Below are 57671 nucleotides of genomic sequence, written 5' to 3'. Positions count from 1 at the left end.
GAAAAACGCTTCCCGACAATAGATGAGTTGAATGAAGCCGCACCAGACCACCCTGTATTCTTAAAAAGAACGTGTGTACACAACGCTGTTGCAAATAGTATGGCTTTTAAAGTAAGCGGTCTTCCCGAAATTCCAAAAGACCCTGAAGGCGGCCACTTTCATATTGATCCCAAAACCGGGAAGCCAAGTGGTCTCATTCAGGAAAACGCTATGCACGAGTTCTCTGTTCCAGCTTTTTCTATCGAACAATTAAAGGAAGCAATGTTGCAGGCACAGGAACAATTTTTCCAGTGGGGAATCACCACTGCTCATGAAATGGCAGTAACTAAAAATGACATGATCGTTTACCAGCAGCTTCAAAAGGAAGAAAGTTTCCGATTGAAAGCCCGCCTTTGGCTATGGGCCATTGACTTGATGGGATGGACCGGTGTCCAAGAGGAAACCTTGAAACTTGGAATCGAAAGCCATTTCGGTAATGACCGTTTGAATATTCAAGGCTTAAAGTACATGCTCGACGGAAGTGTCGGCGGAAAGACGGCTGCACTTGCTACCCCTTATGAAGACGATGGGATTAACGACGGGATTTTATACATGCAGCAGGATCATTTAAACGACCTTGTATCTGAATCTATTAAACATAATTTGCGAGTCTCCATTCACGGAATCGGCGAGCGGGCAATCGAAATGGCTCTTCAGGCGATTTCAAATGCGACCACTCCCGAAGAAAACCAGAGGATGCGGAACAGAATTGAACATTGCACCTTGCCTACTGATGAACATTTAAAGAAAATAGCAGAATACGGAATTATCGCCGCATCATCTATAGGATTTATTTACTCCATTGGAGACAGTTATTTAGCAAACTTGGGACAAGAACGGGCAGAGAGAGTATTCCCGCATGCTTCTTTTAAAAAACATGGGATCATTGCCCCTGGAAATTCAGATTTACCGGTTTGTGATGGAAATCCGTTGTTCGGCATCTATTCGGCTGTCGTCCGCAAAACAATGAGCGGCCAGCAACTCGGAACAACCGAAGCCATTGCCGTAGAGGATGCCATTAAAGCTTACACAATTGACGCTGCCTATTCAGGTTTTGATGAAGACATCATCGGTTCGCTTGCCATTGGGAAATATGCGGATCTCATCGTACTGGACAAAGACCCATTTAAAGCAGATCCAGAATCTATAAAAGACATTCAAGTAATCCAAACCATTGTCGAAGGAAAAATCGTCTATAGCAGCACTTAAAAATATCGCCGCAACAAGGAGGACTTAATATGTATAATTCGCAAGAACAAATGATCTTAGGTGGACTTGTCATTGTCTATTTCCTATTTCTATTTGGAGTTTCCCTTTATATCAATCAGCGAAGCATTAAAACCTATGATGATTATAATGTAGCTGGAAGATCCGTATCCATTTTCCCATTAATTCTGACATTCGTCGGCACAGCTGTCGGCGGGTCGACTTTGCTTGGGTATATGGAAAATGGCTATAGCTTTGGTATGGGCCAGCATTGGCTGAACTTCGGAACACTTTTCGCTGGTATCATTTTAATGTTTTTCTTTGTAAAAAAGATCCGTCAATATGGTGAAAAATATGACATGGTGACCATTGCCGATTTTACAACATTGCGCTTCGGTGAGGGTGCTCGCTTTCCAACAGTAATTAGTATTTTAATCGCCTACAGCGCAATAACAGGCATGCAATTTGTTGCCATCGCAACGATTTTGAATCTGACTATCGGAATGAGTATCACAACAGGCATTATCATCAGCTGGGTGATGCTGACGTTGAAAACGTATTTTGGCGGAATGAAATCCGTCATTTGGCAGGACGCTTTCCACGGTACAATTCAGACTATCGGTATTTTCACATTGTTTGTTGTTGTGATTATTGCATCCGGTGGATGGGGGAATATTACAGAAAATGCCCTTGCAATGAATGAAGGGGCCAACTTAAGTATTTTTAGTATTTCTTCCACTCAAGTTTTCGTCTATTTATTAACCATTGGTGCCTATCAGTTTGTCAGACAGGATCTGTGGCAACGCTTTTGGGCTGCCAAGGACATCAAAACAGCTTCAAGGGGATACTGGATTTCCATTATATTAGCATTTTTAACTGGATTCTTTGTCATTACAATCGGTGTAGCAGGCAAATACGGTTTACAGATGGGCGAAATAAACCCGACATTAAGTTATTATGAAATCATCGGAAATGTTTTCAATTTCCCAATGGTTGTCGTTATGATTATTGCTTTATTGGCTACAGTTATTTCAACAGCTGACTCATTTTTCATGGCAGGAGCTTCCTCCATTGTAAACGATATCATTAAACCGCGTCTTAAAAGCCAAGACGATAAAAAACTGTTGTTTTATAGCCGTGTTTCAGTCATGCTCGTCTCAATCTTTTCCATACTGCTGGCATTATATATTCCCCAGCTTGTCAACTTATGGGTTACAGGGACAGCAATGTTAGTCTCCTCTTTGCTGGCACCAGTTATTTTTGGACTATTTTGGAAAGGAACAACTAAAGCTGGCGGTACATGGGCAATGTGGATTGGGCTAATTATAGCTGTCGTTTGGCAAATGGCAGGACATCCATTTGGTATCCATCCCGTCTTTATAGGGTTGCCGATATCTACTGTGTTAGTTATTGTTATTTCTCTACTGACCAAGTCAAACGGAGTGAACGTACACCACGAAGAAGAGGCAATCTAGCTTTTCGGCTTAAATAACTGGTAAGAAAGGGTGCTTATGCCCTTTCTTACTTTTTTGGCAGTTCACGAGAATACTTTCTCAGGAGGCGAGCTGATTGAAAGCTATTCCCACGGTTAAGGATCGTTATATTTTTTTAATCGTTTCCTTTATTTTTTGGGTTTCACAATTTATCTACGTTCCTGTTTTGGCTCCGTACATTGAATCTTCTGGAGGGAAATACACCTTTGTCGGTTTGGTATTGGGCAGCTATGGAATCATGCAATTAGTATTCCGAATGCCTATCGGGATCTTTTCTGATCTTATTAAAAAGAGAAAGCCGCTAGTGATTGCAGGAATGGTGATTTGCGCGTTAAGTTGCTTTGTTTTTGCTATTACAGATCATTTAGCTTGGATATTAGCTGCGAGGTCAATGGCCGGTTTAGCTGCCGCAACATGGGTAATTTTCACAGTCCTTTATGCTGGTTATTTTTCCGACAAACATATCCATCGTGCAATGGGAATGATTTCATTCATCATCGTTTTAGCTCAATTTTCAGGCATGTTTCTCAGTGGCTATCTAGTGGATCACTGGGGATGGAAAACCCCCTTTTGGACTGGGGCAATCATATGTACAGTTGGAGTCGGGCTTTCCTTTTTTATTAATGATTCTCAAGAAAGCCTTAATAGTCAGCCTTTAAAATTGAAAGATTTATTATCTGTTATCACGGATTCCACTTTATTGAAAGTTTCAATACTTTCGATCGTCGCTCACGGGATTCTCTTCACCACCATGTTCGGTTTCACACCTGCATATGCTTTAAAAATTGGATTTCAGACTCATGAAATTAGTATGGTTGTCATTGCATTTATGATCCCCCATGCTATCTCGGCAATACTGAGCGGAAAATTATTTGTTCCTATTTTGGGTCAATGGAGAACTTTGCAATTTGCTTTTAGTTTAGTCGCTTGTTTTACTTTTCTCACACCCTTTGTGACAAACAAGCTGCCATTTTATCTTTTGCAAGGTCTCAATGGTTTCTCATTAGGTATTTTATACCCTGTTTTATTGGCATTCGCCATTGAAAAAATCCCCTCACAAAAAAGAGCCACTGCTATGGGAGTATACCAAGCACTATACGCACTGGGCATGTTTGTCGGCCCCTTTTTGGGAGGAATATTAAATTCATATATAGGAATCAGCGGGGCGTTTTATTTATCAGGCATATCTGGAGCCATCGCAATGATTTTATCCTTTTTATGGGGAACCAAAGAACAAAATAAATTACCCTCAAAAGCGCAGCCCAAGTGATGCTCTCGGGTTAGCGCTTTTCGTCTATCAGGCCATTGGACTACATGGACGCCCACTTCTATAAGCCCCACATATCGTCTCCTTCCTCCCCTTTGTTTTTAACTTCGATAATTATTTACTTCAAACTGATAACTGAATCCGGCTGAAATCATTGTATTTATATGGGTTTCGATCAGACCGCATACAAGATCAAATGCGCCTTGGCGTATTTGCGCCCAGATTTTATCGAGCTTCGCTCGATAAATTTCCTCTGAAAATCTGTGGCATCCGCCGGAGGCTTTGACTTTATTCAGCCGGGGTTTGCCCCCCCCCAATGAATGGAATACCAATAAGATTCATCTCACCACTTACAGAAGTGGGAGATTTCTGCTGAATGAAGTTAGATAAACTTCCACTATTCATATTCGCATAAAATTATGCAACAATAAGCAAATCGGATTTTTAAAACGAGATACTGCTTCTCATAAAAGTTGAGAGTTTTCATAGTGTTTCCTCGATGTTTCCCAAATAAAAAAACATGGCATATTTTTTGCAATGATAAATTAGACTGTAAAGTTTTACAACATGAGAGGTGTAAAAATGAAAGCGGATATTATCATTCAAAGCGATTCTGTTTTTACAGGTCTAAAGGATCACCCTGAGCCATTGACCATCGTAATCAAAGACAATAAAATCATTGACGTTGATACACATGATGCGTTGGAAAAATATGTTGGAGAGGAAACCCGCATCGTTAACGCGAAAGACAAGCTGGTCATACCTGGATTTTTCGATTCCCACATCCACGTCATGGCCGGCAGTCTTTTTAACCATTACGCCGTTCCTTTAAGCGAAGCTGTTTCAGCAGAAGATGCTGCGGAGAAGGTGAAAGCGTATGCAGATAAACACCCCGATGCAGAGTGGATTATTGGGACTGGCTGGGATTCCACAGCCTGGGACGACAAGGATTTCCCCGACCGCTACCTGCTTGATCAATATCTTCCCGATCGTCCAGTATTTCTCATTCAAGCAGAAGGTCACTATGGATGGGTCAATTCAAAAGCGATTGAAATTGCAGGTATTACAAAGGATACCGCCAATCCGGACTATGGGATCATCTATAAGGATGAAGACGGAGAGCCTACAGGAATCCTCATTGAATCCGCCATGTCCCTTGTCGGAAAATACGCCTATGATTTTTCCAATGAACAAAGAAGAGAAATGCTCCAGTTGTTCTTGGATCACGCAACAAGCCTCGGCGTGACTTCAGTGAATGACCTTTATATGAGTCGTGCCCATGAACAATTGGAAGGGTATTCTGTTTACAAGGAGTTTGATGAGAAGGATCAATTGACCGTAAGAATCCATTTGTATCCGCCATTAAATGGCAATCTGGAAAAAGCCAAAGAATTCAAAGAGACTTTCACATCTCCTAGACTGAAAATGTCCGGGCTAAAACAATTCATTGATGGGGTTGTAACCGGGTACACGGCTTATATGCTGGATCCGTATAAAGATAAGCCTGAAACAAACGGAGAAACTGGCTTTTCAAAAGAACAGCTCCAAGAATGGGTGACGGCAGCGGATAAAGAAGGTTACCAAATCAAGTTCCATACAATTGGTGATGGAGCTGTAAGACTAGGTCTTGATTTATATGAAAGCGCCCAGAATGAAAACGGAAAGCGTGATTCTCGCCATACGCTTGAACATATCGAAGTCATTTCTCCCGACGATATTCCAAGATTTAAGGAATTAGGAGTCATGCCTTCTGTCCAGCCTTATCATATGGCGTTAATGCCAAGGGAAAGTCATACAGAGCGTGTAACTGAGGAAAAATTTCCTTATCTATATCCCAATGCGACTTTCTTTAATGAAGGTAATATCATGCCTTACAGCAGTGACTATCCGATCATTCCATTGAATCCAATGCTTGGCCTCTATCACGCGGTCACCCGAAAGGACTATACATTGGAAGAAACTTGGAATGAGCAGGAGAAAATTTCACTTGCACAGGCACTAAGAGCTTACACATACGGCTCAGCCTACAGTGTATTCCGCGAAAACGAAATCGGAACACTAGAAAAAGGAAAACTAGCAGATGTCGTAGTTCTCGATAGAAACTTATTCAGTGTTCCAGAGAAGGAAATTTTAGACGCCAAAGTCGAGTTGACAATCGTTGATGGTCAAGTCGTTTATGAACAATCGTCTGAAACCGTATCCTCATAAGAGCTGGAGTCCCTGTTGAGGACTCCCCTCGTTCATCAAATAGTATTTGCTTACAGCTTTTTTAAAAAGGAGGATTTGCATGCAACAAGAAAAAATGAACCGCTCGCTTACCCTGATACCGGTTGTCCTTTTCGGTTTTTCCTTTATGGCTCTTGCAACCGTATTCAGCACTTATGGTGTAGCGGCTGAAATATCTCACGGGATGGTTTCGGGATCTTATTTGCTGGCATTGATTGTCATGCTCTTTACAGCCTACAGCTATGGGCAAATGGCTAAAGCTGTACCATCAGCAGGTTCCGCATACGCTTATACACAAAAATCCATCAGTCCATACGTCGGTTTTATGGTTGGCTGGGCTGTATTGATGGATTATCTCTTTATTCCAATGGTCAACTACTTGCTGTTTGGAATCTTTTTCTCAGCAGCCTTTCCAGCTGTACCAAGCTATGTCTGGATTTTGGGAATGCTTTTACTCGTTACGATTGTCAATGTCAAGGGAATCAAGCTTGCTACCGTGGCAAACGCTTTTATCAGTCTTTTCTCTTTATTATTTATACTCATTTTTATCGGGTTGTCCGCCAAAGATATATTAGGAGGAGCGGGTACAGGTACAATTTTTAATCTCGAACCATTTTACAACCCTGAAGAGTCTTTCTCGTACGTTGTTGCAGGAGCGGCTCTCCTCTGTTTCTCTTTTCTTGGATTTGATTCGGCCACAGCTTTTGCAGAGGAAACAATCAATCCGAAGAAGACGATCCCAAGAGCTGTTATTATCATTACCCTTGTAGGCGGCGCTATCTTCATGACCGTTTCATATTTTGCCCATAATGTGTGGCCCGACTATACAACATTTACAAATGCTGACGCAGCTTCTCATGAAATCATTACATCTGTAGGTGGAAAAACTTTAGCATCCATGTTCCTGGCAGTATATTTCGTCACTGTTTTCGGATCTGCCATGTCTTCCCAGGCAAGCGCATCACGTGTATTGTTTGCGATGGGACGTGACGGCCAGCTTCCAAAATTTTTCGGAAAGCTTCATTATAAATACCAGACACCAATTAACAATATTCTTTTAATCAGCGTGGTATCTTTGCTTTCTCTCTTTTTAAGCCTGACGCTTGTTGCTTCATTCATCAACTTTGGGGCTTTCATCGCCTTTATCAGCGTCAACATAGCCGTTATCGCCTATTATTTCATCCGGAAGAAAGAACGGTCTTTCAAAGGGACCATCTTATATTTAATCCTGCCAAGTATCGGTGCAATACTTGACCTATGGCTGCTCCTTAATCTGGACATCCATTCAAAGGTTTTAGGCAGCATTTGGTTCGCCCTTGGTCTCATTTATCTCTTCTTCTTGACCAAAGGATTTAAACAGCGGCCTCCAGAGCTTCACCTGGGTGCTGCAGAATCATCGTAGAACCGCTTAAGTTAGGAAGTAGAATTTTTGCGATAACGGAAGTTTTCGCAAACTATCGGGATTATTCTGCCCCTGTCATGAGCAAAACACCGTTTTTTAAGAAATTTTTAGGGAATTTAGAGGATTTTTAGAAAAAAAGAGTGAATTCCCCTTTCTTTTACCAAAGTAAAGGGCTATAATATATAATTGTGCAGAGCACTTTCATAGTAACAACTTTGAAAAGGAGCGATTCTAATGAGCAACGAAACATTGAGACAAGAATTGGTTGAATTGGACAAGAAGTATTTCATTCACCCAACATCTTCATTACAAGACCAACAGGCAAACGGACCAGCTATTATTTTTGATAAAGCTGAGGGCGTTCATTGCTATGACATTAATGGTAAAAAATACCTTGAAGGTATGTCTTCCTTATGGAACGTAAATATTGGATATGGAAGAAAAGAACTTGCTGAAGTAGCAAAAGAGCAACTTGAAAAATGCGCTTACTCTAATAGCTTTTCTGGTTTCAGTAATGAACCTGCTATTCGTCTCGCTGCTAAAATTGCTGAAATGACACCTGGCGACCTAAATGGTGTATTCTTCACTTCTGGTGGTTCTGAATCAAACGATTCAGCATACAAGCTTGTACGCCACTACTGGAAAGTAAAAGGCAAACCTGAAAAAACTAAAATTGTTGCTCGTAAAAGAGCTTATCACGGAGTAGCTTCCGGATCTACAAGTGCTACAGGAATCGAATCATTCCATGATTTCACAACTTCTTTGGCACCAGGATTCATTCACGTTGACCCTGATTCTCCAGAAGCTTTCAGACAACTAATTAAAGAAGAAGGCGCAGACACAATTGCAGCATTCTTGACTGAACCAATTCAAGGTGCCGGTGGAGTTAACTTCCCTAAAGAAGGCTACCTCAAAGAAATCCGCCAAATCTGTGACGAGAATGACATCCTTTTCATCGCTGACGAAGTAATCTGCGGATTCGGCCGTACAGGAAAAATGTTCGCTGTTGAACACTATGACATTGTTCCTGACGTGTTGCTTCTTGCAAAAGGTATTTCCAGCGGATATGTACAATTGGGTGCAGTCGTATTGCGCGAGAAACTTCACAAAGAGTTGATCGAACTTTCTAGCGGCGTGTTAATGCACGGATTTACTTACAGCGGACATCCAACTGCATGTGCAGTAGGCTTGAAAAACATCGAAATCATGGAAAATGAAAACATGGTTGAGAACTCCCAAAAAATGGGTGACCTTCTTGCAAGCAAACTAGAAGAGCTTCAAAAAGAAACTGACATCGTTGGTGAAGTTCGTCACCTTGGCCTTCTTGGTGCAATCGAGCTTGTTAAAGACCAAGAAACTGGCGAGCGCTTTGCTGAAAAAATCTCTACTAAAGTTGTATTGGCAGCTAGAGAGCGCGGACTAATCCTACGTAACGTTGTTTACTGGGAAAAAGACTCTATCGTTTACGCTCCTCCACTCTGCATGACTGAAGAAGATGTAAACGAATTTGCAAGCATCTTCAAAGAAGCTGTATTAGAAGCTCAAAAATCACTTTAATTATATAAAAAGAAGCGATCCGAGCGGATCGCTTCTTTTTATTTTAAAGATCTTTTGCTGCATAACATTTTTGCAGTAATCTACGCCTTTTTTGTTTTTCCTTACTTGGATAGTATTTTGCTTTTTCGGATAGTATCTCGGCCAAACTGGGCAGTATTTTATCGATTCTGGACAGTATTCTGCTTTTTTCGATAGTATCCTCTCTTGCTCGGATAGTATCCCCACTTACCCAGACATCATTTCGGTTCAATTGGACAGTTCGGGTTTTTTCGCAAACCCCGACTAATTTACTTTAAGGACTTCCCCTTCCTACAATCTATAATCACACTTTTTCAGCGGACAAATTGAAGGAGAGCTGCCCACGCAGGGCAGCTCTCCATTTCTATTGTGTAACACTTCAGCGCCCATTCTCTTGACGCCACAGTCGATTTTCTGTTGCAGCTGAAGAACTTATCTCTCAGAATCGTCTTGTGCTTTGCGGACTTAGGGCGCTTTTACAATTATTACTTCCAATACTCTAAAGTACGCTTTCTCATCGCTTCCCTATTTTGCTCTGTTGTTTTTGGCAGGTATTCACCTGATTGCTGATCAATAATGATTCCATAGCGACGAATGAGGTCAAGTAGATCAACTTCCCCATTACGGAATTTTTCCATGACAGCTTCAGGAGCTTCTTCAAGCCATTTTTGACGGTTCAAACGGATCAACTCACGAGCGTTCTCTGTTGCTTCCTCATCAATTTCAAAAAGGTCGATTTCACGGTCAATCTCTTTGATGACGACTCCGTAATCCTTTTCTGCACGTTCAATGGATACATATTCGTCAATAACGTCTTCAAGTACAGCTTTTGGGTCTCTTTCAAGCGGATCGCCGAGCCCGCCTCCCCCTGCAGATGGACGTGTGAAGTAATCACCTTTACCAACTTTTACATTGGAGAAAATTGTTCCAAGGAATTCTGATTCTTGTCCGCTTCTTTGAAGTTCAACGCCATGTGGTGTAGAAGGAAGCCCTCCAAAAATTCCCCATGTAACAGAACGAGATCTATCGCAGCAGTAAGACATAACAGCGTCATGAGCCTCTGTAAGGATTCCGCCCTTTTCGACTCCGCAGCCGCCGCGGAATTGACCAGGACCGCCAGAGTCAGTAACAATCTCATGTTTTGTCGTAACAACTGGAGAAAGTCGCTCCTGTCCCTCACAAGGCTGAATGCTGAGACCTACTCCGAATACTGGAGAAGTTGCGTTAGCACCATCTTTTATGCTGCGGCCTCCATGTCCGCCCGCCATCCAGTCGTACCACATGAAGTAGCTATCATAGCCTTCCCGCTTGTCGTCTCCCCCAATAAGAAGGTACTCCAAGTTGAAGGAACAAGCTAAAGCGCGTTCCGGCATGATGTTTGACCACAATTCGAAGCAGGCATTCATAATCTTTTCATAAGCTCCTGAACAGAAACCTGTCACAGCTACTGGCCATGGAGCGTTTACTACCGAGTTTTCCGGAAGTTCCACATGTACAGCCCTGTAAAAACCGGAGTTCAGTGGAATGTCAGGGAAGAACGTTTTTGTTCCCGCATAGGCTGCAGACAACGATGAACCGAAAGCAGAGTTCAAGAAGCAGCCAATATACTCGTGAGAGCCAGACAGATCATAAAAGATCTCATCGTCTTTAATCGTCATTTTCACTTTGATTGGGATCAGACCGTCTCCTATTTCAGGATCCATATCAATAAAGTCTGTCGTTTCCCATACGCCGTCAGGAAGTTCCTTTACTCTTGCACGCGCGAGGCGTTCCACATAGTTTTGTACTTCTTCAAACGCGGTTAATACTGTATCAAGTCCATACTTTTCAATAAAAGTAATTAGTTGTCTTTCGCCTGTTTTGGTCGCTTCCGCCTGCGAGCGAAGGTCCCCTAATCGCTCTTCAGGAACACGCATGTTAGCGACAAGCACGTTAGCGACATCTTCCAAGTACTCCCCTTTGCTCCAAATCCGAAGCGGCGGAATCCGCATACCTTCTCCATAATGTGTTTTAGCATTGACATCAAAGGAACCAGGAGTAGATCCTCCCATATCGGCCCAGTGGCCGTTTACCTGCATGAATGAAATCAATTCTCCATTGTAAAATACAGGACGGATAATCCGCGTATCGTTAAAGTGTGTTCCTCCACGGTACGGGTCATTTACAATAAAAACATCTCCAGGATGAATATCATCACCGAAATCTTCAATGACTGCTTTTGCTGTCAAATGAAGCGTTCCTACGTGAACGGAAATATCCTGCGTCCCCTGCATAATCGTATTTCCTTTGGCATCACATAGCGCTGAGCTGAAATCACGATTATAAATTACGAATGAATAACATGTACGCAATACTTGCTCAGACATTTGGTCAACAAGATTCACAAATCCGTTTTTTAAGACTTCAAATGTTACCGGATCGAGTTTTGTATCGACATTAAACATCATATCTCCCCTTTTTTCACAGCTTTATTATCAAATGCACCTTGGCGTATTTACGCCCAGATTTTATCGAGCTTCACTCGATAAACCTCCTATGCAAATCTATGGCATCCGCCGGAGGCTTTGACTTTATTCAGCCGGGGTTTGAACTCCCACTGAATGGAATACTAATATACATTCATCCCACCACTTACAGAAGTGGGAGATTTCCGCGAATGAAGTTAAATAACCCTTGCTCTATTAAATACGGCTCATGATGATATTGCGGTATTCATCAATTTTGACTGAATAGTCAGGCGGTACAACAATTGTTGAGTCAAGCTGTTCGATAACAGCCGGTCCATTGAATTCTGACAATACAGGGATTTTCGTGCGGTCATAGATTTTTGAATCAACTAATCCTCCAGCCTCTTCAAAGTACACACGACGTGTTTCTTTGACAGCTTCTTCCAAGGTGCCTTGAGGCTCTTCTTTTGTAAATACCGGCTTATTGACTGCACCAATCGCTTCTACGCGCATGCCATAAATTTCAATTCCTTTGTCCCTGTCGGCAAATGCGAACTCGCGTTCATGCTCAAGATGGAATCTTTCAATCGCCTCATCCAAAGACGTGATTGGACGGTCAATTGTGACAGATAATGTTCTCCATTGCCCGACATAGCGCATATCAATGTAGCGAATCAAGTGCATTTGTTCCGCTTCAATACCTTCTTCAACCAACAGCTCAGTCGCTTCTATTTCCATTTCAATGAATTCAGCTTCCAGTTCTTCTTTCGTTACCTCAGCGGCATTTGCAAAATATGTTTGAGTAATGTCATGACGGACGTCAACAAGCAGACAACCCATCGCTGCAGCAACCCCCGGGTGGGCTGGAACGATCACTGTCGGTATCTCCATTTCCCTTGCAAGATCTGCTCCGTGAAGTGCACCTGCTCCACCAAATGCAACTAGTGCAAAATCACGAGGATCATAGCCGCGTCGTACAGAAATCAAGTTGAGCGCATCGCACATGTTTGCATTAGCCACTTGAATCATTGCGTTCGCAGCACCGTAGACGTTGTACCCCAACGGTTCAGCCACTCGTTCTTCAATTGCTTTTTGAGACAAATCCTTATCCAGTTCCATTTGTCCGTCAATCAGCTTCGTATTCAAACGTCCGAGCACAAGGTTCGCATCCGTGTTTGTCGGCTCAGTTCCTCCTTGACCGTAGCATGCTGGTCCAGGAACCGCTCCTGCGCTATGAGGACCATTGCGTAAAGAACCCCCGTCATCAATCCAGGAAATACTTCCTCCACCTGCACCAATCGTTAAAATTTCGATGCTTGGGAAACCGATCGGATAACCGTACTCGATATACCAGTCTTTTGTAATCCGCAGTTCATTGTCATACATAAGGGAAATGTCTGTACTTGTCCCACCCATGTCAAGGCCGATGGCATTTTTAAACCCGCACATATTGGCGATATGCTTGCTTGCGATCGCACCAGCGGCAATTCCAGAGCTAGCAAGTCGAGCCGCATATTTAGGAACCGTTTGGGAAGTCATAACGCCGCCTCCAGAATGGAGAACGATAATGTCGCCATCATATCCAAGATCTTTCATGTTCTCTTCCAAAGTATTAATATACTTGCTGATAGTCGGTCCAAGTACAGCGTTTACAATCGTCGTACTCATACGCTCATGCTCAAAAATTTCTGGAAGTGTATCCGAAGAAGTACAAATATATGCTTCAGGAAGCTCTGCTTGCAAAATTTCTTTTGTCTTTTTCTCATTTTCTGCATTTACATAAGCATTCATAAAGCAGATGGCAACCGCTTCTACATCCCGTCTTTTTAAAATTCTGGCAAGCTCGCGGATTTCTTCTTCATTCACTTCTTTCAGCATTTCACCATCAAATCCAACCCGCTCATCAAGCTCAAAACGGTCTCTTCTCTTGATATATGGCTCTGCCACATCGTTGTATGCATCCCATAGATCAAGCTTTGTTCCACGGCGGATTTCCGGTACATCACGGAATCCTTTTGTAGTTACAAGGGCAGCTTTTGGAAGCTTGCGCTCAATCAACGCGTTCGTTCCAACTGTTGTTCCATGCGAGAACATTTTTATTTTATCGCCAGTCAATTCGGCCTTTAAAATACCGTTTAATATCCCTTTTTCAGGATTTGACGGCGTGGAAGAAGTTTTCGTTACGTACATTTCTCCAGTATTTTCATCAAAAACAAACACATCTGTGAAAGTTCCACCAACATCAACTGCAACATGGTAGCCTGTTTTTGTCATTTTACTCATATTTTCGCCTCCATTATTAATCAATGATCATTTCTGAAAATCACTCTTCAATAGATTTCTCTCCCCTCTTGAGGGCATCACCACCTTTAAGTTCTTTTATTCTCAGATGCTTGCTTGTACTTTTTCTATCAGTCTTTCTTTCTCCCGTCTGATCGAAATAGCCTGATCTACTGTGATAGCCTGAAATTTAACTTTTGTCATCGGTCTCATTTGAGACAATTTACTAATATCCGGCCAGATGACTGTTCCAATTGTTACGAAGCCACCGCCGCCAGTACCATCATTCAATAAAATGATAATCTCTTCCTCATTCGGCACGATGACAGCGCCGATGGGATAGGGGATATCAACAATATTTCCTGGCGTTCCTCCAGAGCCAAATGGCAAATCAATTTCTGAGTAACTGATGTGGCCGCCTTTTGCCCTGCACGCAGTCCGATTCGATTGTGGTTGGATGACCCAGTGGCTGTTTAAAAAGGATACAAGCCCCTCATCGCGGATTAAGTCACAGGTAATGCCTAAAACAACATGTGCTGTTTCCGTTTTTCCAAACTCCGGAATAGCTTCACGGATTAGTTCTTTTCCTATATGCTGAGCAGCTCCGGGCAGCGGTTCGGAAAGTGGGATCTTATCTCCCGCCAGCAATAGTCTTCCAGTGATTCCAGGAAAAACACTAGCAAGACAAGTCGACTTGCTTCCCAGCACTTCTGGAACATCAAATCCTCCAGACACACACAAATAGCTGAATAATCCTTTTTGGATGTGACCAATTTCCAGTACATCCCCTTTTTGAACTTCAAATACTGTCCACATTGGCTGCTCATCGCCATTTAAAAGTACTTGTACCGGAGCCCCTGTAATAATCGCAGTTGTTTTTTTATTAAATTCGATCGTCGTCCCCTTGACCATCATTTCAAGAGCCGCAACATGGCGCGGATTGCCTAAAAGCAGGTTCCCGAACATGAAGGAGAATTTATCTGCAGCCCCAGCTGGCGGGACTCCCTGATGAAAGTACCCTGTCCTTCCCATATCTTGGATTGTTGTACGAATACCTGGTTGAATCAACTCTATCATCGGTCAAACTCCTCTTTCAGTTGTTCTATATACTCTACTCCCAGCTCATCATATTTCGCAGCGGAAAAGGAGACAGGCTTCATTTTATATTCATACGTTCCGTTGATGACCTCTTCTCGAATATTTTGATATTCCGCTTTTGAAACAGGCCTGTATTTCCATAAGTCTCCAGGCTTGGCGAGAACAAAGCTTTCCCTGAACGGAGCAAGCCTTTGATAGACATCGTACACAGGTACGGCGGACCTGCCAATCAACTGATAGCTTCCCGGAGAGTCAGATGGATAGACGACTGAAAATACTCCTCCCAACCCAACTGCTCTTTCAGGTGTGAAAGGTCTGGGACTTTTATATTTGGGGACCTCGATCATTTCATCCTTTGAAACTGTTAAAGGAAAGCACCAAGCAGTTCCTGGCTTAAAGCCGATCGCTGTCACCAAATAAAGAGGATCGGAGTGACGCTTGATGACTTCTTCCTTACTTTTAAAGCCACCTAGCTTCATGACATAATCAAAATTTGATTCCTCACTCTCCCCATGATGCTGGGAATACTGAAGAGAAACCTTTCTAGTTTCCACATCATCATATAAAATGGGGATTTCAATGATTTTAGCATCTACTTTTAAACTTTCTTGTTCGTTCTTCATCCTATCTACATCACGCAAATAATCTAGTAAATGATGCGGTGAAATGATATTCGGATCATATCTTACAAGATAGGAAGTATTATTCGGATAAATTTCAGTGATGCCGGGAATATTGCGTTTGCTTAATTCTTTTGTAATGGAAAGGGCCTTTAAAGTACTTTCAATCTTCATTTCCCGGGAAATTTCGGCAAAAATATACTCATCTCCACAAAAGTTGAACTTTGTCTCAGAAAAGAAAATCATGAGCCGCACCTCCCGGTACTTGATCACCATTAAACCTTTTCATCCGCCTGCTGACAGTCGATATGCTGACTTCAAGTGCTTTTGCCGCATCCGTAGCTGTACCATATTTTTCTACAGCCAGCTCGATTAGCTGCTTTTCCGTCTCTTCGACTGCTTTTTTCAATGGAATGATGCCTTTGATTGTCAGAAAGCCCTGTTCATTGGAGTCTGTTTCCCACAGCACGCGGTAAACATCCTTTTCAGAGATTTCTTCCCCTTTGGAAACGACAATCAATCTTTCAATAACATTCCGGAGTTCTCTAATGTTTCCTGGCCACTGGTAGCTCTCTAGAAGATTTAAAGCATTCGTCGAGATTTTCTTTTCCCGCCCATTTTGCTCATTCAATTCTTCCAAAAAATTTACAGCCAAAGGAGAGACATCTTCCTTTCTATTTCTTAGTGCAGGTATTTGGATTGGAACAACATGAAGACGATAATACAAATCCTCACGAAACTCCTTTTTCTGAACCATTTGACGCAAATTCTTATTTGATGCTGCTAGAACCCTTACATTAATTTTTATTGGAACTGTCGAGCCGACACGTATAACCTCCCTCTCCTGCAATACGCGCAGTAGCTTCACTTGCATGGAATAGGGGAGTTCAGAAACTTCGTCTAAAAAAACCGTCCCTTCATGGCCTTGCTCAAAAAGCCCAACTCTTTTAGATTCAGCGCCTGTAAAGGCTCCCTTCTCATGGCCGAATAATTCGCTTTCAATCAAATGTTCAGGAATCGCCCCACAATTAATGGCCACAAACGAACCAGACGACCGATTGCTCAATTGATGAATTCTTCGTGCAATGACTTCTTTCCCTACTCCCGATTCGCCTGAAATCAAGACAGTAGAATCAAGTGGTGCAACCGATTTCACCTCTTCCATAAGAGCAGCCATCTCAGAGGAGCGATAAATGACAGGTTCACTGTGAAACTCAGCAGCACCCTCTGACTTAATGAAAGATTTTTCCTCCGAAGAAATATCCTTGGATAGAACAATGACTCTTTTAATCTTGCCATCTTCCATCACAGGAGTAGCTGTCGAAAGGACTGTGCCGTTTTTCCCCTTCTGCGTCAACATGACCCGGCTGTTCTTTTCAATGCAGGCAGAAATGATATCGGGAGTGAAAATACCTCTTTTTTCTAAATACGCTGCACTTTCCCCTATCAACTCGCTCTGGTCAATATCCCCCCAAAAACTACTAAAATAGGCCCCTGCAACTTTAGTGATGATTCCATTAGAATTCGCGACCAAAATTTGCTCATTGGACAGCGAATAAATCGTCTGGAGATCTTCATTCATCTCCCTAACAAAATCAATTTCATGCACCGCTTCTTCCAGTTGATCCTTTAGATAGAAGTTGTGAATGATGCCGATAATTTTACCGCTTTCATAGATAGGAGAAAATTGTCCGGAAATGGCTTTGAAATTAAACGTATTTTCTACCCCAAACCATTTTTGGCCTTCCAACACTTCATCAAAGGATGTATCCATCCGAATCAACTTTCGATAATCGCGCCCTTGGATGACCGACCTCTTCATCCCTAGGATCTGTTCCGCTTTTTCATTCATGAAAATGACATGGAAAGATGCATCCATTGTGACGATGCCCATTTCGGCATTGTTCAGTGCATCGTTGAAGTTTTTCAATTGAACTTCGCTTAAGTAGCGATTTAAATGATCCATGATCATATAGCCGGTTGGCCGATTGACAACATCGGCGCCTATGACCAAATAGCAATTATGAATGTGCTTAGCGGCAGCCTCTTCCCGAACGAACAAAAAGTCCTTTTCCGGTTTGATTTTGCAGGCAGGCCCCCCTCTTTCTTCCATCATCTGGTTTAGTAGAGACAAAGGAGTCACATAACCAATAATCTCTTCATCCTCTAAAACAAAACCAATTTCTGCTTCTTCTTCTTTCAGAAGTGCAAAAACATGTTGAACCGTCATACCAGAATTAACGAAAAGCCTGATAGGCTGCAGTACACCTTTCCAATCCCAGTGCATGTATGTTCCTCCGATTCTTCGCATTCTTTTAAAAGTGACGGCATGCTTTATATCTTTTCAATATTGCAAGATGCATGCCAATTCATCAGAATCATCTTTTTTTCGACAAAGACAACGTTTTCAATAGTTTCAAAGATGATTGATATATTATTTATTTTGCATTATTGCAAAACGGTTTTCAATAGTGAAAATTAAAGTTTACGTTCTGGAAACCCTCAATTAGGTCTATTTAGTCATTTAAGTATCGTGCAAATGTCTATTTTATTTTGATTGCAAAAAGGAAAAGGGTTATACAAATCAAAGAACCCTCTATTACACATAAAGCGAATAGAGGATTCTTGATAAAAATCACATTGAAATTTGTGGTTTAATCTGCCCGCTGTCATCCTTACGTTGTTTTTGGATAAACCAAATACCCAATAGGATAGCTGCGCCAACAAAGTCGCTGATTGTTTCTGGGAAGATCATCATGAGTCCGCCAGCAAAAAGGGCAAGTCTCTCCCATATAAATGAATTCCGAGCGTAAAATCCGACGACTGCACTGCTGATGCCCGCCATGCCGATCAGCGAAGTAACGATGGCAAATATAAGTGCCAAAGGGGTTACATCCACCAAAACCAAAATTGGATTGTAAATAAAAATGTACGGAACGATAAAAGCTGCTATGGCAAGCTTTACCGCAATGACACCTGTTTTGAATGGGTTGGCCCTCGCAATGCCCGCACCCGCATAAGCAGCCAAGCAGACTGGAGGAGTGATGTCCGCTACAATTCCGAAGTAGAATACAAACATGTGGACCGCAATCGGCGCCAAACCGAACTCATTGATAAGAGCTGGTGCCGCGACCGTTGCCGTAACAACATAATTCGCCGTTGTTGGAAGCCCCATTCCAAGGATGATGCAAGCAATCATTGTAAAGAAAAGAGCCAAAATTAAATGCCCGCTTGATAGAGCGATGATTCCCGAAGCAAATTTGGCGCCAAGTCCCGTCATACTGACAACCCCGGCAATGATTCCTGCAGTTGCTACAGCTGCAATAACCGGCAGCGCTACCCTGGCACCCTGTTCAAGCACTTCAAAGATTTTCCGAATGGAAAGCCTTGTATCTTTCCTGACCAAGCTTACGATAAAAACTGCTCCAATCCCTAAAAGCGCTGCCCTTTGTGGGGTAAATCCCGAGAGGATCGTACCGATCATGACAACAACCGGTAAAAGCATAAAACCGTTTTTTATCATTAAATCTTTGAATACTGGGAGCTGTGATTTCGGCAAACCAAAAATCTTTAATCTTTTCGCTTCGAAATGGGTTCCAATAAAAATGCCTGTAAAGTACAGAACAGCCGGAATCATAGCAGCAAGCATGATCGTGGAATAGGGTACACCAAGGTATTCCATCATGATAAAGGCGGCAGCTCCCATAATTGGCGGCATAATCTGTCCGCCCGTTGATGCTGAAGCCTCTGTTGCCCCTGCAAACTCGGGGGTAAACCCTGATTTTTTCATCATGGGGATTGTAAAAGATCCAGAAGCTACCGTATTCCCGACAGAACTTCCGGAAACCATACCTTGGAGAGCACTGGCAACAACAGCCGTCTTTGCTGTCCCTCCCGTAAAACGTCCCGTCAGCGAAAATGCCAAATCATTGAAAAACTGGCCGATTTTCGTGTGGACAAGCATAACACCAAAAAACAGAAAGAGAAAAATAAATTTGGCCGAGATTTGGACAGGTGTTCCAAAAACACCACTCTCCTGATACCAAAGATTTGGGGCAATCCTGTCCACCGAGAATCCGGGATGCGACAAGATGGTTGTCGGAATGTGCTTTCCGAAAATGGCGTATAAAATAGTGATGCTCGCCACAACAACAATAGGTACCCCTACCGTTCTGCGAGTCGCTTCCAAAACGAGGAGAATCCCTATAATGGATATAATAATATCAATCGTACTATATCCAGAGATCCTGCTTTTTAAAATTGAGTCAAAGAAGAAGATTTTATGGTAAGTGACGTACATGGCAGTGAACGCCAACACGACATCATACCAAGGAACTTTCTTTTGTACCTTGTGCATTCCTTTTTTAGCAGGAAAAAGTAAATAGATAATTCCAAGAGCTGTGCCCAAATGGATCGCACCCTGTTTTTGGGAAGGCAGTGTTCCAAAATAACCAGTGTATAGATGGAACACCGTCAAAGAAACTCCTAGAAGCGTAACAATCCATGCCCATTTACCAATTGAAGCCCTGAACTGATTCTCCCTATCATATTTCTCAAGTATTTCCTGGGCATCCAGATGTTCTTTCTCTTTCATAAAGACACCTCACTCCAAGTTTATTGCGAAAAACGCTAACAGCTTTTTTTCATCAGCCTTTCCAAAGTGAAAAAAGGGATGACGGTATGTACAATCATCCCTTTTCCATCGCTTTTTTTGTGATAAGGTATGTCAGGTTCTACCATCGGTTCGATGATACAAGCCCGATTGCTATCGCAGTATTAGAACTCCCTCGTCACATTCGTCTTGTGCTTGCGCCTACGACTGGCGCCTTTCTTTATTTTAGATCCTCCAAGCTCTTGATTCCTGTTTTTTCACGCGTGACAATCTGGACGACTTCAGGATAAATATGACCGATGAAAGCAGCATTCTCTACTTTTGCCCCTTCAAAGTCCCCCTTACCTTCAATAGCAGACAGTGCCGGTACGTGGACAGTCATGCCTAAATCCATGTTGCCATCACGGATACTCGCAAGGTTTTCAATGGAAGCACCTGTTTCTGTGTTCGTTACGTTAACACCATCGATATGTTTATTCCAAATATTAGCCATTTCTCCCCCAAGCGGATAATAAGTTCCACCCTGGCTTCCCGTACCGAGAATCAACTCACTCTTTCTATCTTTCTTATCAGCCTTAAGTTCAGCCACAGGATTATCAATTGTCAATCCTTGTTCTTCATAATATTTCTTAGCACCTGGATGGATAGGAAGCCCTTCCGCCCCATTCAATGCATTTTCAAGCGTCATCTGTTTTGCCTGATCATGCGTATTTTCACTCGCATTTTCCACCATGATTTTGGCAAGCTCGTATCCAAGTTCTTCATCAATCGTATCCGTGCTCCCCATTAAAACAGCATAAGCAGTTACTGTCTCGACATCTGCATCAAGAAAATCATACGTGTCTTTCGGAATAGTGTGTCGCTTGTATCCGCTTTTCTCCTCAATATGCTTGATTGCCTCATCAGAAAGCCCAAGCATTTTAACATCGCCGGCTGAAGCTTGCAGGCTTTCGATGCTTCCGGCTGGTAAACCAAGGATTCCTATTGATACTTCAATATTCCCATCCTGGACTCCATCAGCCGCATCTCCAAAGGCTTCCTGATAGGCCTCATAATCTCCTTCTTCAATACCGTAAGCTTCCATAATCAGTTTTGAAACAGAATTCGTTTCACTGGCAGGCGGCCCGATTGCTACTTTCTTTTTGCTTCCTCCGCCTCCACCTCCGCTTGATCCACTGCTGCACGCTGCAAGCAATGCGGATATCATGAATAGTACTGCAATAAACGAAATTCTTTTTTTAGTAAACATCCATTTTCCCCTTTCATACAAATTTATATATTTCTGCTAACATTGACACCGCTTTCATTCATTTATGTATAAAATACGAAAATACATTATCTGGGAGACATATCGCTGACATCTTTCAGTATATCAAAATTATATTCACACTTCAATACAATATTCTGAAAGTTGAATTATATTTTAGTGGTTCAGTTTTAGATATAAAAGAGGAGGACAGCAAGTGCTGACTTTTCTAAATCGACACATCCTGTGACTCTGGCAACGCTAGCCCCTCCGCCAGAAACCGGGCAATAGAAAAACTTTATCAAATGCGCCTTGGCGTATTTGCGCCCAGATTTTATCAAGCTCCGCTCGATAAATTCCTCTGAAAATCTGTGGCATCAGCCGGAGGCTTTAACTTTATTCAGCCGGGGTTTGAACCTCCACTGAATGGAATGCCAATATGCATTCATCTCACCACTTACAGAAGTGGGAGACTTCTGCTAAATGAAGTTAAAAGTAATCGATTCATTTTCCAAAAAAACAGGCGATCAAAAGATACGCTCTTTCAAACCGCCTGCAACTAGAATATATTATTAATAAATGCAAATATTAACAGATATTTAAAAAGGGACTACCAGCTCCCTCCTCTTTATCAATCAATGAAACTCTTAATTTCCACTTTTCAGCGTAAATCCTTATAGAACTCCCGATTTTCCGCCATCGATGTTAATGGACGTTCCCGTCACATATGAAGCAGCATCTGAAATTAGAAATACAATAACTTTTGCAGCCTCTTTGGTGTCTCCTATCCTCCCAAGAGGGATTTGGTGGCGCGGGTCTCTTTCATACTGTTCCCATGTAAGTTCAGGGGCTTCTCGTCTCCACCTTTTTTCTATCTGCTCACTTCTAATTAAGCCGATACATACAGTGTTTACCCTAACGTTATCTGGCCCAAGGTCTTTACTCATGGCTTTCGTAAGCGCCATGCCTGCAGCCCGGCTCACGCTGGTCGGCAAAGAAGAAGCAGGTGGAGTTTTCGCAATAGAGGCTGTTACATTAACGATGGATCCCCCTGTTTCTTTCAAATATGGGACAGCACTTCGGGAGCAGTGAATTGCACCAAATAGTTTTAAGTCAAGGTCATACTGCCATAACTCAGGTTCCACCTTTTCAAACGGTACTGCTGAGGAGGTACCAGCATTATTCACCAAAATATCTAATTTCCCAAAATGCTCGACTGTTTTATCCACTATCCGCTTGCAATCTTCTACAATAGTTACATCAGCTTGAATTGGTAAAACTTCGGCTCCAGTCTCCTTTGCAATACGTTTTGCTGCAGCCTCTAAGCCTTCTATATTTCTTGCACAAATAGTGACTCTCGCACCTTCAGAAGCTAATTGCATAGCAGTTTCTAGTCCGATTCCTTTACTTGCCCCCGTAATTAAGGCGACTTTTCCCTTTAATCCCAGATCCATTCACTAAAAACTCCTTCCCATTTTTTGTTAACAATAAAGATCGGTTCTTCCACAGTAGGAAGAACCGATCAGTTTTTAAAAACGTAAGCGCAATATCGTGATTATGTTTGCGTACCGCCGAAAACCTTTCCAACCCCGTGTATTTTTTCAATGATCAATATAAGAATTACTGAGATGAAAATAACTACACTGGAAACGGAAGCTACTATTGGATTATATGCATCTTGCATGTGTGAAAAGATTTCGATTGGCAAAGTCCGCATATCAGACGATACCATGAACAAAGATACGGTTACGTTATCAAATGATGTAAGGAATGCAAACAATCCTCCTGAAATAATCGCGGGACGAATGAGCGGCAATGTAATTCTCCAGAATACAGTTACTGGATTCGCCCCCAAAATTGCCGCAGCACGTTCGAGATTGTATTCGAATCCACTTAAACCCGTAAGTACAAGCCTGATGACATAAGGGATACAAATAATGATATGGGAAATCAAAAACCCTGTCGGTGTACCTGCCAGCATCATCGGGGTAAAGTAAATAAGTAATGCTATCCCAAGTACGAGCTGGGGTACACTTAACGGTGCGGTCAGAAGTGCTGTAATATAAGCCTTTCCAGGTATCTCATACTTAGCAATAGCAAGAGCACCGAGCGTACCGAACAGAACGGAAAAAAAGGCAGCCAACAAGGCGAACTGGAAACTGTTTACCATCGCTTCAATAAACTCCGGCCGTTCCAAAAGCTTTGTATACCATTGGAATGAAAATCCCTCTGGTGGAAAGCTTGGATAATTTGCGCTTGTAAAGGAAGCAGGTATAACAACAATCAGCGGTATCAGTATATAAATAATCGCCAAAACGGCCACGCCTGTGCGAAGTTTTCCGAGCATCCCCATCACCGGAACACCTCCCTGAACTTACTGAGTTCAAAACCACGTGAAAATAATGTAACTATAATAAGGGTCGTTGCCAAAAGCACGTAAGATATCGCAGAACCGAACGTCCAACGAAGCAAGTTATTAATCTGGTCATATGCAACTACCGGCATAACAGGCACGTTTGCGCCACCCATTAGAGCAGGAGTTACATATGCACTCATGGACAAGCTGAATACAAGCACGCAGCCCGACACGATGCCTGGAAGGCTTAGCGGCAGATTGATGGAAAAAAAGCGGCGAAGCGGACTTGCTCCAAGGATAGAGCCCGCCTTGTCCAATGAAGGATCAATATTATAAAGGCTTGTCGCAATCGCTAAAACCATAAAGGGCAAATATGCATTAGAGAGTCCAATAACAACCCCCAGCTCTGAAAACAGGAGTTTGAGCGGAGCATCAATAATTCCTAATGCCATCAATGCTTCATTGATTGTTCCATTGGGCAATAATAGAAGGTACCAGCCGAAGTTCCGGACCACTATACTGACCAGTAACGGTGAGATTACTAGCAAAGCGATGAACCCGCGGACCCGCGGAGAGCTTTTCGCCATCATCAATGCAACAGGATAACCAAGGAGTAAGCATACTAGAACCGAGTACAAGCTTACTTTTACCGTTATCCATAGCGATGACAAATAGTAACTATCCGTAAAGAATTGCACATAGTTTTGCAGACTGAAAGCCGCACCTGCACCGCCTATATCATCTGTTGTGATAAAACTCAAATAAAGAATATACAACATAGGTACGACAAAAAATCCAAAAATGAATAAAAGAATCGGCAATAGGAGGAGAACCCCTGGAGTCCAGCTCTTCCGTTTTTTACGTTTAGCCGTTTTTAGTTGTTTGACCGGTCCTTGCATTACTTCTTCAGTAACATCATATTTGCGGGACTCCATCCGACATACACCTCGTTTCCTGTCTGTCTCGTAGCATCAAAAGCAGGAGTAAGGATCTGCAATGGCTTCCCATGGAGCAACACATCCACTTCCCAAGTTGTACCCAGATAGTTGATCTGAGTAATTGTTGCTTTATGAAAATCCAAGGATGATTGTGAAGAATCTGGAGCTGTAGCAATTTTCATCTTTTCTGGACGAATATACAGCTTTACCTCATCTCCTGGTTTGCAGTCCTTGTCAGTACCCATGATATTCCCAACATCTACATGAGTAATATCATCGCCCACCTTCACAGAGATTTTCCGACCGTCTATTGAGGCGACCTTGCCATCAAAGCTGTTCGATTTCCCAATGAATTGGAATACAAATTCTGTTTCAGGGTGGTTATAAATCGCTGTTGGGGAACTGATTTGCTCAATTCTTCCTGCATTCATGACTACCACTCTGTCTGACATTGAGAGAGCTTCTTCCTGATCATGCGTAACAAAAATTGTCGTAACTCCGATTTCCTTCTGGAGGCGTTTAATTTCAGCACGTAGTTCATGGCGCAACTTGGCATCCAGATTGGAAAGAGGCTCATCGAGGAGAAGCAGTTCAGGTTCTACTACAAGTGCGCGAGCAATGGCTACACGCTGGCGCTGCCCCCCGGATAACTCCCGGGGATACCTATTTTCAAGGCCAGCCATTTTCACAAGTTCAAGAGCTCGCGAAATTTTCTTTTGCTTGTCCGACTTTGCAACCTTGCGCAGCTTCAATCCAAAGTCAAGATTTTCATAAACAGTCATATGCGGGAATAATGAATATGTTTGAAACACCATCCCTAAATCACGTTTATATGGTGGTACATTAGTCACTTTGTTCCCTTTAATATATACATCACCTTCATCCGCATCCAGAAAGCCGGCGATAAGATTTAAGGTAGTTGATTTTCCGCAGCCGGAAGGCCCAAGCAGCGTAAGCAATTCTCCTTTTTTCACTTCCAGATTAATACCATCTAGTACAGTATTGGATCCAAATCGCTTTATAGCACCTTTAATCTCTACGTCATTTATAGTTTGCATTGGTTGAGGCTCCCTTCTTACGATGTTTATTTAAGCAGCTTCCCGAGTTGAGGAGTTACTTCTTTTGACCATCTGTCAGTCCATTCACCACGAATTTCGGCAAACTTGGCAAAATCAGGCTTAAAAGTTTTATCTGTTTCTTTAAGTCCAATAGATTCCTCATATTTTTCAGGAATTTTCATGCCATCAACAACCGGATAAAACCCTTTGTCAGAAATTAGTTCTTGCGATTCCTCACTGATTAAATAGTTAATAAAGTCAATTGCCTCTTTCTCACGAGGTGTGTTTTTTACAAGAGAGGCACTGAAAGCTTGAAGGGGCACACCTTCTTTTGGTACTGTCATTTTGATAGGAACTCCGGATAGGGCAAGTTCTCCAATTGCATAACTTCCCATTACCGTTACATCAGCTGCGCCCTGCTGGATTGCCGGCATCATTTGAGTGGAGTTTTTATAGAAAGTGCTGGAATATCCAGCAAGCTCCTTTGCTTTCTCCAATCCAGGTTCCATGTTATCCGTGCTGCCTCCATTTGCGATTGCCAACGCATTGAGGGTATTAAATCCCCAGTCATTGTTAATGTCAGAAAATGCAGTTTTACCTTTATATTCAGGACGTATCAAATCATTCCATGATTCAATTTGTTTAATTCCATTTTTTTCAAAAGATTCTGTATTATATGCTGGAGCGATGACTAGTCCAAAGACCGGAGCGGCAACTTTGTCTACAGCAATAAAATCGGGATTAATATTTTTCATATTAGGTACGTTTGACTCATCCACCGTTTCAGTCAATCCTTTATCACTTGCTCGTTGAACATCAACTGGTACATAGATAGCAATGTCAATTTGAGGAGCATTTTTTTGTAATTCTACTTTGGATAAAATCTCTCCTGAAAGTCCTGCTACATAATTGATTTTAATACCAGTTTCTTTTTCATATTTTGGTGCAATGACATCCCGTACAGTTCGTTCTATAACTCCACCATTTCCTGCTACGGTTAATTCTTTAGCTCCGCCATTATCTGATTTCTTTCCTTCACCGGGCTTTTGCGGAGTAGGTGCGGAAGCACAGCCCGCAAGAGCTGTTAACATTAAAACAATAAATACAGTAAAAATCCTTCTCATATTTATTTACCTCCTTGATTAATTTTCATTGTTAGGAATTTGTCTTTTCTGAAAAAACTTTTTTGCTCCTGGATGAAAGTCGATGGGTATTTCCATTTTCGCTTCTGTCCCAATAATATCTTGGGCAGCCGGGTGTATTTTTTGAAGTTCAGACAAATGCTTATACAAGGTATTTACAAGTTGATACGCTTCTTTTTCCGGAAAATCTTTATGTGTCAATAGAACATTTTTTACAGAGACCGTTTGTATACCTTCATTCACGCCTTCATATATGTCCGGCTCTATAACATTTTCTGAATAATTACCATGCTCTTTATTAAGTTTCGACACGATTTCCTCAGGAACAGGTATAAGTGTTATTGGCATCTGTGAAGCTAGGGATGCAATCTCCGGATTTGGTAAGCCAGAGGAAAAAAAAGCAGCATCAATTGTGCCATTCCTTAGTGCATCAGCCGATTGCGTAAATGTGAGGAAATGTTTCTCAACTTTATTGTCGTCCAAGCCAAATGCTGAAAGGATCCGCTCTGCAGCCAATTTTGTTCCGCTCTTATCCGGTCCTACACCGATCCGCTTGCCTTCAAGATCTTTAAATGAACTGATACCGCTGTGTTCTAGGGTAACTATTTGAATATAATTAGAATAAAGTTCGGTAAGCACCCTAATATTGGGAATAGAATCATCTTCTGCCATTTCACTGAACACATCTACAGTAGCAAAGCCAAGATCTGCCTTTTTCTTGCTTACCAGATCTACATTTTGGAAAGAAGCATTTGTAACTTGTGCGGCCCAAGCAACACCATCGTATTTTTCATACATGGCAGCGATTGCCTGTCCAAGCGAAAAATAGACACCTGACATATCTCCTGTAGCTATGATTAGTACGTCCATATCCTGTTTAGATTTATGTTCCGATTGGGGATGTGCTACAGCAGGAGAAGGAATTTCCTGCTTCCCATTCACAGCTGTGCATCCTGCTAATATCAGGAATATAAACAGGATTCCTGTGAAGAGTCGTCGTTTTTCCATTGTAAATCTCCTTCCTTGAAAATATATATTGCAACTTCTATGCCAATAACCAAATGTAAGCACTTACAGTGTTTTTCGAGTTTATCCGATAAATAAAACGGCAAAATCTGCCGTTCTATCGGCGGATTTTGCCGTTTTATTGTTTTTTCGTATGAGCAAGCCCTTTCTTTTAGACGATTTTTTCACGCTGTACATAATTCCATCTCTAGATTTGTTTTACCTATACTTCAGCTTTATTTTTTTCTATCCCATACAATTTGATTTTATCTCTTAAAGTACGCTCAGAAATCTTAAGTGCATGGGCTGTTTTTTTGCGATGCCAGTCAAATTTATTAAGCGTTGCAGCAATGACTTGTTTTTCAACTTCCGACATAGGAACTCCAATAGGTATTTTAAGGAGATTTCCATTGTCATCTAATTCAGTTGAGAACAAAGCCGGTTTTTGTTCCTGTACGTTCATTGGTAAATCTGTATCCATAATCACATCGCCTGTAGAAAGTGCAACTGAATATTCTATTATGTTCTCAAGTTCACGCACATTTCCCGGGTAACTATACTCTTGAAGAATCCGGCGGGCTGATGCAGATAACGATTTCTTATCCTGGTTCATTTCCTGACAATATTTTTCGATAAAATGGTTGATCAATAGCGGCAAATCTTCTTTTCTTTCCCTAAGAGCCGGCATTAAAATAGGTATTACATTTAGCCTGAAATATAAATCTTCCCTGAATTTCCCTTCTTTGACCATTTGTTCAAGTTTCTTATTCGTAGCACATACGATTCGTACATCAAGTGAAATCTTTGTATTCGATCCCAGTGGCGTAACCTCACGCTCCTGTAAAACACGCAGCAGTTTAGCTTGGATTGAAAGTGGCATTTCACTGACTTCATCCAAAAACAGTGTACCACCATTAGCGGCGACCCATTTTCCTTCCTTCCTCTCTGTGGCCCCGGTAAAAGCCCCTTTTTCGTATCCAAACAGCTCCGATTCAAGTAACGTTTCCGGTATTGCTGCACAGTTTACGATTTCAAGAGGAGCATTTTTTCTTTTTCCAGTGTTATGAATACTTCTAGCAACCAGTTCTTTCCCTGTTCCACTTTCACCTAATATAAGTACATTTGAATCTATATTCTTTATACGGTTAATCATGGAGAACACATGATTCATCGGTTTGCTCTTGCCAAGAAAATTCTCATAGCCTATCCTCTGCTCCAATTCTTCATGAAGCGTCTCCAACTTGGAGGTCATTTGAGTGAATTCAACAGCTCTCATCAATAGAAGATGAAGCTCTTCCATATTGATAGGCTTTTCAATATAATAATACGCCCCCCTCTTAATCGCTTCGATAGATGATTCTATAGAAGCATACGCAGTCATCATAATGACAGTGGGTGATGGCGTTTCTTTTTTTATTTTCAGTAAAACGTCTAATCCATTTACACTCCCAATGCGCATATCCAGCAAGACGATATCCACAGGCTTTTTCTTAATCAATTGAAGACCCTTCTTAGGATCAGTGGTGGTTGTAATGCAATAATCATCCTCAAGCGCAAAAGTTAAGGATGCGCAAATGGCTTGCTCATCATCTATGACCAGAACATGCGGTTTCACTTTTTTATCTCCTCCGGTTTGTACAATGGTAATATGATAGTGAATACCGTTCCCTGATTAGGTTGGCTTTCTACATGAATATCCCCGTTATTTTCTTTTATGAGATTGTAGGATAAGGTAAGGCCTAAACCTCCTCCTTTTTCCTTACTTGTATAAAAGGGTTCGAAAATACGGGTTAACTCACCCTTTTCTATCCCTTTTCCTGTGTCCGCAATTATAATCCTTCCGTAGTTGCCATTCTCTTTTTCCATCAAAATCCGAATTTTTTTTTCTGATGAATCTTCCACTGCGTCGATTGCATTTAACACTAAGTTAAAAATCACCTGGCGAATTTGTTGAGGATCAATATAAAATACAAGGTCTTGGTCTATGGATTTTTCAAGAAGTATTTGTTTTTTATCAATTGTAACCTTAAGGAACACTAACAATGAGGAAAGTTCAGGTGCCGTGTAACGTTGTTTGTTCGGCGGACGCGGACGTGAATATTCAATGAGATCAGTAACTATCAAATTCAGCCTGCTCACTTCCGCAGGCAAATGCTCAATAATCAGATTCCTAAATTCAGGACGATCATACTTCTTGGGGAGCATGTCAATGAACGTTTTTATGGCTGTTAGCGGATTGCGGATCTCATGTGCAACACCAGCAACCAATTGTCCAAGTGCATGTAGTTTCTCTTGTGTGATTAGTTTTTGCTGAAGCTTCTTCTTTTCCGTTTCATCATTTAATGCAAGTATATAGCCAGTCAGTTCCTTGTGAGAATCATACATTCTAAGCATGCGGAAGTATATGATCTTTCTTTGTCCATCATCCATTTCTACTTCAATCGTATCGGCTGCATCTTCCTCCGGAGTATCCTGGTCATCACATTTCCGGAAAAACCTCTGTAAAAGTGAAGTGAAATTTTTAATCTCGTTCAATTCATCATCAACCTGACCAAGTATGTCCAAGGCTCTTGTATTAAAACTTTTAATTGTAAAATCAAGTCCGAATGTAACAATGCCGGTGTCAATATTATTTAATATCTGATCTTTAAGAACATTACTATCAGCAATTTCCTGCTGTTGATTTTTCAGATTCTTATTTAACTCCCTTAGTGCATACGTCTGTTTACTGACAGCTTTTTTCAGTCTCTGATTCCATATGTAGATAATAAGAAGGACTAGGGCAACGATTGATAATATTAATGAAAGTAGAAAAATGAAATTTTTTAACCTGGTTATTTCCGCTTCAGGCTTTGGTTTTATCCATTCGTCAATTAACGGATTTAATTCACCTTTTGCTTTTAGGTTGGTAATAGATTGATTTATTTGTCGAAGCAGTTCTTCATTCCCTTTTTTTACAGCTATTGAATAATCGGCGGGTTCAATAACTTCATCAAGAATGACAAAATTATTCTCCTGTTCAATATGTTTCAGATAAAAACTGGCAGTCCATTTATTTCCTATAAAAACATCTGCTTTTTCATTAACCAAAATCAGGAGACCGGCATATTCATTTGTAACTATTGTCAAATTGGAATTTCTCATGTTTTGCAAGGTGCCAATGACTGGTGAATTATTCTCTAACACTATATGGAGATCACGTATATCAGAAATTTTTTTGATGCTTTTTTTTTTCTCATTTGGAATTATCAACGAGTATGACATCATAAAATACGGGTCGGAAAAATCAAACCAACTATCTTTTTCTGCATTATATGAAACCCCAGCTATTGCATCAATTTTTCCTTCCTTAAGTGATTTTTCCGCTTCTTCTATACTCATCGAGACATATTCAAGGTTGAACTCATTTTCCTTCGAAATTTTTTCCATTAGATCAATGCTGATACCAGCCAATATCCCATCTTCTTTCGTATAGGAAAAAGGAGGGAGCGCCCATTCTCCAGCAACCTTATACGTTTTTTTCCCTGCAAATACTGTAGAAGGATTTAGTGCTACAGTTCCAAGAATAAAGAAAAAAAGCATAAGCAAATAAGGGATTTTGAATTGTTTTTTTCTAATTTCCCCCCATTCCCTTCTAAATAAAGTGGATTCATTATAAATATTGCAACTTATTACCATAGACCATAATACTAGATTAGCCCAGCATACTGGAAGGTGCAATACGAAAAATGATGATTCAATATAGGACAATACCTGCCAAACCGGCTATGAGAATGATCAGTGCAGGGTGCCATTTAAATTTCATCAGGGCAAATAAACAGAATAAAAACAGGAGACCTCCAATCAAAGTTTCCTTCGAGATGGAAAAAAGGCCGTTTGACAAGGCGAAAGAGTATGCCGCGAATATAATCAGCGCGGTAACGACGGGACGCAGTCCATAAAAGGCAGATTGGACCACAGTAATTTCATTTAACTTGTAAAAGAAGGCCGCTATGATTAATACAATTAAAACCGAAGGAATCGTAATGGCAACAGCCGCCGTAATCGCTCCAGGCAATCCGGCTGTATGGAAGCCAATAAAGACGGCTGTGTTCGTGGCAATCGGGCCAGGTGACATTCCGGCGACTGCGATAACATCGATCAACTCCTGGGATGTCATCCAGCCGTGGCGGGTGACTTCTAATTCAATCATCGGGATGATGGCATAGCCGCCGCCAAATGATACAAAGCCGATCAACAAGAATGTGAGAAATATATCCAATAGCATGTTTTTACCTTCCTTCTTCAACCTTTCTTCTGCATGCGCTTCTTTCCTTCTTTGATGGCTTCATTTTCTTAATGGCGATGCCACTCAATATTCCTACAGCGATTAAAAGGACAGGATGCATATGAAAGAAAATGAGCAGTATGACTGCTATGATCATTAAGGCTAAAGTAGATTTATCCGGTATGGAAGAGCGTACAGTCGTAATTGCGGCGTATACGATGAGGGCGACGACCGCAGGCCTAATCCCTTTAAATGCGGCCTCAACATAATCGCTATTTCTGACGGTAAGGAATAACAGGCTTAAAATGATGACGATTAAGAAGGTCGGAATCATCATGCCAATTGTTGCTGCGAGTGCCCCCTTCACTCCCGATATCCGATATCCGACAAAAGCAGCCGAATTAACTGCCACCGATCCCGGAGCTGATTGTGCAAGCGCAAAGGAATCGATGATCTCCTTATCTTGAATCCATTTCTTCTTATCGACCACTTCTTTTTTCATTAAAGGCATCATGACAAACCCGCCGCCAAACGTGACAGGGCTGATTTTCATGAAGGTCCAAAACAATTGCAGGAGCAGATGCTTGTTGTTTGCTTTCATTTCTCCGTTGCTCCTTTCACTTTTTTCCTTTTATGAATAAAGCATTGAAACTATTGTCCAATCAAATGCGCCTTGGCGTATTTGCGCCCAGATTTTATCGAGCTTCGCTCGATAAATTTCCTCTGAAAATCTGTGGCATCCGCCGGAGGCTTTGACTTTATTCAGCCGGGGTTTGAACCCCCACTGAATGGAATACTAATTTGCATTCATCTCACCACTTACAGAAGTGGGAGATTTCTGCTGAATGAAGTTAAAATATGACTGAAATACTTGCATTGCGGCTCCAAGCGCAACAGCTTCTTCTTTTAAGGAACCTTTTTTAAATATTGGGGTAAACATCTCTGGCATATAGATGTGCGATTTTGCAGAGGCAACCGCCTCTTCATAAAAAGTGGGGATTCCATACACAAGGCTGCCGTGGAGAACAACGAGTTCCGGCCGAAGAGAATTGATCATATTCGCCAGGCCGATCCCAAAATAAAAAGCGCCTTTTTTAACAATCCGAACAGCTTCTGGGTCATTTTTTTTCAACAATAGCAAGAAGTCCTCAAAGGAAGTCTCTTCGCCGCTTGCCCTCTTGTATTCTTCAACCATCGCAGGAAAAGAAGCATAAGCTGTTAGACATCCTTCCCTTCCGCATATGCAGACCTTACCGTTTGCCTGCACGATGACATGCCCGAGGGCGCTTGTATCTCCCTGACCTGCATAAAATATCCTTCCATCATTCATGACTCCGCCCCTGATTCCATATCCGTGGACACAATAAAGAATATTACGGAACGCCTCGTCATGTTGGATAAATTCCGCCACAGCCGCGCTATTCGCTCCATTATCAACTAAAATACGGACAGGAAAGCTTTCAAGTCCCTTTCGGATATCGACATTTTTCCACCCTGCTGAAAGGAAAGATTCAGGATTAACCATTTTTCCCTCTTCTCTATGGATAGGCCCTACCGCCCCCACACCGATTCCGAGAAGATCCTTGAAGGAAATATGATATTGAGCCAGCCACGAATCAATTATTTGATTGATTTCAGCAAAAACCACATCAGGTGTCTTTGCATTTGTCATGGAAATGAAATGCCGTTCTATGACGGTAAAGTCAACCGTTGTCAGAAGAACCCTTACGGCAGTCCGGGAAATATCGATACCGATGATCCATGCCGATTCCTTCATTGTTTCATAGAGTATAGGTGGCCGCCCTCCGCTCGAGGGGCCGACTCCCCCCTCCTTAATCCAGCCATTTTCCAAAAGCTCTTCTATCGTACGCGTCATCGTGGTTGGCCTTGCTCCCAGCAGCTCAATCAGTTCCGCTTTTGAAATGGAGTTGCGTTTATGAATTTGTCTGTATGTTTCTTTTAAAAGCAAATTCTTTCTCGAATCGTCAGCCAGGAATTTTTTCAGCAATGTTTATCCTCCTGATTTATCTTTATCAATTTTCCCTTTATTCCTTTTTGGAATTAAGTATCATCTTTATTCTAAATAAATGAAGGCAGGTGTTCAAGTATTTTATTAAGAAAAACGCAAGCGCCTGGCTCAGCGCTGGCAAACAAGATGATTCCCGAGGAGGCAGTTCTTCAGCTACCACAGGGAAGCGACTTGATCCTTGCGGGGCTCTTGCGGGGCTAGGCGCCGGCGGCACTAGTACGTCCTGTACGTCGGCAGGCTCAGAACGCGACGTCCTGTCGCTTCGCTTGCACTAGTACGTCCTGTACGTCGTAGCTGGACAACAATCCACTTTGTTCAAATTGTTAAACCTAAAAAACTTATACTTTCTTTTAAAAAAACACAAGGCGCCCTATTGGCGACAAGCACAAAACGAATTTTAGGTGACGCTTTTCACCCATCTCCTCAATTTGGCTTGATTCTTCGCCGATGGCGCCTAAAGCTGAATATATAACTTTTATACCAGTACCTCTTCTTTATTTTCCTTCCTTCAGATAAGTTCATTGGCCTACAAACTGCTCTTCCTCAATCTCTTCGTTCTCAATCAACACAGCTTGATCTTCCCCCATCGCCAGCGCTGTCCGGATTTCTTTCTCTGCTTCTTCATCACCTAAGTCACAACCGTGACTTCTCCCCCGTGTTTGTCACGCAAAACAATCGCCTCTTCGACCGCATATTCATCATATGGATTCATGATGAACTCAGCACTACTATCATCAATTTCATTCCCCGATACTATAATCTTTTCTTCTGTATCAAAAGTCCGTTTCAATAGAACAAATATTTTCATAAGTACCTCCACGCTATTCATAAATAAATTTACTCTTTCTGTTAGCCCAATTGTTTGTTGTATAAAGGAATCTTCTGCTCATCCTTAGCCGTATATTGATAAGAATATTTCTCTTGAACAAGTAAAATAGCAATGGCTCCAACTATGCAGGCGAGACTGATCACCGTAAAGTTTGCTTGAACACTTAAATTTTGCGACATCAGTAGACCCACGAGAGTCGGCGACATAATTCCACCCAATCTTCCAAAGGCCATCATGATTCCAAGGGCCGTTGAGCGAACCTCCGGCGGATAATATTGAGAAACAACTGGATTAAGCAAATTATGAATTCCAATGGAAGCTGCTCCAATAATACCAACGAGAATATACGCGATGACAATATGCGGGGCTACAGAAATAAATATGAGTGAGAGGGCTCCTGCAAAGAAGAGTGGGATAAGTACTTTTTTCGCTCCATATTTATCCAGCAACGGACCGATAACAATCGTTCCGATCGTAGCTCCTACATTCAGGAGTGCCAAGAAAAGCAGGCTTGAGCTAAGGTCGTAACCGGCTTGAAGCATTAGCTTTGTCAGCCAGGTGTTCATCGCATAAATTAACAGAAAACAACTGAACGAAATGACCCAAAACATAACCGAACTCAGGGATCTTTTTTCGCTCATCAGTTTTCTAATAGATGCTTTCTCCATTCCACTGCCAGCACAGGCAAATTTAGTCGCTTCGCTGAATTTTTCATTCGGAACAGCCTTCTTCATAATAGCCAATATTTCTCTGTCTCTTCCCTGATTCGCCAATACACGCAATGATTCTGGCAATGCCTTTAACATAAACGGAACGAGTAAAAGTGGGACTGCAGCCAACCAAAAAAGAGGCTTCCAACCATATGTCTCAATCACAAATTTACTCAACAGTGCAATAATCATTGACCCGACGGAATAACCGCAAAATATCATCGCCACCATCGTGCTCCGAATTTTTTTCGGTGCAAATTCTGTTGAAAGAGCAACGATATTCGGCATCACTCCACCAAGACCCACTCCTGCGAGAACACGTAAAACAGCAAATAAGAGCGGACTGTTTGCAAAGCCTGATAAACACGTGAAAAAACTGAAAATAACTACACTGCTTATCACAATTTTTTTCGGACCTATCCGATCCGCGGCCATACTCATTCCCACCGCACCCACGACCGTTCCAATCACTGTATAACTTCCAATGGCTCCCGTCTGCACTGGGGAAAGTGCCCATTCCTCCATTAAAACAGGAACAACCGCGCCGTAAATAGCTGTGTCGTATCCATCAAACAAAATAATAAGAAAACACCAGAACAACAGTTTAAAATGAAAGCGATTAAACTTACTTTTATCATAAAGTTGATTAGCATCAATTGTGTTCATGTGAATTTAACCTCTTTTTTAATTCTTCAGTCAATTTTAATTTACTTATTTTTCCTGAAGCTGTGACTGGCAAATTGTCCATGATGATAAACTTATCAGGAACTTTATATTTCACAAATCTTTCTTGTATATATTCCTGGAGCGACTCCTGCTCAAGATCCACGCCCTCTTTCGCTACAACGCAAGCGCACGTCACTTCACCATAAATGTCATCGGGCAGGCCAATGACTGCCGCATCCACAATATCTGGATGCTTGTGGAGACTTTCTTCTATTTCACGTGGGTAAATATTAAACCCGCCCTTAATAATCATTTCTTTTTTTCTACCCACAATCCGAACGTACCCCTTCTCATCCATTGCAGCCAAATCTCCGGAATAAAACCAGCCTTCATGATCAATAGCCGTCGCTGTTTCTTCCGGCATATTATCATATCCCTTTGTCACTCCCGGCCCTCGACATGCAAGTTCTCCAACCTTTCCCACCGGACATTCAGCTCTGTTTTCATCAACTATTTTTAATTCCACACCCGGTATTGCACGTCCAACCGTTTCGGCACGCAATTGATCGGTATCTTCAAATGACGTAATGGTGAGAGTTGCAGATGTTTCTGTCATGCCATATGCAACGAGAACATTACAATTCATTTCTTTCCGGATTCTCTCCACCACCTCCACTGGACAAGGGGCAGCGGCCATTTCCCCTGTGCGCAAAGAGCTTAAATCATATTTCTTAAAATCCGGGGAATTCAACTCCAAAATAAACATAGTCGGAACACCAGGATGCACAGTCACTTTCTCTGCTTCGATTAACTCCAAAGCTTTGGTCACTGAATATTTCTCCATCATCACAAGTTTTCCCCCGCAAAAAGTGGAGCGAAGAATAAACGTTATACCAAAAATATGAAAAAGCGGGTTAGGAATTAAAAAAATATCTTCTTCTGTACACTCCATCACTTTGGCAGCTGACATGGTGCTGAATAATACATTTTCATGCGTCAGCATTGCCCCTTTAGGACGGCCGGTTGTTCCAGATGTAAATAAAATCGCAAATAAGTCTTCTTTAGGTTCCACTTGGAAGGCTGCTTCCAAATTCTGTCTGGCTAACAGTTCATCATATTGAACAAGCCCTTCCTCTTGAAACCCGACAGATATTATTTCATTCAATGTTGTTATTTCTTTCTGAAGCTCAACAAAATAGCCTTTTTCACCACAGAACAACACTTTGGCTCCAGTTTGTTGAACAATGTAGGAACATTCTTCCTTACTGAAGAAAGGATTAAGGGGAATAAGCACAGCGCCCGCCCGGGCAATCGCAAAAAACGCTGTTATAAATTCGGTGGAATTTTTTAATGCTACCCCTACACGATCACCGCTCTTTACACCTAAGCTGACCAAACCTCTCGCTAGACTAGTTACATCCTGATCAAGTGCACCATAGGTAATCCTTTTAGCTCCGTCCACGATTGCCTCTTTGTCAAAAAATCGTTTAGCAGTCAATTTTAATGTGTTACTGACATTCAGTGTACTTTGCAGCTTATTCATCTTCTTCACCCTTTTTGTTAACGCTCTCATTATCAAAAGTGAATCATGGCATTTTCATTCCTTTTTATACCTGTAAAACTGTTATCATTATTAGACTGATAACTTTAATTTGAATGCAAAAATCTACTAAATTATAAAGCTTCCCAAATGGCCGCGATTCCTTGTCCCCCGCCAATACAAACAGCAGATGCCCCGTACTTATTGTTGCGTCTTTTTAATTCTTTCACAAGTGAGTGAGAAATCCTTGTACCGCTTGCCGCCAGCGGATGACCTAAAGCAACTGCACCACCGTTTACATTTCCTATCTCAGGGTCAAATCCCAATTCCTTTTGACAAGCTAAATACTGAGCAGAAAAAGCTTCATTGATTTCAATTAAATCCAAATCTTTAAGCTGGAAGTCCGCTTTCTTTAAAGCACCTTGAATAGCTGGTACTGGTCCAATCCCCATATATTTAGGTTCTACTCCGACAACATCCCAAGATACGAGGCGCGCGATTGGCTGTAAACCGTTCTTTTCTGCATAATCACTTGAAGTAATGATAACTGCCGCGGCTCCATCCACCATCCCGCTCGCATTCCCCGGAGTCACAACTCCATTTTTGACAAAGCGGGCTTCTAGCTTACTTAATTGTTCCATGCTCGTATTACGGATGTGCTGATCTTGATCCACAACCTCATCGCCTTTTCTACCTTTTACAGTGACAGGAACAATCTCTTCATCAAAATAGCCTTTATCCCTTGCAGCGATGGCTCGCATATGACTTGTCAATGCATGTGTATCAATTTCTTTGCGGGAAATCCGATATTTTTCTGCAACATTTTCCGCTGTTTCCGCCATGGAGTATCCGCAATTTGTATCTAACAGACCATCGAATACCCAGTCTTCCACTAATGGTGCACCAAGCGGGCTCCCCCATCTCATTCCGCGGATTACATGAGGCACCTGACTCATATTTTCTGTTCCTCCAGCTAATACAACATTAGCCTCTCCTGTTAAAATATATCTGGCTCCAGCTAGGATTGTTTCAATGCCTGTACCGCAAACACGGTTGATCGTAACAGCCGGGACTTCAAGCCGAGTACCTGATTGCAGCCCGACATGTCTAGCAAGCATATGGGCATCCTTGCTTGACTGCTGAACATTGCCGAATACGACATGGTCAATATCTTCAGGCGAAATTCCTGATTTTTTAATCGCCGCTTTTGAAGCCATCACTCCCAATTTTGTTGCTGTAATATCTCGAAAAGACCCCGAAATTTTTGCAAAAGGTGTACGGGCTCCCTCTACTAAGACAATATGACTCATACTTAACACCTCTTTCACATGAATAAATGCGCTTGGCGTATTTGCGCCCATTTTTTATCGAGCTCCGCTCGATAATTTTCCTTTGAAACTCTGTAACATCCACCGGAGGCTTTCACTTTATTCAGTCGGGATTTGCCCCCCACTGAATGGAATACCAATAAGCATTCATCGCCACTTACAGAAGTGGGAGACTCCAGCTGAATGAACTTAAACCATGTATCGTTCCGCTGTAATGATTCGATCTGCAATACGACGCTTGATTGCGACCATATTATCCGGACTGCTGCTGATCAGGCGTCCAATGGTCTGGGAAAACTGTTCATTATCGTTTAAGTGATTAAGAATATTCAAGCCTTTTATTGCACACCATTGAGCTGTTTCATGAACATATACTTTTGTGCAATCTAGTATTTGCGCGTTGCGATCATCACTATATTTCGTAAGCAGCTTATCTGCACGAAGGACAGCACTTTCGCTCGCGTAAATAGCAATAGCAAGATCAGCCAAAAAAGCGGCTGCTTCCTGCTCCTCATTCAGATCGTCAAATCCTGCCTGGTGAATAGCCTGAATAGTTGAATCCAAGTATTCTTTCATAAGCTGGATTGTTTGTTTTTCCCGTTGCAAAGGGCCATCATTTACTTGTTTATTTTTCAGTGGCTGTTTTCCATTTTTTAATATTGTGGATGCAATAATCATTCGATTGATTTCATTTGTCCCTTCAAATATCCGGTTTATCCGAGAATCGCGATAGATGGCCTCTACTTCATATTCAGCCATATAGCCATATCCGCCATGAATTTGAACGGCTTCATCAACTACAAAGTCTAGTGCTTCTGTAGACATCACCTTATTAATGGAGCATTCAACGGCAAAGCGGGCAATCGTTTTTCCATATTCCTTACCTGAATCTTTCATTTCCTCGAATCCATCTTGCATCGCCCCTGCTGTTCTGTATACAGCACTTTCATTGGCGTACGTTTTGATGGTCATACCAGCCAGCTTTTGTTTGATTAAATTAAAACTTGAGATTGGCCGTCCGAATTGCTTTCGTTCATTTGCATATTTAACCGCGAGCTCCAATGATCTTTTCGACGAACCAAGCGCTGAAGCGGAAATTTTATAACGGCCAATATTTAATACGTTAAATGCAATAATATGCCCTCTGCCAATTTCACCAATGACATTTTCAACCGGTACTTTTACCTGATCTAAAATGAGCGAACGTGTAGAGGACCCTTTTAAACCCATTTTGTTCTCCTCGGGGCTCGTTGACAGTCCTTCAGAGTTTTTTTCCACAATAAAAGCAGTTATTTGTTTGCTGTCTACTTTCGCATAGACAATAAACACGTCGGCGAAAGCCGAATTGGTAATCCATTGCTTCTCTCCATTTAATATGTAATGCTTTCCATCATCCGCTAGGATAGCCCTTGTTTTTAAGCCTAATGCATCTGTACCTGCTGACGGTTCTGTCAGTGCATAAGCAGCAATTTTATTTCCTGAAAGCAAGTCGGGCAAATATTTTTCTTTTTGAGCTTGGCTTCCAAAATAAGCAATCGGCAACGCACCAATCCCGGTTTGTCCTCCAAACGTAATTGAAAAGGAACGTCCTAATGCCATTTTTTCTCCAATAATTGCCCCGCTGACTTTTCCCAGGTCTAATCCACCATCTTCTTCAGGGATATCAGCACCAATTAAACCAAGCGCCCCCGCTTCTTTGATCAAACGAATTGTTTCATCAAATTCCTGGTTTTCTATTTTTGAAAGGGCCGGCATGACCTCGTTGATCACGAACTTCTCTGTCATATCCGCAATCATTTTATGTTCATCTGAAAAATCTTCCGGGGTAAAAATGTCATCAGAATGGATCGTTTTATTTAAAAAATTCTTCATCTCTGCATTTTTGGTTGCCATTCTCTCAACTCCTCAAAATCTATTAAGAAAAGCGAAAGGCGCGCAGCCTTAGGCGACAAGTACAAGGCGAATTGCGAGGAGGCAGTTCCTCAGTCACCACAGCAATTTGACTTGTGACCTCGAGCCGAAGGCGCCTGTAGCTAGACATATAAAATCTTAATCCGAACTAAATATTTCATCTGATTTTATGCTTTCTTACTCTGTTAAAAAAGAAGTATCCCTGATGACTTCGACCTCCTGCACATCTCGATACTTCTTTTTTTACATGGTCTATCTTCCTGAATACATAGGCTTTCTTTTTTCTACAAATGCCGTCAGCCCTTCTTTACGGTCTTCTGTTGAAAAAGCATTGCCGAAACAAGAGCTTTCGATTGTTAATCCTGTTTCGATATCCGTGTTGCTTCCTGCATTCACAGCAACCTTCATCATTTGCAATGCGATCGGAGGCTTCTGTGTAAGCTTGGCAGCCCATTCCTTCGCAGCGGATAATACCTCATTAACAGGTACAACTTTGTTTACAATGTGCAATTCCTGGGCACGAAAAGCATCAAACATCTCTCCAAAATATAGAAGCTCTTTCGCTATTCCCTGGCCTACTATTTTTTGAAGTCGTTGAGTTCCACCTCCTCCAGGAATGATCCCCAATCCGACTTCTGGAAAAGCGAATTTTGCTTTTTCTGAGCAAATACGTAAGTCACAGGCCAAAGCCAGCTCAAAACCGCCGCCAAGAGCCAAACCGTTGATTGCAGCAATAACAGGCTTGGTAGAGTTCTCAATTTGTGTATAAACACTTCTGGACACCTTGTTCATTTTATTAATACCTACAAGGTCCAATCCGGCCATTTCATTAATATCTGCTCCTGCAACGAATGCTTTTTCGCCGCTTCCTGTCAAAATGATTGCCTTTACTCGATCATCTTCATCAAGTTCCCGAAATACATCAGAAAGCTCTTTGAATACCTGTGAGTTGAGCGGATTTACCGGCGGCCGGTTAATCGTAATAATAGCTGTATTGTCTTCTATCTCACTGATTAGAAATTCATCATTCATCGTTTTTCCTCCAATCAAATGCGCCTTGGCATATTTGCGCCCAGATTTTATCGAGCTTTGCTCGTTAAATCCTCTAAAAGTCTGAGGCATCCGCCAGAGGCTTTCACTTTATTCAACCGGGGTTTGAACCCCCACTGAATGGAATATCAATATACATTCATCTCTCCACTTACAGAAGTCGGAGACTTTTGCTGAATGAAATTATTTATCGTAGTTATAGAACCCTGCTCCTGTTTTCTTACCATGTCTTCCTGCCCTCATCATTTGTTTCATTAAAAGTGGCGGTGCAAATCGGGCATCATTGAATTCCTTCTCGAAATATTCCATTACATAGAAGCCGATATCCACTCCTGCATAATCCTGAAGCTCAAACGGTCCCATCGGATAGTTCAGCCCGAATTTCACAGCCTTATCAATGTCCTCAGCAGTAGCCACATCTTCTTCCAACAGACGAATCGCTTCTATAAACTGCGGAATCATAATCCGGTTAACGATAAATCCAGGTGAGTCCTTTTTAACCTCTACTACTTCCTTATTTAAACGACTAGACAACGCTTTCAATTCCTCGACCGTTTCATCGCTTGTTCCATATCCCCGGACCACTTCCACCAGTTTCATAAGCTGTGCCGGGTTGAAAAAGTGCATACCTGCCACTCGTTCCGGACGTTTTGTTGCGGAAGCAATTTCAGTGATTGACATCGATGAAGTATTTGTTGCCAAAATAACATCTTCTCTCACAATTTCATCCAGTTGTGAGAAAACTTCTTTTTTCAATTCCATATCTTCAATAACAGCCTCAATAACGACATCAGCTTCCTTGAAATCTTCCAGATTTTTCGTCGTTTTAATATGGGAAAGTGCCGCTTGCTTTTGTTCTTCCGTTAATTTTCCTCGCTCCACACTTTTTGACATAAATCTGTCAATGCGAGATAAAGCTCCATCCAAGAAACGATCTTCAATATCTCGCAAAATTACGTCAAAACCATTCATAGCTGCCAGGTTCGCAATCCCCGCTCCCATAGAGCCAGCCCCTACCACTCCAATTGTTTGAATACTCATATCCACATCTCCTCTATAAATCCTTTAATTATATTATAAGAGGAGGAATCGCCAGGTTGTACCTACATAGTGTAGGAAAAGAAATCGATTTTACCGTCAAAACTATTTAAAAAAGACAGCTCGTTCACAGCTGTCCCCGCATATCATATAATTTAAATGCCATCATTAAGTTAAACCTTACTTCTGGATCATTTAAATCAACTTCTAATATAGATTCAATTTTTTCCAACCGATATAATAAAGAACTTCTATGAATATATAATTCTTGAGCTGTCGCTTTCGCATTTCCATTATTGACCAAATACACTCTAAGGGTGTGAATAAGATCCATACTCTTTCCTTCGGAATATTTCTCTAGCGGCCCCAGCTGATTCTCCATAAACAAATGAATGGCCTTCGTGTGTTCAAGGTGATGCAAAATCGTGTAAGAGCCCAGTTCTTCAAAAAAAGCATATCCCTTATCTCTAAATCGGCTTTGCACTATGTTCAATGCCTGCCTTGCATGCTCGCTACTTACATAATACTCTTGAATATTGTCTGCCTTTCCCCCAATTCCGATGAATACATGACAGTTGATTCCGCTCCTTTTGACCGCTTTTTTTATACTTGTGTAAAATCTAGTCCAGAAATCCTGCATCCCTTTATTAGCTGGTACAATGAGGACATACTGATCTTTAAACGTAGCAGCTAAAATTTCTTTATTTTTTTCTACCACTAATACCCTGATATAATCCCATACTACTGATTTTTTCGCTTGTTGCTCCAACAGATTACACCCTTCAACCTCATCATCTTTCAATGTAATAGATAACAACGCTACCCTATGTGGTCTGAATAAATCCCACATAAATAAATTGGCGTACTGGAGAATACTCTCTTTATTCTCGACCATTTCAACTAGCAGCTTACTAATAAAGTTTTCTTTAGCTTGTTCTGTTGCATCCAGCACCAATTTTTGTTTAATAAATTGAATAGAACAAATATTCCGGGCCATTTCTATCATGATTTGGTCATAATCATCCAATTCATTTCCTGACATGCGTACAGCTAAATAACCCAGTACATCATCGCCTCCGCTAATTGGCCAAATGGAATATGCTTGTCCATATTCTTTAAGGACGATATATGGTTTTTTCTTTCTTTTCATCTTTTCAGCTTCAGCACGCAATTGGGGAATGAGGCTTTCCTTGCTTTCCTTGATTGAAAACGATAAAGGATGCATAAAACGGTCAAATAGGACGATTGGTTCATTAAACAATTCACCAAGCATTGACGTAATCCCGTCAAATCCTTCATGCTTTACTGTTTCTTTTACTAATGCTTGTTGGTATTCAAGTAAAAAATGCAAACGGTTACGATTTTCCTTTTCCTTATTGTAGAGCCGTGCATTTTCCAAAATGGTGGCTATATGATTACTGATCAGCCGAAGTACATGCAAATCTTCTTCACTGAATACCCCGGACCTTTTCTTTTCAACATGAAGGACTCCGATTGTTTTTAGATCCATGGATATCGGGATTGTTAACTGCATTCCACCTGTTTTTTCCAAGAACGGGAAATGTTCTTTTAAAAAATAGTTATGTTGGACTTTCATTTGTTGTATATTTTTCATTTGTCCATATGCTGGAGGCTGGAAAATAAAACAATTATCCAGATCATTATAAAGGTAGATACAAGCAAATTCGGCATCCGTACCTTTACCAGCACGCGTTGTGATCTCTGCGATTTTTTCCTCGAACGGCGAATCGATGGATAAGTTTTTTGTAATCCATTCAATGCCTTCTATCTCTTTCAACTGCATTTTTCGATTTCTTGTCATAGTAATAGCTAAAGCGACATCTTGACCAAATTCATCAAAATGCTTCCTCATTTCCAAAAGAGGAACATAGCTCAAAAATCCGATCATGCAAAAACCAAACGTATGCAGCTCGTCCTTAATCGGTACTGTAAACCATGTTTTCACACCTGATTTTTTCAATAAAGAGAAAAGATGACAAGCACTGGCCATTGTGCAAGCCTCTTTATCAGTCAAACTATGTTCAAGCAATTGATTGGAGCATTGATCTACAGGCATGGGAAAAGAATCTCTCACTTCAAAGACATTCCCACTCCACGTTTTTGGAACATACAAGTCCTCTTCAACAAACACCACACCAACGAAGTCGCAATATAGCTTATTCCGAAAAGAATCACTCAAATACTGAAGTGCTTGTCCCTCTGTATCGATTTTAATCAACTGGCGCGACATCTTACGTAAATGTTGCTCTACTTTTCTGATAACCGTTTCTCTCTGGGCATCTGCCATGGCTCTAACTCCCCTCTCCTGCTTTCTATTATCATAACAACATGTGCACCACATAAAAAGAAGATTCACTGATAGAGAGATTGACCGATTATAACAAAAAAACAAGGAATTTAGGCGTAAGCAATCAAATGCGCCTTGGCGTATTTGCGCCCAGATTTTATCGAGCTTAAGCTCGATCAATTTCCTCTGAAAAATCTGTGGCATCCGCCGGAGGCTTTGACTTTATTTAGCCGGGGTTTGAACCCCCACTGAATGGAATTCCAATAGGCATTCATCTCACCACTTACAGAAGTGGGAGACTTCTGCTGAATGAGGTTAAACCAATTAAAAATCTAAACTGTGAAACAAGAACTGTGTGCACTCTGAGCTTACACTCCCTTATTCAATAACTTATCAAGGAATTTATCGAATAATTTTTGATTTTCTAGTAGTGCATTATGCCTTACTTTCTTAACCATTGCGGTCTTTCCAAAACTAGCAAGTGTTTTGATAGACTGCTTCATTAACCAATTTTCTTTCTCACCTATTGTGAATAAGAACTGAGTGTTTCCTTAGCAAAATTAGTTTTATAAGGTATCCGGATATTACTAGTTGACCATTTAATTGAAGAAGACACCTCTTACAAGCACTCATAAAAAGCATTCCGTAACGCTACTTCTCTTGGATCGTCAAACATATACATTCCCACTTTTGTCATAGCATAAGCAAACCCTACTTTATTTTTAGGGTCTGCAAAACAAAATGATCCTCCAGCTCCTGGATGACCAAAACATTGGGGAGAACCATAATTTGAACCTGTTTCTAGTGGTTTAAAAAAACCTAAATGAAACGCTGTCTCAATAGTTTGCACTACATCTTGAAAGCCATTTTTCGTCGGTTCGGGATTCTTCTTCAATTCTTCAAACGTATTGGACTCCAGTTTTAAGTTGATTCCTCCATTGGCAAATTCACTATATATCTTAGCCATATCTCGGACTAACCCTATACCGTTACCTGAAGGAAATTCAATTTGACGCATTTCTCTCGTATTGAAGTTGGAATGTGCTAATAGATTTTTTGAATCAACCATACTTTTACTTGTTAGTGATTTAGGATTCATAAAAGCAAACAATAGACTTATAGGAAAAGTACTAAAACTTTTAAACAAATCCAGCACAGAACTGACACCTTTAATAGTTGATACTCTAGTGTCATCTATATATTCAGGTAAACCAATATAAAATTCTGCTTCTAGTGGTTCTGCAACCTCTTCTCGAAAAAAGTCGCTTAACGAACGATTGTGGGGATCTGTTCTTTTGATTAACTCGCTTATAAACCAGCCAATCGTCCAACAATGGTAGCCATGTCTTGAACCTGGTTCCCATACGGGCTTCTTTTTTTCAAGTTCTCCTATTATATTACTCGTATCAAAATCACTAATTTTATATATGGGAAGATCTTTAATGGTACTTAATCCTGCTTGATGGTTTAACAATTGTCTAATCGTAATATTTTCTTTTCCATTTTGTCCAAACTCTTTCCAATAGGTTGATACTTTATCATCGAAATCAAAGTACCCTTTAGAATGTGCGATAGCAACTGCCAATGCCGAAAACCCTTTTGTAGAGGAGAACACCGTTACCATTGTATCCTCTTCCCAAAGTTCTTTTGTCTGATGGTCTTTAACCCCGCCCCATAAATCTACAACTTTTTCTCCTTTCAAATAAATAGAACATGCTGCCCCAAGCTCTCCGCGTTCGTCAAAATTCTTAACGAATTCATTTTTTACTTTCTCAAAACCAGGTTTAACATAGCCATTTATTGGAGAACTATTTTTTACATTCTTTTTTTTCATTTTTATACAATTCCCCCTTTATTAGCAATACGTGAGTTAATAATTGAAAGTTATCTTCACAACAAAGAATGATATAAACAGATAAAGAAAATCTGGAAATGATCGCTCAAAAGTCTGATGTTACAGTACTATTCCAGTGGATAAAAATACTTTGATTTATGAGCAAGCATCAACAAATACTCCAAAGACTCATGCTGTTGACACGATCAATGTCTATAATGACACTGAATTTTACGTTTAGGAAAAAGTTATAAATGCTAAAGGATGTCATCATAAGATGATGCGATTCATTTATGATGGCACTTTTCTTTTTGCTCAAATATGTATGCGAAGCAGTAGTCCTATAATTTTACAATACCATCTCATTATCTATGTTTTTGCAATTTTATTTTGTTTATCCCTCATCATAGCTGCTTCTGATTTAAAAAAATTACCGTTATTTTTCATTGCGTTTACTTTGATTTTACTTTCACTTACTAAACTTACTGTAACGGAACAGAAACAGGAGGAAAGTATAGATTTTTACGTTATAGAAAACGACGATTTACACTAATCTTTTAATACGAGATCATTTGTAGCAATCGGGATACTGAGTAGCTTGTCTTTTGTACTGATGCTCATTAAGTTCCCGATCCCGCCGTTTCCGGCATATCTTACGGTGGATTTCAGCGATATTCCTGCATTGATCGCTGCGTTGATGTTTGGTCCACTTGCAGCAATAATAGTTGAATTGATTAAAAATATTCTTGATTATTTAATGATCGGCAGCGAAGCCGGTATTCCAATTGGAAACTTTTCTAACTTCCTGGCAGGAACTATGTTCGTATTACCTTCATCATTACTTCAAGAAGATACGAATTGCTGCCACCGTTTGAGGCAAGGGGACGTTCCACATAATATGATGAGGTCAAAATTTAGTTTGTGTTGATCGCCTAAAGGTGTGCGGCTTTCTCCTCTAACTAAATACAAAGGAGTAAGAAAAATTACAACTTAAGTCTATATGATAAATCAGAAAATAAATTATACTGGATGTTGTGAGAGTAATGGGAGAAATGAATGATTAGATTTACAACTTGGGCCNAACTAAATACAAAGGAGTAAGAAAAATTACAACTTAAGTCTATATGATAAATCAGAAAATAAATTATACTGGATGTTGTGAGAGTAATGGGAGAAATGAATGATTAGATTTACAACTTGGGCCTTAAAAAATAAGGCAGCTGTCATTTTGATGACTGTCTTGGTTTTGGGGCTTGGAGCACTCAGTTACTTTACATTGCCAAAGGAGTTTATGCCTTCCGCTAATAACCCTGCGGTAAACGTCATTGTCATGGGGCAGGGGACAGATGCAGGTACCATGGCTGAACAAGTTACAAAGCCTATAGAGAAAGCGATTGGATCAGTTAAAGGTAAAAAACATGTATTTTCCACGTCCGCAGATGGGTATTCATCCATAGATACTACACTAGATCCTTCGGTTGATATTTTATCCTCATTTCATTTTTCCAAAATCTTCATTTAATGAATGTACAAAAATTCGACGACATTTTTCTTCATCATCCGTTAAAAGTATCTAAAAATTGATCATAAGGACCATAAAACAACTTGAAAAAATATCTATTTCTTTAGTATATTTACAGAGCTACAGTATTTTGTATTTTTGTTTGGAGGTGGGCAAATGCAATCGATCAGAAATAATACGCTTTTCCGTTTTATAGGCTTCACATTATTTTATTTCATCATTTTAGTGCTGTTGTTTCTTATTCATGGCTTCCACGATATGAACGCTGGATCATTTATATATACGGAATTTTAAATAAAGGAGAGTTTTACAATGTTAAGTATATTAGCAGCGATTGAACATGTGGCTCTCCAGCAACCACAGAAAATTGCTTATCAAACGAATAATGCTACTTTAACATATGGTGAGCTTTGGCATTCATCTGATTGCGTGGCACATTCTATTATGAAGCTTGGCTTGCAGAGACAGCAACCGATTGTCGTTTACGGTCATATGTCCCCTCTACAAATCGTTGCCTTTTTAGGTGCTGTAAAGGCTGGCCATCCATATATACCTGTTGATTCATCTACACCGTCTGAGAGACTGCAGGTCATTATAGAAGCATCTGAAGCTGGCTTACTACTGACAACAGAACCATTAAGTACGATTATATCTGTTCCTGTTGCAGCGGTAAGTGATGTAATAACTCAACCGTGTAGCATCCCATCACAGCCAACAGCATGGGTCCAGGACGAGGAAATCCATTATATTATTTACACATCCGGTTCAACTGGTAAACCAAAGGGTGTACAAATTACGGCCAATAATTTGGCACACTTTGTCGCTTGGATGCAAGACCACTTCCCTTTACAAGAACCCGGTGTATTTTTAAATCAAGCACCTTATTCCTTTGATTTATCTGTAATGGATTTATATCCTGCACTCGTTGGTGGACATACGCTTTACGCTATCACACAGGGGCAGATTGCTCATCCTAAATCACTTTTTGATTCCTTAGCTTCATCTAATACTCGCGTTTGGACTTCCACTCCTTCCTTCGCCAAAATGTGCTTAATGAATAAAGAATGGAATCAAGAGCTAATGCCGGATTTAAATACCTTTCTATTCTGCGGTGAAGTATTACCAATATCCGTAGCAAAAGACTTAATGCAACGCTTTCCACAAGCATCTATTTTTAATTTATACGGTCCTACAGAAACAACTGTTGCTGTATCCTATATTGAAGTCACAAAAGAGCTTTTAGAGCGGTTTGAACAATTACCAATCGCCCCACTATTTGAGCCTAATCTATCCTTATTAGAAGATGGAGAGATTATGATCTCGGGACCAACTGTTAGTGCGGGCTATCTCGGGGCACCTGAATTAACAGCAAAAGCCTTTCCGACAATAGCCGGGAATCGTATGTATAAAACTGGAGATATAGGTTATGAAAAAGATGGTTATTTATTCTTTTCTGGTCGTAAGGATTTCCAGATAAAGCTACACGGTTATCGCATAGAAATTGAAGAAATAGAAAAGCATATTGGCAATTTGATGCCTGTTTCTAGCTGTGTTGTTGTACCTATTTTAAAAGATAATGAGATTGTTTCACTAAGTGCATATGTAGTTCTTCGGGAGCCGTTAACGGACTCGGCCTTCAAAATGACGAAGCAGCTTAAAGCGTTGTTATCGGATTATGTACCATCCTATATGATTCCAAAAACATTCAAATACATGGACACTTTACTATTAAATACGAATGGCAAAGTGGATCGTAAAGGATTGGCGGTTATGGAGACAGTATGACACCTTATGGGAATATAATTTTTTTCATCATCATTGGTATTTTATTAATGCCTACCATGATTTTAGGACTACGTGAAAAATCAGCTAAAGGCTACAATATCTTTATTTCAATTATCGTGTTAGCTCTTATTTTCGGTAACTCTCTCAATGGTTCAATTTCTCTTATACTATTTACAGTATTTCAGTTAATATTAATCATTGCTTACCAAAAATATCGGTTACAGCAGAATAGCAGCTTTGTATTCGTCATCGCTGTATTACTGTCAGTTTTGCCACTTGGGCTAGTAAAGATTCTTCCAATACTCGGCCTTCAGCATTTATTTGGATTCCTAGGTATATCCTACATTACCTTTAAATCGGTACAAATGATTTTGGAAACACGTGATGGCTTAATGAAAGATAAAATTTCAACGGTTGAGCTTGCCTATTTCTTGCTGTTCTTCCCAACCGTATCATCAGGCCCCATCGATCGGTGGCGACGTTTTTATAAAGATATGCATTCAGTGCCGTCTAGTCAAGACTATCAAAAGCTCCTGTTAAGTGGGATAAATTATATATTTATAGGCTTTTTATATAAGTTCATTTTGGCTTATTTGATATATAATTACGCACTTATTTTTTTACCAAATCATACCTATAACTATTTGACACCTTTTCAAGGGCAAATAGCGTATATGTACATGTACAGTTTTTATCTATTTTTCGATTTTGCCGGCTATAGTGCTTTTGCTGTTGGCGTCAGCCGTATGATGGGGATTCAAACGCCCATTAACTTTAACCGTCCATTCTCAAGTCGAAACATTAAAGACTTTTGGAATCGCTGGCATATGAGCCTCTCATTCTGGTTTAGAGATTATGTCTATATGCGCTTCGTATTTTGGATGACGAAAAAAAAATGGATTCAAAACAAATATGCCATTTCCTATATCGGGTTCTTTTTACTATTCTTTTTAATGGGGATTTGGCACGGATTAGAATGGCACTTTGTCGTTTATGGTCTTTATCATGCCTTATTAATTATCAGCTTTGATAAATTTGAACGCTGGAACAAAAAACATAAGTTTTGGCCGAAAAATAAATGGACACATGCAATAGGAGTGTTCATCACTTTTAATACAGTTTGCTTTGGTTTCTATATTTTTTCAGGAACATTATTTTAAACACTGGCTTTGCCTAGACAAAAAAGGAGAATTTTAAATGGATAAACAACAAATTTTAGAAATGCTAGTAGAGATATGCGAGGACGACATCATTTTAGAAAATCCAGATATCGATTTATTTGAAGAAGGGCTTCTTGATTCATTCGGCACAATTAATTTGTTAGTTGAAATTGAAAATCGCTTTAACATTTCAGTGCCAGTTACTGATTTCAATCGTGAGGAATGGAACACGCCAAATCGTATTGCAGGGAAAATAGCTGAAAGACAATGATCAAGAAAGGCTTTCTATCACTATTCACTGCCTTTGTTCTTTTTGCTGCCTTTCTGTTCTTCCCAAATTCCTGGATAAAAGCTTGGATTTCAGATAAAAATGTTGAGCAGGCAAAAACCAACATGTCTCCGCTAGTGTTCCAAGGAATGTATTTCCAGGAACGAATGTTAAAGGAGTCTAATTCGTTGCCTTTATACGGCTCCTCAGAATTAAATCGATTTGATCCCTTCCATCCCTATAATTATGCACGAGCTACGGATACTCCGTACTCCATATTTATGGTAGGACGTGGAGGGATGCAGTCGATTACACACTTTTTAAATTTTGCTGCACAGGAGAAAAACTTAAAGGATAAAAAAATAATATTCATCATTTCACCTCAATGGTTTACGAAAAACGGCATGCCTGAACTACAATTTTCAACTAACTATTCGATGTTACACGCCTATGATTTACCATACAATAAGGATATTGATGAAGAGCTTCGACATCGAGCAATGAAACGACTTCTTGAATTTGATACTGTAAATCGAGATCAGCTGTTAAATATAATTTATCAATATCAATTATCTGATGGTAAGGAAAAACCAGTCATGGGTCGACTTGCAATGATAGCAGGCCGTGCACAAAAGGCACTTTTAGAGAAAAAGGATTTATATTACTCGCTTTTCCCTCGGGAATCAGATAAGTTAAAAAGCAATGATAAGCTAATTACAAATCAAACATTTGAGCAACAATTGCAAAATGCTGAGGAATATGGCAAAAAACGTGTATCCAATGATTTAATGATTGAAAACAAATTTTATAAACGACTTGTAAATGCTAATATATCAAGGTTTAAAGATATGCGAAAGAACGAAGATTATACGAATTCTCCTGAATATGAAGATTTTCAACTAGTAATCGATATTTTAAAGGATGCTGGCGCAAAGCCACTATTCGTTTCGATTCCAGTTAATGGATACTGGTATGATTATAACGGTTATCCTAAGGATCGTCGTCAGAAATACTACGATAAAATGAAGCAAATATTAACAGATGCCGATGTTGCCTATGTTGATTTTACAGAACATGAATATGACCCTTATTTTATTATGGATACCATTCATATTGCGTGGAAAGGCTGGGTATATCTCGATCAGGAGCTAGGCCGGTATTGGGCACAGCCCTAAAGCTGTTGATTCCCTGTAAATCAAAGCCACCCGTGTTGAAGTGACCCCATAAAATTAGACAGATATTTTTCCTAAACAGCTATTAAGGTCTGAGTTCGGTATTGTACCGGCTCAGAGCTTTTATTGTTGTAAAACAAAGTAAATGAACTATGAATAAAGCCGGGGTTAAAGAGAGTAATCTTCTTTTGAAATTTAACCCAAATAACTAAAGAGAGTTTGGAAAGTAATTCCCTCTTTTCCCCTGACCTACCGTAAACAACGATTCCTTACTCACATTTTTGGAATCAAAACAAATAATCATCTGAATGTTATTGATAATTTTAAAAATCATTATTTTAAATCTGAAAAACTTTTAAACAGGTGAGAAAATGGTACACGGACAAAAAAGAACCTCGCTGGAAAATGCCCTACATGTTTTAAAGCTCTTTTCCATAGATGAACCAGAGATGAGTGTAACCGAAATATCACGGAAGCTTGGGACAGCCAAAAGCACAAGCTATCGCCTTCTATCATCCCTTGCTTCGGAGGGATTTGTATACAAAGATCCTCATTCAAACCTATACAGTCTTGGCTCTTCCATCCTATCTTTGGCAAATATAGTTCATTCACAAATTCCGATTTCCAATGAGGCAGTCCCGATTTTAAACATGCTTGTCGAAACAATTGGGGAAAATGCCCATTTGTCAATTTTGGAAGGGACAGAGGTTGTTTATTTGAAAACGATAGGTGGGATTTATTCATCCGTTGACTACATTCATCACGGCAGCCGAAAACCCGCTTTTTGTACAAGTGCCGGGCAAGCAATCCTAGCTTTTCATCCCGATGCTGCAAAGCTCGCTTCTAATGAATTACAAACACACAAGAAAAGTACAATTATATCACCTTTAGCTTTTTTGAAGAGATTGGACAGAGTACGGAAAGATGGATTCGCTATTTGTGACCAGCAATACAGAAATGACATTACTGGTATCGGTGTTCCTGTTTATGGAGAATCAGGACAGGTCATTGCCTCCCTTAGTATTACAGCTTTTTCCAAGAGGATTTCCTCACCAGAAATACAATCAAGGTACATCGCCCTGCTCAAGAAATCATCTGAAAGGCTAACAGACATGATTAAACTTAGAAAAAGAAGGGATATGAAATGAAAGCCTCCACACTGTCGTCCGTAACAAATGCTTTGCGGATTCTTCGTTTGTTTTCTCAAAAACAAAAAGAGCTAAGTTTTACAGACATTGTCCAGCTATCCCATCTTCCAAAGAGCAGCACCCACCGCACCGTTGCCACTTTAGTGAAGGAAGGGTTTCTTAGCAGAAATCCGCGGACTAACCACTATCGTTTAGGTCTGGCCATTTTAAGCCTTGGCGGAGTTATTTTTAGCCATCATGAATTATATAAAGAAGCTCTTCCTATTGTTAAAAGGCTTTCAGAAACTTTAGATGAATCTGCCCACATTTGCTTAATGGAAAATATGGAGGTTGTTTATTTATTTCGTGTTGAAAGTCGTCATCCTGATCGCCTGCTGACTCAAATAGGGAGAAAGAATCCCATTCATTGTACTAGCGAAGGCCTTTGTATTTTGGCTTTTCAAGATGAAAGCACGATCACACAACTTCTCCAATCGGAATTATATCCTTATACGCCATATACATTAACCCATCGAAATGATCTGCTCTCTTTAATTGCTGATATCCAAAAAAACGATTACTGCCTTTTAGAAAATACTTACTATGAAAACTATACAAGCATAGCAGCTCCCATTCGGGACTATACAGGAAAGGTCGTATCTTCCCTGTCAGTGATTGGACATTCCAGCAGAATGACAGGCAAAAAACAAGAAATTTTTATAGAGAAGATTAAAGATGCAGCAGGTAAAATATCTGAATATCTTGGGCATTATTCTTAAAAAAATCATCATCACTACCGTTCACGGAAACTGATACGGTATTATAGATAATTATAAAAACCTATTCTAAAGCCGTCCATCTTTAGAATAGGTTTCAAGTGAAGAAATCTCGCAATGTCAGATGTAAATTCTCTTTTCACTTCACTTCCTGATGATCCAGCTTCCGCTTTATCCAGAACAGCTTTTTTATAATAAATAGATGGTATTTTTTTCTGGACCAAGCGGGACATGTCCGGACTCCAGAAGTTCTAGCAATGGAGAAAACAGCTCTGTTTCACCGGCCTTTTCAGATGTTGCAGCCAATACTGCGACATACATGGCGTGGCCCACTAAAAAGCTGACTACCTTTTCCTCTGGAAATATTTGAACAGCTTTCTCAAAAGCAAGATGAAATACATATTCTGGAAGAGTATCAACGGCTTTTTCCAATAGTTGGCTCTGATCCAATTTATCCACTTTCTTTTTTAACATGTCAGGGAGCACACTTAGCGTTTCCCATAACTCGCTGCCTTCAAAGTTCAGCTTGCAGATTGTATCTGCTGCTTCCTCTTTGGAAACCCATTTAACCTCATAATTGTCTACGTTTAATTTTTGCATAAAGCTTCGAAATGTTTGTTCTGCCTCGGCACCTTCCTTACCTGCATTTTCATACCAATTGACCTTTGAGAGTCTATCTGCCAGGCCATTGATTGACTGGTCCTTCAGTCCAAGCTGATCTTGATTAATCGTAACAGCCATTTCTTCAACCTCCTTTGCTAAGCAAGAGATTTAGTATTTTGTTGTTAACTCAGGAGGACCAAATTTCGGTCCATATGGGCCTTCGTCAAGCCACCGGCCCAGTCTTGGAACAATTGAGACCAGCGAGGCCGCAAGCTCACGCTTTATATTCATATCCCGAGAATCCCCCTGCAAGTGATGCAAAGCTGTCGTAGAAGCGTCTCGATTCCATTTTGCCGCTATTTTCCTTTCGGTGGCCGCGGATGATATCGCCTCTTTTCTTGCTTCCTCATTCACAGACTTAAGTGCTTTCTCAATTCCTCGAACAGCAATTACAGCATCGGGAACTCCGGAATTTAATCCACGGGCACCAAATGGAGCAAATAAATGAGCTGCCTCCCCGGCTAAGAGTACACGACAATGTTCATCAGTAAATGAGTTAGCCACCACTTGGTGAAAACGGTAACTGGAAACCCAGGTAATTCTTTCCGCATATTTCGGATCCATCACTTTCGGAATCCAATTTTTCACCCCTTCTAAACTCGTAAACTCTTCTACATCGTCATCTTTTAACAACTGCAAATCTACTCTCCAACCGCCTTTGAACGGAACATGCATGACATTGCGAAAACCCATGGCTGGATGTTGATAGTGGAATACCCTCTCAATCGGAAGTGGGTCGTTTTCATCTTCTTCCAAGTCGACAACAAGGAAAGTGTCATGCGTGCGTGGTCCTTCTAACTTTAAACCGGCTTGCTCTCTCACCACAGAACGGGCCCCATCACAGCCAATTACATAGCCTGATTCCCATTTGTTTCCAGTAGTTGTCGTCACGGTCACCCCGTCTTCTTGAATATCCACCTTTTCTACAGGCTCTCCCCAAACAAACTCAACCCCTGCATCGATACAGGCCTGATAAAGATATTTTTCTATTTCATGTTGGTGCAGTGAAGTAAAATGAGGCAATTTATTCAGATCCTGATTATCGGTAATCCCATAGTTCCGAACGTATACTTCTTTTCCCCGATAAAGCGTTCGTTTAATCGGCCAAATGACTCCATTTCTCGCCAACTCAAAACCAAGACCTTTTGATGTCTCCTCAAGTAACTTCAAGGTTGCACTATGAAGATAAATTGCCCGGCTCCCTGGTCTTGGCTGATCTTTCGGGTTAGCTTCAATCACGGCGCAGGAAATCCCTTTCTTTTGAAGGGCCAGCCCTGCCGTTAATCCAACTGGTCCAGATCCCACAACGATTACATCATGTTTTTTTGTGGTATTCATAATAAGCAGCACTCCTTTTATTTAAAAATGAAAGCGTTTGATAAATTCATTATAATTTGACGTATATAAAGAAAAAACCCAATTGTTCTTCTATGTGGAACTCCATATTCAAATTCATACCAAAATGAAGAAATGAGTAAGGAGCATGTCCTATGAATCGGCGCTCGGCATTAAAGCAATCAGCCGAGTTATTCATAAACTTAGCTGCTTTATACCCCTTCTGATTCATGAAGGGATTGGAAAATAAAAAAAGCGATCATCTCTTACTAGGAGAATTCCGCATGAAGTGCATCAAATGCGCCTTGGCGTATTTGCGCCCAGATTTTATCGAGCTCCGCTC

At 40.8% G+C, this 57671-nt stretch carries 44 protein-coding genes and 2 pseudogenes (1 of these 46 running past the window's edge); 15 read left to right on the top strand and 31 right to left on the bottom strand.

Annotated elements, in window-relative coordinates; genetic code table 11:
* The 3 genes from D5F11_RS22280 to D5F11_RS22270 form a co-directional block, all read left to right on the top strand.
* On the top strand, positions 1-1248 hold the 3' portion of the coding sequence (locus tag D5F11_RS22280) for an amidohydrolase (RefSeq protein WP_120118509.1). It extends 357 nt beyond the left edge of the window; 1248 of the gene's 1605 nt are visible here — the last part of the coding sequence; the start codon falls outside the window, past its left edge; the stop codon is at positions 1246-1248.
* 29 nt (positions 1249-1277) lie between these two features.
* On the top strand, positions 1278-2720 hold the full coding sequence (locus D5F11_RS22275) for a sodium:solute symporter family protein (protein WP_120118510.1): 1443 nt from the start codon (positions 1278-1280) through the stop codon (positions 2718-2720).
* Between the two features lie 94 nt (positions 2721-2814).
* Complete coding sequence (locus D5F11_RS22270; RefSeq protein ID WP_120118511.1) at positions 2815-4008, top strand: MFS transporter; 1194 nt, start codon at positions 2815-2817, stop codon at positions 4006-4008.
* A 98-nt stretch (positions 4009-4106) separates the two neighbouring features.
* Here the strand turns inward: D5F11_RS22270 and D5F11_RS22265 are convergent, their stop codons facing one another.
* A complete protein-coding gene (locus D5F11_RS22265) occupies positions 4107-4337 on the bottom strand; it encodes a hypothetical protein (protein ID WP_120118512.1) in 231 nt (76 codons plus the stop codon).
* A 250-nt stretch (positions 4338-4587) separates the two neighbouring features.
* On the opposite strand from D5F11_RS22265, the gene D5F11_RS22260 reads away from it, so the two are divergent.
* The 3 genes from D5F11_RS22260 (at position 4588) to D5F11_RS22250 (ending at position 9190) form a co-directional block, all read left to right on the top strand.
* The gene (locus D5F11_RS22260) at positions 4588-6213 is read left to right on the top strand and encodes an amidohydrolase (RefSeq protein ID WP_120118513.1); all 1626 of its coding nucleotides are present in this window, start codon (positions 4588-4590) and stop codon (positions 6211-6213) included.
* Positions 6214-6292: 79 nt separating this feature from the next.
* Positions 6293-7633, top strand: coding sequence for an APC family permease (locus tag D5F11_RS22255; RefSeq protein WP_120118514.1), 1341 nt, complete (start codon positions 6293-6295; stop codon positions 7631-7633).
* A gap of 234 nt (positions 7634-7867) precedes the next feature.
* A complete protein-coding gene (locus tag D5F11_RS22250) occupies positions 7868-9190 on the top strand; it encodes an aminotransferase family protein (protein ID WP_120118515.1) in 1323 nt (440 codons plus the stop codon).
* A 503-nt stretch (positions 9191-9693) separates the two neighbouring features.
* Here the strand turns inward: D5F11_RS22250 and D5F11_RS22245 are convergent.
* The 28 genes and pseudogenes from D5F11_RS22245 to D5F11_RS22115 all read right to left on the bottom strand — a co-directional run bounded on the left by D5F11_RS22245 (position 9694) and on the right by D5F11_RS22115 (position 47520).
* A complete protein-coding gene (locus D5F11_RS22245; RefSeq protein ID WP_120118516.1) occupies positions 9694-11652 on the bottom strand; it encodes a hydantoinase B/oxoprolinase family protein in 1959 nt (652 codons plus the stop codon).
* Between the two features lie 237 nt (positions 11653-11889).
* The gene (locus D5F11_RS22240) at positions 11890-13938 is read right to left on the bottom strand and encodes a hydantoinase/oxoprolinase family protein (RefSeq protein WP_120118517.1); all 2049 of its coding nucleotides are present in this window, start codon (positions 13936-13938) and stop codon (positions 11890-11892) included.
* Positions 13939-14040: 102 nt separating this feature from the next.
* Positions 14041-15012, bottom strand: a complete 972-nt coding sequence (locus D5F11_RS22235; protein WP_120118518.1) for a 5-oxoprolinase subunit C family protein — start codon at positions 15010-15012, stop codon at positions 14041-14043.
* A complete protein-coding gene (locus D5F11_RS22230; protein WP_120118519.1) occupies positions 15009-15899 on the bottom strand; it encodes a 5-oxoprolinase subunit B family protein in 891 nt (296 codons plus the stop codon). Before D5F11_RS22230 ends, D5F11_RS22235 begins: the two co-directional genes overlap by 4 nt.
* Positions 15883-17940, bottom strand: a complete 2058-nt coding sequence (locus D5F11_RS22225; protein WP_185830857.1) for a sigma 54-interacting transcriptional regulator — start codon at positions 17938-17940, stop codon at positions 15883-15885. The genes D5F11_RS22230 and D5F11_RS22225 overlap by 17 nt, the downstream gene beginning before the upstream one ends.
* Positions 17941-18288: 348 nt before the next feature.
* On the bottom strand, positions 18289-20247 hold the full coding sequence (locus D5F11_RS22220; RefSeq protein WP_120118521.1) for a TRAP transporter permease: 1959 nt from the start codon (positions 20245-20247) through the stop codon (positions 18289-18291).
* Between the two features lie 238 nt (positions 20248-20485).
* Positions 20486-21514: a TAXI family TRAP transporter solute-binding subunit gene (locus D5F11_RS22215; RefSeq protein ID WP_120118522.1), complete on the bottom strand. Its 1029-nt coding sequence runs from the start codon at positions 21512-21514 to the stop codon at positions 20486-20488.
* Positions 21515-22185: 671 nt separating this feature from the next.
* The gene (locus tag D5F11_RS22210; RefSeq protein ID WP_120118523.1) at positions 22186-22965 is read right to left on the bottom strand and encodes an SDR family NAD(P)-dependent oxidoreductase; all 780 of its coding nucleotides are present in this window, start codon (positions 22963-22965) and stop codon (positions 22186-22188) included.
* A 101-nt stretch (positions 22966-23066) separates the two neighbouring features.
* The gene (locus D5F11_RS22205; RefSeq protein WP_120118524.1) at positions 23067-23864 is read right to left on the bottom strand and encodes an ABC transporter permease; all 798 of its coding nucleotides are present in this window, start codon (positions 23862-23864) and stop codon (positions 23067-23069) included.
* Positions 23864-24802, bottom strand: coding sequence for an ABC transporter permease (locus D5F11_RS22200; RefSeq protein ID WP_120118525.1), 939 nt, complete (start codon positions 24800-24802; stop codon positions 23864-23866). The genes D5F11_RS22205 and D5F11_RS22200 overlap by 1 nt, the downstream gene beginning before the upstream one ends.
* On the bottom strand, positions 24766-25863 hold the full coding sequence (locus D5F11_RS22195) for an ABC transporter ATP-binding protein (RefSeq protein WP_120118526.1): 1098 nt from the start codon (positions 25861-25863) through the stop codon (positions 24766-24768). The genes D5F11_RS22200 and D5F11_RS22195 overlap by 37 nt, the downstream gene beginning before the upstream one ends.
* A 26-nt stretch (positions 25864-25889) precedes the next feature.
* The gene (locus D5F11_RS22190) at positions 25890-26987 is read right to left on the bottom strand and encodes an ABC transporter substrate-binding protein (RefSeq protein WP_120118527.1); all 1098 of its coding nucleotides are present in this window, start codon (positions 26985-26987) and stop codon (positions 25890-25892) included.
* Between the two features lie 18 nt (positions 26988-27005).
* Entirely contained in the window at positions 27006-28013 is a 1008-nt protein-coding gene (locus D5F11_RS22185) for a TAXI family TRAP transporter solute-binding subunit (RefSeq protein ID WP_120118528.1), read from the bottom strand.
* 220 nt (positions 28014-28233) lie between these two features.
* Positions 28234-29625 (bottom strand): sigma-54-dependent transcriptional regulator, encoded by a 1392-nt coding sequence (locus tag D5F11_RS22180; protein WP_120118529.1) that lies wholly within the window; start codon positions 29623-29625, stop codon positions 28234-28236.
* Entirely contained in the window at positions 29622-31688 is a 2067-nt protein-coding gene (locus D5F11_RS22175) for a transporter substrate-binding domain-containing protein (RefSeq protein WP_126646659.1), read from the bottom strand. Before D5F11_RS22175 ends, D5F11_RS22180 begins: the two co-directional genes overlap by 4 nt.
* A 58-nt stretch (positions 31689-31746) precedes the next feature.
* A complete protein-coding gene (locus tag D5F11_RS22170) occupies positions 31747-32277 on the bottom strand; it encodes a chromate transporter (protein WP_120118532.1) in 531 nt (176 codons plus the stop codon).
* A 4-nt stretch (positions 32278-32281) separates the two neighbouring features.
* On the bottom strand, positions 32282-32878 hold the full coding sequence (locus D5F11_RS22165) for a chromate transporter (protein ID WP_120118533.1): 597 nt from the start codon (positions 32876-32878) through the stop codon (positions 32282-32284).
* A 195-nt stretch (positions 32879-33073) separates the two neighbouring features.
* Complete coding sequence (locus tag D5F11_RS22160) at positions 33074-34285, bottom strand: ROK family protein (protein ID WP_120118534.1); 1212 nt, start codon at positions 34283-34285, stop codon at positions 33074-33076.
* Positions 34286-34842: 557 nt separating this feature from the next.
* Positions 34843-35114 (bottom strand): annotated as a pseudogene (locus D5F11_RS22155) (electron transfer flavoprotein subunit beta/FixA family protein); the annotation flags it as partial.
* A 41-nt stretch (positions 35115-35155) separates the two neighbouring features.
* Positions 35156-36511: an MFS transporter gene (locus D5F11_RS22150; RefSeq protein ID WP_120118535.1), complete on the bottom strand. Its 1356-nt coding sequence runs from the start codon at positions 36509-36511 to the stop codon at positions 35156-35158.
* Positions 36498-38054: a class I adenylate-forming enzyme family protein gene (locus tag D5F11_RS22145; RefSeq protein ID WP_120118536.1), complete on the bottom strand. Its 1557-nt coding sequence runs from the start codon at positions 38052-38054 to the stop codon at positions 36498-36500. The genes D5F11_RS22150 and D5F11_RS22145 overlap by 14 nt, the downstream gene beginning before the upstream one ends.
* A 131-nt stretch (positions 38055-38185) precedes the next feature.
* Positions 38186-39361, bottom strand: a complete 1176-nt coding sequence (locus tag D5F11_RS22140; protein WP_120118537.1) for an acetyl-CoA C-acetyltransferase — start codon at positions 39359-39361, stop codon at positions 38186-38188.
* 14 nt (positions 39362-39375) lie between these two features.
* Complete coding sequence (locus tag D5F11_RS26935) at positions 39376-39519, bottom strand: hypothetical protein (RefSeq protein WP_185830856.1); 144 nt, start codon at positions 39517-39519, stop codon at positions 39376-39378.
* A gap of 49 nt (positions 39520-39568) precedes the next feature.
* Positions 39569-41272: an acyl-CoA dehydrogenase family protein gene (locus tag D5F11_RS22135; protein WP_120118538.1), complete on the bottom strand. Its 1704-nt coding sequence runs from the start codon at positions 41270-41272 to the stop codon at positions 39569-39571.
* Positions 41273-41542: 270 nt separating this feature from the next.
* The gene (locus D5F11_RS22130; protein WP_120118539.1) at positions 41543-42322 is read right to left on the bottom strand and encodes an enoyl-CoA hydratase/isomerase family protein; all 780 of its coding nucleotides are present in this window, start codon (positions 42320-42322) and stop codon (positions 41543-41545) included.
* Between the two features lie 201 nt (positions 42323-42523).
* Positions 42524-43381: a 3-hydroxyacyl-CoA dehydrogenase family protein gene (locus D5F11_RS22125; protein ID WP_120118540.1), complete on the bottom strand. Its 858-nt coding sequence runs from the start codon at positions 43379-43381 to the stop codon at positions 42524-42526.
* 124 nt (positions 43382-43505) lie between these two features.
* Positions 43506-45686 (bottom strand): helix-turn-helix domain-containing protein, encoded by a 2181-nt coding sequence (locus tag D5F11_RS22120; protein WP_120118541.1) that lies wholly within the window; start codon positions 45684-45686, stop codon positions 43506-43508.
* 619 nt (positions 45687-46305) lie between these two features.
* Positions 46306-47520, bottom strand: a complete 1215-nt coding sequence (locus tag D5F11_RS22115; RefSeq protein ID WP_120118542.1) for a serine hydrolase domain-containing protein — start codon at positions 47518-47520, stop codon at positions 46306-46308.
* A gap of 559 nt (positions 47521-48079) precedes the next feature.
* On the opposite strand from D5F11_RS22115, the pseudogene D5F11_RS22110 reads away from it, so the two are divergent.
* The 9 genes and pseudogenes from D5F11_RS22110 to D5F11_RS22070 all read left to right on the top strand — a co-directional run.
* Positions 48080-48355 (top strand): annotated as a pseudogene (locus D5F11_RS22110) (ECF transporter S component); the annotation flags it as partial.
* Between the two features lie 345 nt (positions 48356-48700).
* Entirely contained in the window at positions 48701-49042 is a 342-nt protein-coding gene (locus D5F11_RS22105; protein ID WP_245998299.1) for an efflux RND transporter permease subunit, read from the top strand.
* Positions 49043-49198: 156 nt separating this feature from the next.
* The gene (locus D5F11_RS22100; protein ID WP_120119550.1) at positions 49199-49336 is read left to right on the top strand and encodes a teichoic acid D-Ala incorporation-associated protein DltX; all 138 of its coding nucleotides are present in this window, start codon (positions 49199-49201) and stop codon (positions 49334-49336) included.
* Positions 49337-49354: 18 nt separating this feature from the next.
* Positions 49355-50827 carry a D-alanine--poly(phosphoribitol) ligase subunit DltA gene (dltA, locus tag D5F11_RS22095; protein ID WP_120119551.1) on the top strand — a complete coding sequence of 491 codons (1473 nt, stop codon included), beginning with the start codon at positions 49355-49357 and terminating at the stop codon, positions 50825-50827.
* Positions 50824-51987, top strand: a complete 1164-nt coding sequence (dltB, locus tag D5F11_RS22090) for a D-alanyl-lipoteichoic acid biosynthesis protein DltB (protein ID WP_120119552.1) — start codon at positions 50824-50826, stop codon at positions 51985-51987. The genes dltA and dltB overlap by 4 nt, the downstream gene beginning before the upstream one ends.
* 37 nt (positions 51988-52024) lie before the next feature.
* Positions 52025-52258 (top strand): D-alanine--poly(phosphoribitol) ligase subunit 2, encoded by a 234-nt coding sequence (gene dltC / locus D5F11_RS22085; RefSeq protein WP_120119553.1) that lies wholly within the window; start codon positions 52025-52027, stop codon positions 52256-52258.
* Positions 52255-53430, top strand: a complete 1176-nt coding sequence (dltD, locus tag D5F11_RS22080) for a D-alanyl-lipoteichoic acid biosynthesis protein DltD (RefSeq protein WP_120119554.1) — start codon at positions 52255-52257, stop codon at positions 53428-53430. Before dltC ends, dltD begins: the two co-directional genes overlap by 4 nt.
* A 368-nt stretch (positions 53431-53798) precedes the next feature.
* Positions 53799-54575 carry an IclR family transcriptional regulator gene (locus tag D5F11_RS22075; RefSeq protein ID WP_120119555.1) on the top strand — a complete coding sequence of 259 codons (777 nt, stop codon included), beginning with the start codon at positions 53799-53801 and terminating at the stop codon, positions 54573-54575.
* Entirely contained in the window at positions 54572-55333 is a 762-nt protein-coding gene (locus D5F11_RS22070; RefSeq protein WP_120119556.1) for an IclR family transcriptional regulator, read from the top strand. Before D5F11_RS22075 ends, D5F11_RS22070 begins: the two co-directional genes overlap by 4 nt.
* A 186-nt stretch (positions 55334-55519) precedes the next feature.
* Here the strand turns inward: D5F11_RS22070 and D5F11_RS22065 are convergent, their stop codons facing one another.
* Positions 55520-56071, bottom strand: coding sequence for a hypothetical protein (locus tag D5F11_RS22065; protein WP_120119558.1), 552 nt, complete (start codon positions 56069-56071; stop codon positions 55520-55522).
* Between the two features lie 30 nt (positions 56072-56101).
* Complete coding sequence (locus D5F11_RS22060) at positions 56102-57331, bottom strand: FAD-dependent oxidoreductase (protein WP_120119559.1); 1230 nt, start codon at positions 57329-57331, stop codon at positions 56102-56104.
* Between the last annotated feature and the right edge of the window lie 340 nt (positions 57332-57671).

Source organism: Siminovitchia terrae (genome assembly GCF_003605405.2).
GTDB lineage: Bacteria > Bacillota > Bacilli > Bacillales > Bacillaceae_C > Siminovitchia > Siminovitchia terrae.
Note: the sequence above shows the minus strand (reverse complement) of the source record. Positions and strands in the feature narration are given on the sequence as shown.

Coding starts and splice junctions, on each gene's coding strand:
- D5F11_RS22170 (WP_120118532.1), bottom strand. CDS start 32,277: ATGCTATTGGATATATTTCTCACATTCTTGTTGATCGGCTTTGTATCA.
- D5F11_RS22125 (WP_120118540.1), bottom strand. CDS start 43,381: ATGAGTATTCAAACAATTGGAGTGGTAGGGGCTGGCTCTATGGGAGCG.
- D5F11_RS22235 (WP_120118518.1), bottom strand. CDS start 15,012: ATGATAGAGTTGATTCAACCAGGTATTCGTACAACAATCCAAGATATG.
- D5F11_RS22060 (WP_120119559.1), bottom strand. CDS start 57,331: ATGAATACCACAAAAAAACATGATGTAATCGTTGTGGGATCTGGACCA.
- D5F11_RS22065 (WP_120119558.1), bottom strand. CDS start 56,071: ATGGCTGTTACGATTAATCAAGATCAGCTTGGACTGAAGGACCAGTCA.
- dltB (WP_120119552.1), top strand. CDS start 50,824: ATGACACCTTATGGGAATATAATTTTTTTCATCATCATTGGTATTTTA.
- D5F11_RS22100 (WP_120119550.1), top strand. CDS start 49,199: ATGCAATCGATCAGAAATAATACGCTTTTCCGTTTTATAGGCTTCACA.
- D5F11_RS22070 (WP_120119556.1), top strand. CDS start 54,572: ATGAAAGCCTCCACACTGTCGTCCGTAACAAATGCTTTGCGGATTCTT.
- dltD (WP_120119554.1), top strand. CDS start 52,255: ATGATCAAGAAAGGCTTTCTATCACTATTCACTGCCTTTGTTCTTTTT.
- D5F11_RS22275 (WP_120118510.1), top strand. CDS start 1,278: ATGTATAATTCGCAAGAACAAATGATCTTAGGTGGACTTGTCATTGTC.
- D5F11_RS22255 (WP_120118514.1), top strand. CDS start 6,293: ATGCAACAAGAAAAAATGAACCGCTCGCTTACCCTGATACCGGTTGTC.
- D5F11_RS22150 (WP_120118535.1), bottom strand. CDS start 36,511: ATGAACACAATTGATGCTAATCAACTTTATGATAAAAGTAAGTTTAAT.
- D5F11_RS22205 (WP_120118524.1), bottom strand. CDS start 23,864: ATGGGGATGCTCGGAAAACTTCGCACAGGCGTGGCCGTTTTGGCGATT.
- D5F11_RS22140 (WP_120118537.1), bottom strand. CDS start 39,361: ATGAGTCATATTGTCTTAGTAGAGGGAGCCCGTACACCTTTTGCAAAA.
- D5F11_RS22215 (WP_120118522.1), bottom strand. CDS start 21,514: ATGTTTACTAAAAAAAGAATTTCGTTTATTGCAGTACTATTCATGATA.
- dltA (WP_120119551.1), top strand. CDS start 49,355: ATGTTAAGTATATTAGCAGCGATTGAACATGTGGCTCTCCAGCAACCA.
- D5F11_RS22175 (WP_126646659.1), bottom strand. CDS start 31,688: ATGGTAATAAGTTGCAATATTTATAATGAATCCACTTTATTTAGAAGG.
- D5F11_RS22220 (WP_120118521.1), bottom strand. CDS start 20,247: ATGAAAGAGAAAGAACATCTGGATGCCCAGGAAATACTTGAGAAATAT.
- D5F11_RS22145 (WP_120118536.1), bottom strand. CDS start 38,054: ATGAATAAGCTGCAAAGTACACTGAATGTCAGTAACACATTAAAATTG.
- D5F11_RS22185 (WP_120118528.1), bottom strand. CDS start 28,013: ATGGAAAAACGACGACTCTTCACAGGAATCCTGTTTATATTCCTGATA.
- dltC (WP_120119553.1), top strand. CDS start 52,025: ATGGATAAACAACAAATTTTAGAAATGCTAGTAGAGATATGCGAGGAC.
- D5F11_RS22240 (WP_120118517.1), bottom strand. CDS start 13,938: ATGAGTAAAATGACAAAAACAGGCTACCATGTTGCAGTTGATGTTGGT.
- D5F11_RS22250 (WP_120118515.1), top strand. CDS start 7,868: ATGAGCAACGAAACATTGAGACAAGAATTGGTTGAATTGGACAAGAAG.
- D5F11_RS22105 (WP_245998299.1), top strand. CDS start 48,701: ATGATTAGATTTACAACTTGGGCCTTAAAAAATAAGGCAGCTGTCATT.
- D5F11_RS22260 (WP_120118513.1), top strand. CDS start 4,588: ATGAAAGCGGATATTATCATTCAAAGCGATTCTGTTTTTACAGGTCTA.
- D5F11_RS22230 (WP_120118519.1), bottom strand. CDS start 15,899: ATGATTTTCTTTTCTGAGACAAAGTTCAACTTTTGTGGAGATGAGTAT.
- D5F11_RS22120 (WP_120118541.1), bottom strand. CDS start 45,686: ATGGCAGATGCCCAGAGAGAAACGGTTATCAGAAAAGTAGAGCAACAT.
- D5F11_RS22190 (WP_120118527.1), bottom strand. CDS start 26,987: ATGAGAAGGATTTTTACTGTATTTATTGTTTTAATGTTAACAGCTCTT.
- D5F11_RS22135 (WP_120118538.1), bottom strand. CDS start 41,272: ATGGCAACCAAAAATGCAGAGATGAAGAATTTTTTAAATAAAACGATC.
- D5F11_RS22130 (WP_120118539.1), bottom strand. CDS start 42,322: ATGAATGATGAATTTCTAATCAGTGAGATAGAAGACAATACAGCTATT.
- D5F11_RS22195 (WP_120118526.1), bottom strand. CDS start 25,863: ATGCAAACTATAAATGACGTAGAGATTAAAGGTGCTATAAAGCGATTT.
- D5F11_RS22200 (WP_120118525.1), bottom strand. CDS start 24,802: ATGGAGTCCCGCAAATATGATGTTACTGAAGAAGTAATGCAAGGACCG.
- D5F11_RS22165 (WP_120118533.1), bottom strand. CDS start 32,878: ATGAAAGCAAACAACAAGCATCTGCTCCTGCAATTGTTTTGGACCTTC.
- D5F11_RS22075 (WP_120119555.1), top strand. CDS start 53,799: ATGGTACACGGACAAAAAAGAACCTCGCTGGAAAATGCCCTACATGTT.
- D5F11_RS22210 (WP_120118523.1), bottom strand. CDS start 22,965: ATGGATCTGGGATTAAAGGGAAAAGTCGCCTTAATTACGGGGGCAAGT.
- D5F11_RS22115 (WP_120118542.1), bottom strand. CDS start 47,520: ATGAAAAAAAAGAATGTAAAAAATAGTTCTCCAATAAATGGCTATGTT.
- D5F11_RS22225 (WP_185830857.1), bottom strand. CDS start 17,940: ATGCACTGGGATTGGAAAGGTGTACTGCAGCCTATCAGGCTTTTCGTT.
- D5F11_RS22245 (WP_120118516.1), bottom strand. CDS start 11,652: ATGTTTAATGTCGATACAAAACTCGATCCGGTAACATTTGAAGTCTTA.